Source organism: Arthrobacter sp. 05T410, assembly GCF_056396505.1.
In genome coordinates this window covers 1-57,671 of record NZ_JBFTLP010000005.1, presented here as the reverse complement: position 1 = coordinate 57,671, position 57,671 = coordinate 1, and the positions used below count along the sequence as shown (strand labels likewise).

Here is a 57,671-nt window from a genome sequence, read left to right as displayed (position 1 = left end):
GTCAACTCGGCGTCGAAAATCACTGTCGTGGGAATTCCGGACCAGCCGGAGAGCATGGCGCGCATCTTGCATGTCCTCTCTCGGTCCGGGGCGCATGTCCAGGCAATTGTCCAAAATACGGCCGGCCCCGGCCCGAGGCGTTCCGATGTTGCACTGATCGTGCCTGCTGCCCATGCAGGTAACGCCCTTGCTGTGCTGGATGCCGAAAAGGGAAGCATTGGATTTGAAGGTTTGCAGCACGACGACCGGGTGGGCCGGGTGTCCATTACTGGACTGGGCATGCGGTCGTCCCCGCAAATCTTCTGCACCTTCCTCAAGGCCCTGTCCGACGCCGACGTGGAGCTCGATCTCGTCGACATCTCCGAGACGTCCGTGGGGGCTGTCACGCACGCCGACCGGCTCGCGGATGCCGAGCGCGCTGTCCGGCGGGCCTTCGGCATGACCCCGGCGGACGAGGCAACGGCGGCCGGTCATGAAGGCCATCTCACACCCGCTGTTGGCCCCCCGCTCCAGACGTGGGTCCCGATTTCCGGCCAGGATATGACCCCTGTTCCGGCGGGCGACAGAACTGTGGCACGTCACTTCTAGCGAAGGAGCTAAAGGATGGGCAAGACCGCGAGGACCGGAGACGGCCTCACCAGACCTCCCGAGTTGCGGGGAATCATGTCGATGATCGGCGGCTCGGAAGGCGGAACTGTCCTGACGTCGGCTGCGCCCGATCAGGCCGCCCGCTGGCGGCGGGGCGAGCGGTTGGACCGGCTGTTTGAGGATAGTTGCGACCGCTTGCGGGAACAGGGGCGCGGCGACCAGGTTGCCGTCGATGCGGGGGACGTTGTCCTGACGTACACGGAGCTGGACGAACGGGCGAACCAGCTGGCGCGGCATCTCTTGGTGTGCGGTGCCCGGCCGGGTGACCGCATCGCCCTGCTGTTTGACCAGCCATGGCGGGCCTACGTGGCGATGCTGGCCGTTCTGAAGATCCACGCGGCCTATGTTCCCCTGGACCCGGGTTTCCCCCCTGACCGTCTTCAGTACATTGTCGAGGACGCCAACGTGGCCATGGTCCTGTCTCTGTCCCATCTGAGGGATCTGCTGCCTGAGGTGGCCGCTGTCACGGTGTGCGTCGATGATGTGCAGGCCCAGATCGACGCCAAGGATTCCTCCCGTTTGGGAAGCGCGGACCATGGCGGAACCAAGGATGAGCTGGCCTACATTATCTACACCTCCGGCTCGACCGGCCGGCCCAAGGGCGTGGCAGTGGAGCAGGCCAGCATCTGCAATTTTGTCCGGGTGGCCTCTGACATCTACGGGATTGAGTCCACGGACCGCGTGTACCAAGGTATGACGATCGCCTTCGATTTCTCGGTGGAGGAAATCTGGGTTGCCTGGATGGTCGGAGCCACGCTGGTGCCCAAGCCGGGCCGGTCCAGCATGCTGGGTGCCGAACTCGCGGAGTACCTGCAGGAAAAACGGATCACCGCCCTTTGCTGCGTTCCAACGCTGCTGGCGACGCTTGACGAGGACCTGCCCGATTTGCGGTTCCTGCTGGTCTCCGGAGAGGCGTGCCCGAAGGATCTCGTGATGCGCTGGCACCGCCCCGGCCGGCGCTTCCTGAACGTCTACGGCCCCACCGAAGCGACCGTGACTGCCACCTGGTCGGTCCTGGACCCGGACCTGCCCGTGTCCCTCGGAGTGCCCTTGCCCACCTACACCGCGGTCATTGTGGATCCCGCCGAGCTTCGGGCCCTGCCGCGCGGTGAAATGGGAGAAATCGGCCTCGCAGGGGTGGGGCTGGCGCGCGGGTACGTGAACCGTCAGGACCTGACGGAGCGGGCCTTTGTCCCGGATTTCCTCGGAATCGAGAACAACCCGTCCGGCCGGATTTATCGCACAGGGGACCTCGGACGGGTGAACGACGACGGGCAGCTCGAATATTTCGGCCGGATCGATACCCAAGTCAAAATACGTGGCTACCGCATCGAACTGAGCGAAATAGAATCCGTCCTCCTGCAGCTCCCCGGCATTGCACAGGCAGTCGTACAGACGTATGAGCCGGAACAAGGAACCGTGGAGCTGGCCGCCTACTACACCCTGCGCCAGGACGTGGAGGGCGTGGATGCTCATGACCTCCACCGGATGCTGCGCACCAGGCTCCCCGGATACATGGTTCCTGCCTATTTTGAACAGCTGGACTCCATTCCCATGATGGCCAGTGACAAAGTGGACAGGAAGCGGCTACCCCGTCCCGAGCACAGGATCAGCCGGGCGGCCGCGGGGTCCTTTACCGCCCCCACAACTGCCGCCGAAGAGGCCCTGGCCGCGCAGCTTGGCACCGTCCTGAGCCTTGAGAAGGTTTCCACCGATGCCCACTTCTTCAACGACCTTGGCGCCGACTCGCTGTTGATGGCCCGCTATTGCGCCCGCATCAGGAAAGAAACCGCCCTGCCCGCAGCCGCGATGCAGGATATCTATGAGAACCCGACGGTCCGGCAGCTCGCCGCCTGCCTCGAAGCCCGGCACAGTGAATCCGTCCTCAGCGCGGCCGTAGCAGAGACCGACGCTGTACCCCCGGTTCCGATGCCACCACCCAGCACCTTCCAGTTCGTCATGTGCGGGGCAATTCAGTTGCTGATTTTCCTGGGTTACACTTCGTACGCTGCTTCCCTGCTGATTATCGGCTTCCAGTGGACATCCGGGGGCAGCAATCCATTTGACATGTGGCTGCGGTCCATTGGTTTCGGCGCCGCCATGTTCCTGATCCTTTCCGCGACCCCGATCCTCGCCAAGTGGATTCTGGTTGGGCGGTGGAAGCCGGGCAACATCCGAATATGGAGTCTGGCTTATCTCCGTTTTTGGGCAGTCAAGACACTTACCAGGGCAAATCCACTGGTCTTGTTCGCCGGCTCTCCGCTGTATGTGGTGTACCTGCGGCTCCTGGGCGCAAAGATCGGCAAGGGGGTGGTGATCTTCTCCCGGAAGGTGCCCGCGTGCCCGGACCTGCTCAGCGTCGGTGACAACACAGTCATCCACAAGAACTCCTCGTTCCAATGCTATCGGGCACGCTCGGGCATGATTGAAACCGGTCCCGTGATGCTGGGCAGAAATGTCCTTGTGTCGGAGAAAACCACGTTGGACATCGCTACGTCGATGGGAGACGACACTCAGCTGGGACATGCTTCATCGTTGCAGACCGGGCAGGTTGTACCTGGTGGACAAATCTGGCACGGTTCGCCTGCTGCGCGTACCAACACCAATTACCTGCGTGTCCCGCCCACTAATTGCGGCACGCGACGCAGGGTCATTTTCAGCCTTCTCCAGTTGTTCAACCGTTTGGTCCTGGTGGTTCCGGCGGGCCTTCTCGGGCTTGCCGTGCTCCTGCCCCCCTACCTGAGCACGGGACACCTGCAGCCGGGCTCCCCAAACTTTTTCATAGACGTACTCGCCGTAACACTGGTTCTGTTCGTTGTCGGGCTGATCACCGGCCTGATCATCATCTTCAGCGTCCCGCGTTTGCTCAACCGCTTCATCAAGCCGGAAAAGGTCTATCCGCTGTACGGCGTGCACTTCACCATCCAGCGCATGATCGCCCGCGTGTCCAACGTCAAACTGTACAAAGATGTCTTCGGCGACAGTTCGTACATAGTGCACTATCTGAAGGCCTTGGGTTATAACCTCGGCAGGGTGGAGCAAACCGGGTCAAACTTCGGCCCCACACTGGCCCACGAGTCGCCGTTCCTGAGCTCAGTGGGAACAGGAACTATGGTCGCGGACGGCCTCAACATGATGAACGCCGACTTCTCAAGCACGTCGTTCCGTCTCTCGCGGGTCCACCTGGCTGGCCACAACTTTCTCGGTAATGCCATCAGTGTTCCGATCGGATCCAGGGTCGGGGAGAACTGTCTCTTGGCCACGAAGGTGATGATTCCGATCGACGGTCCGATCCGTGCGGATGTGGGCCTGCTGGGGTCACCGCCGTTCGAGATTCCCCGGTCTGTTCAGCGTGACGCCCAATTTGATGAACAGACGATTGCAGAGGCGCGGAACAGCGCTCTCCCGGCAAAGAACCGGCACAACATCCTGAGCATGGTGCTGTTCCTGGCCGTGCGCTGGTTCCTGTTGTTTGTTGCCACGTTTAGCGCCGCCGTTGCCGTGTCGGCATTCAGCTTCCTCGGTGTGCTGGCGATCGCAGCCATGATGCTCACCTTGCTGCTGTTCCGCGTACTGATTGCCGTGCTTGTTGAGCGCTCGGTCATGGGCTTCCGCCACCTGAAGCCGCAATACTGCTCCATCTACGACCCCTACTTCTGGCGGCACGAACGTCTATGGAAGCTGCTGGCCATGCCGGGCTTCAACGGAACCCCGTTCAAGCCCGTGATCTGGCGAATGCTCGGCGTCAAGGTCGGCAAGCGGCTCTACGATGCCGGCGCCAACATACCGGAGAAAACTCTTGTGGCTATCGGTGATGACTGTGCGTTCAATGAAGGAGCCACCATTCAGGGCCACTCCATGGAAGACGGGGCCTTCAAGTCCGACTACATCGTTCTCGGCAACCGCTGCTCCCTGGGCGTGGATTCGTGGGTCAACTACGGGGTGACGATGCAGGATGGTTCGTCACTCGGTGCCGACGCCCTCTTGATGAAGGGCGAAGACGTCCCGGAAGATGCAACCTATACCGGCAACCCGGCGCGCGAGGTTACGGTCCCCGCGGCACCGTCAACCCTCGCGGCCGTGGTTTCTGGGAGCCCTCGCTACGGCGTTCCGCGCCACGGTGGCCCCCGCCACCGGGAAGCCGTCGCAGTACCCGCTGGACTCGTCAGACTCTCGAAGGGAACCTACGCAACTCACGGAACGCACAGGGCGCCCAAGGCAGCGCGGACCCTCGTCAAGCCTAACGTCGAGGCCGAGGACAAGGCAGGGACGCCGGGTTCTGGTTCCTAGTGCGAACTGGTTGGCAGGGGAGCGTCTTCGGGGAAGTCGTCGGGGAAGTCCTCGGTCACGGCCGGCCCGGAATGGCGTCCGCGGCGCAGCGACTTCTGCAGTGTCCTGCGCTCGCGCCGGCCTTCCACGAGCCGGTACAGCACCGGGACCAGGATGAGTGTGAGGGCGGTGGAGGAGATCAGGCCGCCGATCACCACGATCGCCAGGGGCTGGGAGATGAATCCGCCGCCGCCGGTCAGTCCCAGCGCCATCGGTGTCAGGGCGAACACCGTGGCGAGCGCCGTCATGAGGATGGGGCGGAGGCGCTGGCGGGCGCCGTGCATGATCGCGTCCGCCACGTTCATCCCGGGTTCGCCGGTGCGCGGCTGGCGGTACTGGTTGATGAGGTCGATCAGCACAATCGCGTTGGTCACCACGATGCCCACGAGCATCAACATGCCGATCAGCGACGGCAGGCCCAACGGCACACCGGTCACCACGAGCAGGGCGATTGCGCCTGTCGCGGCGAACGGGACGGAGACCAGCAGGATCAGCGGCTGCACGAGCGATTTGAACGCAGCCACCATGATCACGTAGACGATCGCGATGGCAGCGAGCAGGGCGAGCCCGAGCTGGCGGAACGAATCGGCCTGCTGCGTCGTGGCACCGCCGATCGTGGCGGTCACCCCGGGCGGCAGCTGGACTGACTTGAGCCGGTTCTGCACCTCGGTGCTGACCGCGCCGAGGTTGGAGCCCGACGGCGTCACCGAGACCCGCGCGGTGCGCTGGCCGTTGCTGGCGGTGATGGAGACGGGGACGTCCACCTGCTCTACCGAGGCGATGCTGCCCAGCGCAACGGCGCCGGCCGCCGTCGGGAGCGGCATGTCCCGGACGGCCTCGATGCTCGTGAAGCGGGTGCCCTCGCCAATCCGGACCGGGAAGTCGTTGGTGTCGATGCGGATCGTCCCGGCCGGAATCGGGCTGATCGTGGCGGCCAGGACCCCGGCCACGCGCTCCTCGTTCAGGCCGGCCGCGACGGCCTTGGCGCGGTCCACCTTGACCTGGACCACCGGCTGGCTGGCGGCCAGGTTGGTGGCCACTTCGCTGCTGCCCGGGACACCGTCCATGGCCTTGACCATCGCGTCACTGGCCGTCTGGAGATCGGCGGTGGTGGCGGCCTTGAGGGTGATGTCCACGGTTGACGAAGTGCCGAAGCCGCCCTGCTGGGAACCGACCGTGATCTTTCCGGCGTCGCCGAGCTTGGAGAGTTCGCTGCGGACGGTCTCCTGGAGCTTGCCCTGGTTGGCCTTCTCGTCCGTCACCACGGTGAACGTCGAATTGGACGCGCCGGAGGAGAGCAGGGCCGAGAAGCCGGTCTGGGCGTTGCCGGTGGTGGCCTGGACGTCCTTGATTCCGTCGATGCCCCGCAGGGTGTCCTCGACGCGGATCGCCGAAGCGCTGGCCTCGTCAAGGCTGGTCCCTGCCGGCAGGGCCTGCTTGACGGTCATGCTGTTCTCGCCGGAGCGGCCCAGGAGGTCGGTGGCGAGCAGCGGGGACATCGCCACGGTGCCGGCAAGCACCAGGGCCGCGGCGACCAGGGTGAGGACCGGGTGCCGCTGCGTGCCGGACAGGACAGGCAGGTAGCCGCGCTGCAGGAGCGTGCTCTGCTCGGCCTCGTGCGCCTTGGCGGCAATGCCAGCGGCAGAAGCCGGAGAGCCGGTGACGGCGGGCCTGCGCAGGAACCAGTAGGCCAGCACCGGCACGATGGTCAGCGAGACCAGCAGCGAGGAGAGCAGGGCGATGGTCACTGTCAGGGCGAACGGACGGAACAGCGCACCGGCCAGGTCGCCGACGAAGGCGATGGGCAGGAAGACGGCCACGGTGGTCAGGGTGGACGCCGTGATGGCGCCGGCAACTTCGCGGATGGCGGTCCCGATCGCGGTGATCTTGTCCTCGCCGTAGCTCAGGTGCCGTTTGATGTTTTCGATGACCACGATCGAGTCGTCCACGACGCGGCCGATCGCGATGGTGAGCGCGCCAAGGGTGAGGATGTTGAGCGAGTAGCCGGTGCCAGCGAGACCGATGAACGTGATCAGCAGGGACAGCGGGATGGACACGGCCGTTACCAGGGTGGCGCGCACTGACATCAGGAACACCAGAATCACCAGGACGGCGAAGCCCAGTCCCAGCAGGCCCTCGGTGGTGAGGTCCTTGATGGACTTCTCGATGAACGGCGCCTGGTCGAAGACCGGGGTGAATTTGGCGTTGGAGCCAAGCTCGGCCTCAAGCTGCGGGATGGCGTCCTTGACCGCGTGGGAGATCGCGACGGTGTCGCCCTCGGGCTTCTTGGTCACGGACAGGGCGAGGGTTTCCTTGCCGTTGGTCCGCGTGATTGACGTGCGGGCGTCCTCGACCAGGCTGACATCCGCCACGCTGCCGATCGTCGCCGCATCACGGGCCGCGCCCAGCGGGAGGGCCTTGATGGCGTCGAGGGAGTCGACCGGGCTGCCGATCTGCAGCGAGAGGGTTTTGCCCTGTTCCTCGATGGTGCCGGCCGGGACCAATGCACCGTTGTTCTTCAGCGCGTCACTGATGGCCTGGAGGCTCGTGCCCGATGCCGCCAGGTCCCGGGGCCGCGGCAGGATCTGGATGTGCTGCGTGGCGCCGCCGGTCACGTCGGCGCCGCGCACGCCGTCGAGCTTCTGCAGCACAGGGACGCTGAGCCGGGCGAGATCGGCGTTGAGTTCACTGAGCGGTTTGTCGGAGGACACGGCCAGGAAGACGATCGGGAAGTCGCTGATGCTCCCGGCGATCGCCTGCGGCTGGACGTCCTTCGGCAGGGCCTGCTTGGCGTTGGAGATGGCGCGGTCGATCTGGTTCCGGGCCCGGTCCAGGTTGGAGCCGTAGGTGAACGCCAGGGAAATCTGCGAGACGCCGTTCCGGGACGTTGACGACGTCGATTCCAGCCCCTCGACGCTGTTCAGCGCCTTTTCCAACGGGGCACTGATCTGCTTGTCCACGACTTCCGGCGACGCACCGGGCATCGAGGAGATCACGGTGATCTGCGGGAACTCGATGGAGGGGATGAGCTCCTGTTTCAGCGAGGACATCGTGATCACGCCGAAAACGCAAGCGAACACCGTGATCAGCGCGATCAGGGCCCGGTTGGCGAGAGACAGCTTTGCGAGCCGGAACATCTCATGGTCTCCTGGTGGGTCGGGGGCGTCCTGCACAACGGGCCATCAAAAAACGGGGACGTCACGGGTTGCAGCGGTCCCAAACCAGCAGTGTAAACCAGCCGCGGCCGGGCGCCGGCTTAGTTGCTGGCGGTGACCTGTTCGAGTTGCAGCGCCTTGGCCGTCTCGGCCTCCAGCGTGGCGGCGAGCTCAGGGTTGTCGTTGAGCTTGACGCCGTAGCCGGGCATCATGTCCTTGAGCTTGGACTGCCAGCCCTTGAAGTTCTTCGGGAAGGACTTCTGGAGCAGCTCGATCATGATCGGTACGGCGGTGGACGCGCCCGGGGATGCGCCAAGCAGGGCGCCGATGGTGCCGTCGCGTCCGGCGATGACCTCGGTGCCGAACTGCAGCACGCCGCCCTTCTTCGGGTCCTTCTTGATGATCTGGACCCGCTGGCCGGCGGTGATGAGCTCCCAGTCGCCGTCCTTGGCCTCGGGGTAGTACTCCCGCAGGGCCTCGACCTTGTCGCCGTGACGCTTGGCGACTTCCTTGATCAGGTAGGCGGTGAGGTCCATGTTGTCCTTGGCCACGGCCAGCATCGGGATGATGTTGGAGGGGCGGATGGACAGCGGCAGGTCCAGGTAAGAGCCGCTCTTGAGGAAGTTCGTGGAGAAGCCGGCGTACGGGCCGAACAGCAGGGAGCGCTTGCCTTTGACATAGCGGGTGTCCAGGTGCGGCACGGACATGGGCGGGGCGCCGACAGACGCCTGGCCGTAGACCTTCGCGCTGTGCCGGGCAGCGATGCTCTCGTCGGTGCAGCGGAAGAACTGGCCGGAGACCGGGAAACCGCCAAACCCCTTGCCTTCCGGGATGCCGGAGGCCTGCAGCAGGTGCAGGGCCCCGCCGCCGGCTCCGACAAACACGAACTTCGCGTGGATGGAGCCGTGCTCGCCGCTCCTGGCGTGCTTCAGCGACAGGTCCCAGCCGCCGCCGGACGCGCGCTTGATGTCGCTGACGTTGTGGCCGTAGTTGATCTCCACACCGTTGTTGCCCAGGTAGGTGGTCAGCTCGCGGGTCAGGGCGCCGAAGTCGACGTCGGTGCCCTCGGCGGCGCGGGTTGCCGCGACGCGCTGCTTGGGGTCGCGGCCCTTGACGATCAGCGGGGCCCACTTGGCGATCTGCGCGTGGTCCTCGGAATACTCCATCGAACGGAACAGCGGGTTCGGCTTGAGTGCCTCGTAGCGGGTGCGGAGGAACTTGGTGTGGTCCTCGCCGATCACGAAGCTCATGTGCGGAACGGTGTTGATGAAGCCCTTGGGGGAGCCGATCAGCGAGTTCGAGACGAGGTGGGACCAGAACTGGCGGGACAGCTGGAACTGCTCGTTGATGTTCAGGGCCTTGCCGGGGTCCACCGAGCCGTCTTTGGCTGCGGGGGAGTAATTAAGCTCACACAGGGCAGCGTGTCCGGTGCCGGCGTTGTTCCACGGGTCGGAGCTTTCCAGTCCGGGCTCGTCCAGACGCTCAAAGAGCGAGATGGTCCAGTTCGGCTCAAGCTGCTTGATGAAGGCGCCGAGCGTGGCGCTCATGATGCCGCCGCCAATCAGGACGACGTCGGCGTGTTGGGTCTTGGAAATGAAAGTCACAATCAGTCTCCGATAGCAGCGGCTCTGGCTGTCACAGAATATCCCGCACCGCCCTCTAACTGAAATTGGCCCCGGGCGTCAAGGCCTTAGCTCGACCTTTGTGAAAACTTCGTTCAGCACCGGCGACGCCGGGTACTTCAGCACCCGGTCCGAGAGCGCCAGGGCCGAGATCGGGAAGGCAATGGGAACCGCGGGCACCGTGGCCGCGATCTGCCCGTTGATGGTCTGGTACTCCTCGGTGCGGTCCTTGCCGTCCGGCAGGCCCCGGGCCCGGGCGATCTTGGAGAAGACCTGGGGATCCTGGTAACCGAATTCGCCGGTGTTCTCGCCGAAGAGCGGGCCCACGAAATTGTCGGGGTCCGAATACGAGCCGTTCCAGCCCAGCAGGTGGAGGGCGTGGTCGCCCGGGGACGTGACCTTCTGCAGGTAGCCGTCAGCCCAGTCCACCGGTACGGGCTTGACGTTGAGCCCGACGGCGGTCAGTTGCCGGCTGATCTCGGCGTACACCTTTTCCGGCGTCGGCAGGTAGGGCCGGGTGACGTTGAGCGGATAGTAGAACTTCAGCTCCTCGCCCTTGTAGCCGGCCTCGGCCAGGAGTTCCTTGGCCTTGCCAGGGTTGTAGCCGAGCGCCGCGGCATTGTTGTTGAAGCCGCTGAGCTTGGGCGGAACAAACTGGGATGCCTGGGCCGTGTTGTCGATGAAGAACCGGCGGATCAGAGTGTCCTTGTCAAGCGCCATTTCGATCGCCTGGCGGACCTTGAGGTTCTGCAGGATGGGGACCTGCTGGTTCATGCCCAGGTACATCACGGAGAACGGGTCCCGCTGGATGATCTGCTTTCCGCTCTTGACCAGTTGGTCAAAGTTTCCCACGGTGACGGCGTCGTAGGCGTCGATCTTGCCGTCCAGGAGCGCCTGCATCCGGGTCTGCGGGTGATCGTAGGTCACGAACTTGATGGTGCCGATCTGCCCTTTGTCACCCCAGTAGTCCTTGTTGCTGGCCAGGGAGACGCTGCCCGAGTCCCAGGAGCCGAAAACGTACGGCCCTGTGCCTACCGGGTGGAGGCCGTAGGCGGATACCGGCTGCCCGCCCCGGCGCTGGTTCAGGACGTCAGCGTTCTCCGCGGCGAGGGCCTTGGGCGAAGAGATCGCGAAGGCCGGCAGGGTGAGGGCCTGGAGAAAACCCGTGAAGGGCTGGGTGAGGCCGATCCGCACATTGTCCGGCGCGACGGCGGTGCAGTTCTTGTATATGGACAGCGACGCCTGGTCCGCATGGGCCTTGAAGACGCCCTTGAAGGTGGTACCGGTGGCCTGTTCGCGGAGGGCCGGTGAGAAGTTGAACCAGCGGTTGAAGTTGGTGCAGACCGCGGCGGCATCGAACGGTGTCCCGTCCTGGAATTTAACGTTCCCGCGCAGCTTGAACTCGTAGGTCCGGCCTTCATCGCTCTGGGACCATTCGGTGGCCAGCAGCGGCGTGGGCTGGCCGGTGGTCTGGTCTACGCCCACGAGGCCTTCCAGTACCTGCCGGGTGACGCGGTATGACTCGACGTCGGAGACCAGGGCAGGATCGAGCCCGAGCGGCTCCGAGCCGGTGCCGAACGTGAAAAGCGCGGTAGGTGCCGCGCTGGCGGTGGAAGAGGCGGTGGGCGAGTTGGGTGCCGGGCCGAGGCTGCCCGTGCAGGACGCGAGCGGCAGGACAAGGAGGGCGGCCCCGATGCTGGCGGCAATCCGCCGCACTGTCCTGCTGGGCACTGTACTGCTGGGCACTCGAGAATCACCTCTGGGAACTGGATGGTCCGCCGGCTGCGGACCAGCCCCAGTCTAGTTGACGGCCGGGTCCGCCAGCTCTTGTGGCACACCGCCGCAAGGCGCACGGCAGCGCAAAAAGCGGAGGCCCGCACCTGGTGGTGCGGGCCTCCGCTTCTCCTAGTGGTCCAGGGAGTCAGGCTGGAGCCGGGCAGGAGTGCAAATGGGCTGACTACTTGGGCATCAGGACTGAGTCGACCATGTAGACAGTGGCGTTGGCGGTCTGGACGCCGCCGCAGACAACGTTGGCGCCGTCAACCTTGAGGGCATCCTTGGTGCCGGTGACCGTCACCGAACCGCCTTCAACCGTCTTGTGGGTGCCGACGATCTGGTCCGGGGTGATCTTGCCGGGGACAACGTGGTAGGTCAGGATCTTGCTCAGCGTGGCGTCGTCCGTCTTCAGGGCCTCGATCGTGGCCGGATCGATCTTCTTGAAGGCGTCATCCGTCGGGGCGAAGACGGTGAATTCGCTGCCGTTGAGCGTGTCCACCAGGTTGACCTTGGGGTTGAGCTTGCCGGACACGGCGGCGGTCAGGGTGGTGAGGATCGGGTTGTTGGACGCCGCGGTGGCTACCGGGTCAAGCGCCATGCCGGAGACGGAGCCGGCACCGCTGGGAACCTGGGCGGCGTAGGCGGCGCAGCCGGAGCCGACGAGGTTGGCGGCCGGATCCATGGCCGCGGCGGAGGCGCTCGTGGAGGGGGAGGCCATGCTGGATTCCGCCGGTGCGGAGGACGGGGCCGAGGAGGCGGGGGCCGACGAGGCGCTGGTTCCGCCACAGGCAGTGAGGCTGAGCATGGCGGCAGCTGCGATACCTGCAACGGCGAACGTGGTGCGCTTGATGTTCTGCATTTCGGTTTCTCCTTTGTTGTGCCGATGTTTGCCGGCGGCGAATTTTTGCCGCTGCGGCCCTTTCCCGACTGTTGGGCACCGACCCTTGGTTGGTGTCTCAATGGGTATTCGGCTGCTCGGAGGAAACGGATGGGTGCGGATGTGAAATTCTTTTTCGCGGCGTCAAAACTCCTGAAAAATCCCGGAACCGCGCCGGAAACCACAAGAACCCCGGTCCGAAGACCGGGGTTCTCTCTGTGCGCAAGGGGGGACTTGAACCCCCACGCCCGAAGGCACAGGAACCTAAATCCTGCGTGTCTGCCAATTTCACCACTCGCGCGCGGCGCCGCCGTCGTCCCGGGAAAGAACCCCGGCGGCGGACGCCAGGCTCCATTGTACCTATTGCCGGTTTGCTGGTTGCAACGGCTGCCGCGGGCGGACGGACCGGAGACCGGGGACTAGGCGTCGAGTTTCAGGTCCCGGCGAAGTTTGGCGACATGCCCGGTGGCCCGGACGTTGTACTGTGCGACGGCAACCCGGCCGTCGGCGTCGACGACGATGGTCGAGCGGATCAGGCCCTGGTAGGTCTTGCCGTAGTTTTTCTTTTCGCCCCAGGCCGCGTAGGCCTCGGCGACGGAGTGGTCCTCGTCGGAGAGCAGCGGGAAGTTCAGCCCCTCGGCGGCCGCGAACGCGGCAAGCTTCCCGACGGGGTCGGGGGAGATGCCCACGACGTCATAACCTGCGGCCTGAAGCGCGCCGAGGGAATCCCGGAAATCGCAGGCCTCCTTGGTGCATCCCGGCGTGGCGGCTGCCGGGTAGAAGTAGAGCACGGTCTTCCGGCCCCGGAAATCCCGCAGGCTGACGTCCAGTCCTTCGGCGTTCTTGAGGGTGAAGTCCGGTGCTGTGGCACCGGCGGTGAGTCGCTCGGACACGGGTGTCTCCTTGGTGAGGTTGGTCATGAAGCGGGGTGATAATCCAGCGTAGTGACGCGATCGGCGCCGGACGAATCCGCTGCTCGCTATACTCTTGGGTATGCCTGATATGGATCGCTGGCCCACGGGCCGCCTATTGTCCACGGCAGCACGTCTTGTAGAACACTCCTGGAACGAAAAATTGGGGGCCATTGGCCTGACCCATGCCGGGGTGATCGCCATGGAGGTGCTCTCGGCGAATGGGCCGATGACGCAAGCCCAATTGGCCCAGCTCGTCCGGGTCCAGGCCCAGACGATGGGCAAGACACTGAGCCGGCTGGAAGCGCACGGCCACATTTCGCGGCACCGCAGCACCTCCGACCGGCGCAGCCATGTGGTGTCGCTGACTGACCAGGGGCGCGAGGCGGTTGCCGCGGCCGCCGACATGGAACGTTCCGTGCTCGCCGCCACGCCCATTGACCCCGACGTGCTGCGGCAGGAGCTCCAGGCCGTGGTCAGGGTGCTGGCAACCAAGTCTTCCTCGCCGGAGGCCAATGCCATCGTCACGGCTGCCGAGCCGGGCGCCATTGCCGGGGCCACCCCGCTGAATTAGCCACGCTGCTGTGGGGGAACGGGAACGGGACGGCAGGGTTTCCCGCCGTCCCAATCAGTTCCGTTCTCGAGGCCTTCAGTGGTGACCGGTCACCAGGTGTTCCTGTGGTGGTTGTGGTGCTTATTGTCGTGCCGGTTTCCGTGATGGTCCCAGAACCCGTCCTTGTCATGCCGGCAGCCGTCCCGGCCCGTCCACGAGCCGCGGTGGTCGTTGTCGTCACGCCAATTGCCATGATCGTCGCGCCAACCCCATCCGTCGGCGTTGTCATGCCACCGGTTCTCCCCGTCCCACCAGCCATTGCGCGTGTCGTGCCGGTTGTTGTCCCGCATGTGGTGCCGGTTCACAAATGAGGACTGACTCCAGGAGCTGGCGGAGGCGGTCGAAGTGGTAGCGGCGGCGCTGGCAGGCACGGCGCTGGCGCCCAGGCCCAGTGCGGCGGTCACCGCGGTTGTTCCAATGATGCGAATAGCCTTGTTCATGAAACTTGGTCCTTACGGAGATCGATTTCCCTGGCCCGGGGGGCGGGCCGTGCAGGCATGCTGCCGGAGGCCCATGATTTCCGTGTCTGCTGACGCGATCCTCAGTGTGGGCACCGGGAGATCTGAATATCATCTTTGGTGGTCGCGTCGGGCCCTCTGGCCGGCGTTGTTGTCGGTCCGGGTCTGCAGGACCGGTCGCTCCAGAACTGTTGCCCGGAGCACCTTTCCAGTCAACGCCCCAGCATTGACTCTCAAAAGGGACTAAAGACCCTGTTTCTGCCGCAATCGGACGGTTCATTTCAGGAGCCAGGATGCTGGCGGTCGGAGCAGCCCCGGCACGTTGGCCGCTGCCTGGATTGACGCTGCCTACACCGTTACGGCCTGGTTCGCCAGGGTGGCTACGATGGCTGACATTTTGAGGCCGGTGAGCACCGCCGTGAGCAGGACGACGCTGATCGTGACCCACACCGGGGCGAGCCCCCGCCGCGGGGCGACCTCGTGGACGATCACGGAGCGGCCAATCACGTAGACCTCCCTGCTGAGGAACACCCACGCCCAGTGGAACGGGCGGACAACGCCGTCCTTGCGCAGCCGGTCCCAGTCCAGGTACGCCAGGAGGGCGGACACACCGTAGGCCACGAAACTGATTGCTATGAAGAGGAAGTAAGGCGCCGTGAAAATCGACGCCGGATCAATTGTCTGGATCTGCCGCGGGCCCACGGTGCGCAGCCGGAGCACAGGGTTCCAGAACATCAGCAGGATGAGCGGCACGAGCGGCAGGGCCACAATTGTCCAGATGTACGCGTTGTAGACCGGTGTCCGGTCGCTGATGCGCCTGCGCGGCGCCACCGGGTGGCGGGGCGGCGCCGCCTGGAACTGGGGTGCGTTGAACTGGCCGGTCCAGGCCGAACCGTTCCACCACTGAAGCCGGCCCGAGCCCGCCGGGTCCGGATACCAGCCAGGGCCAGGGGCGGAGGCGTTGGGCGGGACGGTCATGGCTGTTCATCCTTTGCGGGGCGTGGCGCGCGTTGGCTTCTTCTGTTCCGTGACAGAGCGTACAGGGGGATGGGCAACTCCATGATTCCCCCATTGGTCGCAGTGGTGCATTGGATGGAGTCTAACCGCGGCCCGTGCCGGCGGAAAGGCCGGCCGACGGCGCAGACCCGTCCGCTGGAACCCTTGGGCCAGCCTGCCGCCCGGACGCAAAAGGGCAGTCCGGAAGTATCGACGCGCCAGCCGATCGGGAGGACGATTAATAGGCAATCACCACGAAGGAGGTCAGTGATGTGCTATTCGTACAACAGGGATTCCTGGCGGGAAACCAGGAAGGATGCCGCAAAGGAATCTGAGGATCGCCCGGAGACGCGGGCGCAGGCGCCGGAATTCAAGTTCTGGGCCTTCCCCCGCCGCAGCAAGGAGTTCACGGTCGAAGAACCGGAGAAGGTGCGCGACCGTTCCCGCGAGAAGGTCTGATAAATCGATGTGCATGAGGCGGCCGCTGAACCACACAGTTCACTGTGACGGTTCGGCGGCCGTTTCATGGCCGGACGGGCCGGCGGAGGCCAATGGCCGCGGAGACGCCTATGAGCAGGCCGCTGAGCGCCAGCAGGAATCCGCCGGCGAGACTGCCTTGCCCGTCCGGTCCGGGACCGACCCTGCCGGCCGCCGCTGCGGAAGGATTCGCCGTTGCGGACTCCGGGCCCTGGCCAGCGTCCGGCGACTGAGGGGCGGACGTTCCCGCCGTGGCCGGGACCGGAACGGAACCCGTGGCCGGTGGGGTGGGGGCTCCCTGGCTGACGGAGGGGGCGGGGCCCGGCGTCGGCGGAGCCGCGTCCTGTCCGGGGACCTGGCTTTGAGACGGCGACTGTGACGGTGGTTGGGGCGGCGCGGGGTCCGACGGCGGCGCTGTGCTGCCCGGGGGAGTCACACTGGGCGCCGGGGAAGCGGACGGTGGGCCCGGCGTCGGCGAGGCGGGGCAGATCTTTACGGGAAGAAGGCCGGCCGGCTTGCAGGGCCCGGCCGTGGCTGGCAGCGCAAGGACCAACGGCGAGACCGCGAGCAGCAGGGCCACGGCGGATGCGGACAAGGCCTTCCGGGTGGAGTTCATCCTCACCATCGTAGGGTTCCACCGCCGGCAGCCAGGGAATCCCGGCCTTTGTGTGTCTCCTTAGCCCGGGCAAGGTCTTCGCTCAGCAAGCCATCGTCACTGTGGACCAAGAATCGGTAGGGTGAGCCATCTGCACTGGGCAGCGACAGCGAACCCCGCTCCAGCCAAAGGCCCCAAGCATCCGGAGATCTGACTCATGCCGACCACTGAGGGCCGCAAGCGAATGGAACCCCGGATGACTCGCGGCTCCTGGAAGTTCAGCGCCTGGTCGGCCGCCGGGCTGGCCTTGATCGGTGCTCTGCTCGCCTTCAACAAGCTCTGGCCGGAAAGAGGCTTCGACGCCGTCTCCTTCTGGATCTACACGGCCATGTTTGCGATGGGCGCGATCCAACTCCTGCATCTGCTCCGGGTCCGGAGAAACGATGCACCATTCTGGGACGCGGAAGAGGCCCGCCGAGCCGACTGGGACCAACGGGGCCGGCAGCTGTAGGACCGGCTCCGGCCGCACAGCAGACCTGGCACTCAACGCGGCAAGGATCTCCAGCTGCGGCCCTGGAAGGCCAGCACAATGGTCCAGGCGATCGGCACCAGCGGGGAGGCGGACTCACCCAGGAATGCGAGGACCGCAAAAACGATCCAGAGCCCGCCGGTGATGACGGACAGGACGACAAGCGCCTTGCGGGTCATCACGACGGCGGGCATGTCGACACCTTCGGCTCGCAGGGCGCGGGTTTCAGCGGCTGCTCCCCGGATCAGGGGGACGAAGACCGCGGCCAAGGCGGCAGCGAACACCACGGACCGCCACGGCTCGGGTATGCCCACTGCGCTCAGGACGCCCTGCAGGACACCGCTCAAGAGGAAGAGCCACAGCAACCCCCAGACGACCAGCCGGCGGCGCTTCGGCGGCATTCCCTCCAGTGAGTCGGACGGCCACGACTGCCACTCGTACGTTCTACCGCCATCACCGCTTCCAGAGGTCATGGCGACAGACTACGCGCACCCGTCCCGGCCGCAGTCGATGTCCTGGAACAGCCACGCCTCGCGACGCGATAGGGATCGAGAGCAGCATTTACGGTCGGCATCAGTAGTCCCTCCACCACGCGAGTCCCTCCACCACATGTTGGGCTGGGTCCGATGCGCCGAGGTGAGTCCATACAGGCTCGTTAGCCTCACTGGCCCGTGACTTTGATTCCGGCGACCGCCCCGGTCCAGGCGCCGGTCGGGTCCGGGCGGGTCAACTGGGCACTGACGTAGCCCTTCTGCAGTTGGACGACCTGCGATTGGGTTCGCGAGCAATCGACCTCGAACACCGTGTGCTCTGTTCCGGCCAGCGAGTTCTGGGAGAGGAAGATCTGGGCATGGGGGATGCCCACGCAGGCCGCGGTGACTGTGTGCGGACCGGCGGTCGTCACCGTTGCGGCTTTGGTGAAGCCAACCCCTGGCCCGTCCGCCGGACCGGCGTCGGAGAGGAGGACGGACCCTGGTGCCTCGGCCAGGCGCTTGTGCAGCTCGGCGTAGTTGCTCGCTTCCACGCCCAGCACCCCCGGATCTTTGGTCGGGGCGGCGGGCGCCGGCCGGTGGCTTTGCCCGGCCGCCGTCGGCCGGGGATCGCCCTCGTCCTCGTAGGCGCAGGAGGCCAAACTACCGGCGAGCAGCAGGCCAACAACGCATGCCGCAGCGCAGCGGACTGTTTTCGTTCCCCCAGGACCAGACATGGGCCGAGTCTACGGTCAGTGCCCTAAATGGCAAGCTGCGCCGCAAAGCCCCCAAATGGGTCGTCGCCTGGCTGGTCGTGTTCCTGATCGTCGACGCCGTCGCCTCCGGATTCCCGATCTTCATGTACGCAATGATCCAGTCCGCGCCGGGACTCTACCCCAAGGAGGCCTTCACCCTCGGAAACCTGATGACCGGCGTCGCCATCAACCTGACCTGGTGGTCCTTCGTCGCGCTCCTGCCAATGATGATCGCCAAACGCAAACGACGCCCACCGGTACCGCTGCCGGTCGCCGAAAATTACATGCCGGCAGAGCTCCTGACCGTCAAAGCTCACGGGGTCCCCGGGCGCACCCAACAGGCCGGGCTCGAGGTCGGAGAGTTCATCCACACCTTCGGCGACGCGCACATCTTTGTCAACCACGTCGATCAGGTGAAGGATCAGCTTTCCCGCGAAGCCCGGCCGTACCCGGCGCTGAAGATTAGCCGGGGGCCTGATTCCATCTTCGACTACCGGCTCGAGGACTTCGAGATCATCGGCTGCGACCCGCACCCCAAGATCCAGGGCGAAGTGGCCGTCTAGCTCCGCACCTCGAATCGAATGACCTCATTCCTGCTTTGACCTGCGAAAACATTCCTGGCGCCCACGGTGTCCACGGGACGAATAGCCGGTACGATGACGATCGACGTCTATTGGGGGCGGCATCAAACATTGGGGATCCATGATTAACTCAGAGGCCTTCATGGCCGTCACCGCAGACCCGCGCTTCGCCGCCGACCTGGTCGCACAGAACTGATGACCCGGTTCGACGTCTGGGTCCCTGATGAGTCCAGGGGCCAGGTGCTGTCCGCACTCGAGTCCCTGGACGCCCTTGACGAAGCCCTGCTGCAGTTGCCCGTGACGGTGAACGGCCTGGGGTCCGGACCGCTCCTCACGGGGGAGCAGCGGCCGGGCGGGCCCACCGTGATCGGCTTTTCGACCGGCTATGACGTGTTCGACAAGGAGGGCTGGACCCCGGAGAAGTTCGCGGAGTTCGTGACCTCACGCAGCCACCTCCATGTCTTCATCGGAGGGAACCCGTGCCCTACCGTGGCGGCGCTTGCCGGCTATTTGCAGTCGCCGCTGCTGGTGGACGAAACCTACCCGACGGGATCCCGGGAGCTCACCCTCATCACCACCGACGGCAACGTCGCCCTCCTCAGGCTCGATGGCGGGCGGGACGACTCCGCCGACCTCATCCGGGAAACGTTCTTCACCGAAGGTCTTGATGCGGCCCTGGCCGTTCCCGGATGGTTCCTCGCGAAGTCCGGCCTCGCGCCCTTCAGCGTCAGGAATGCCGCCCTCCACCGGCGGATGGACCTGGCTGTCTGGAAGTCCGGTGACGAGTACGGGAAGGTGGCGGTGCCGAAGGGCGCAGAACTGATCCCACTCAACATGGTGATCACCGATCACGACGACATCGATAGCAGGCGGCCAGTCATCGGCCATGTCCGCAGCTCGAAGCACCTGTACGAGATCGTCGTGCCGCCGCTCGATGAGCTGGGCCCGCTGGAGGTGACATGCGCCGTCGACGGGGTACTGCAACGCTTCATCGACCCGGTAACCGGCGAGGACAAAGGCCTCGGCGCCCACGCTGTCGACTGGGCCAACTGGATCCTCCGGGACTCAGTCCCCGGCTCGCAGCACAACGGGCCCTCATCCGAGGCCGAGCCGTGGCAGGGCGACGGGTTAGACGCCCGGATGTACCGCCTGGCGCACAGCATCGTGAACTATGAGGACCACGACACGGACACGACGTACTTCAGCACCGCGCGGGAGGTGGCAGCCTGGCTGCGGAGGTCGCTCGGCAACCACAGCGCGCCGATCACCGTTGGTGTGCTGGACGACGTGTCGTTCACCCTCGCCGCGGACAGCCCGACGCTGATCCAGAAGCACGTATTCGACCGGGCCGAGGGACTGCAGGCCGGATACCAAGCCAACGCGTTCCGGCCCTGGGCCGGCACCCAGAACTGGTGGCACCCGGAGTCCCGGGCCTACACCCGGAATCCGTCGCTGCAGACCGTCATGGATGGCCAGAAGCTCGAGGCCTACACAGCGGCGAACTGCCTCGACTACGCCGATCTGGAGCCGTACATGCTCCCCGCCGGCGCCCGGGCCAACGAGAACTCCTGGTTCGTCGTTCGGCTCGGCGACACACCGACGTGCATGGCGTTTCCCGCGCAGCGCACCATCCTCACGGTCAGCACAGACCACGACGGGGCTACCGCCGAGATCGCCGCGCACCAGTATTTCCGCTGGGTCAGCCGGAGCAGCCGCAAGCGGGACTTCAAGGAACAGTGGGCGCGGTGGCTCGACGAGAGCCAGCCGCTGACCGCCGAAGAAATCCAGGCCGGCCTGAAAACCCTCGAGCAGATTATCGAAAGGAGCGACGATGAACCGGACGATGAATGACACAACCGACGGCATCCTGGTCGCTGGCGGGTTCGGCAACGGCCGGTGCCTGTGGGACGAATCCGTCTGCACGGACACACCGACGCACTTCGTGACGTTTGAGGAGGCCGGCGGCGCGTCCGCCGACGTGTTCTGCGTCCGTCACTACGTGCTGACGCTGGCCCGCCTGTGCCAGATTCACCTACCGGACTGTGCCGGCGACTTTGCCGGGCACGTAGCCCGCCACGGCGAGCTCTAGCACTCTCGAACCAGTCCGCGCAGGCCTCCCGGAGCCGAGCGGCACCATCCCCTACACACTAGACCGGGCATCAATACGAGGAGTCAGAACAATGGCATTTCCCCACGCAAGCTTCGAAACGTACACAGCACTGCGCGACATGGACATCAGTCATCCCGACATTGATGGTGCATGGCGGCTCGGCCAGATGGCGTCCTGGTCACGGTGGGGAACGACCACCGCCGACTTGGAGCCCATTACGGCCCACAGCAAGGACGGCTTCGACCAGCTCCAGCCGTTCACGACACGTGTCATCCTCTTCGCGATCAACCTGGGCGGTTCGTCAATCACCCCGGACCTGGAGGACTGGCGAAACTTTCACACTGAGGGCCATGGCGGCGACACCAAATTGAATTACAGCATTGCCATGGCAAAGGACCGGACGCCCGGAGGGGATCAGATCCCGGCCCTCTACATGACGGACGTCTTCAAGTTGATCGCCACCAAGGATGGGGAAAAGCTGAACAAACAGATCAAATTGGATCTCACGCAGGGCATCGACCACGTGGAACGTTGCGCCGCGATCCTGAGGGACGAGCTGAAGATCTGCATGGACGGCGCCGGCGGACAGGCTCCCACGCTGGTTGCCATGGGCGGCAAAGCATTCAACTGGCTGACGGGCGCGGAGGCGGATAAGCGGATCGCCGACGTCGTGGACGAGGTACTCGGTGACGGCGCCAGCAAGCGTGTCCGGAGAATGCCGCACTACACCTACGGAGGCAAACACGAGGAACGGGCTGCAGCACTCCACCCGGTGCTGGAGGAAATCCACCTGGAGCAACAGAACATGTCGCCGATGCGCTGACAATCCGTTCCCGGGTCCGCCACGGCGAGCTCTAGGCCCGGGCTTCCAGCAACCAGGAACAAGGGGAGGGTGCGTTACGCCCCTCCCTTTGTACTGCCAGCAGATGCACCTTCCCCATTGAGCGCTTGCGTGCCGCGGCATGCCGGGGGAGTCAAAGCCCCAGGGCCGTCTAGCCAGGATCTTGCTGGACCCGAGTCCCGGTCCGATACATCAGTTCGGTTGCCAGGCCGGTGACGGGGAGCCGAGGCCGTCGAATTCGGACTGGAAGTCCGTCCCGCTGTAACTGAGGCCAGGGATATTCAGGACGTCGGACAAGTGTAAGAATGCCTGCGGCGCTCTGGCACTTCGGCAGCCGAATGAGAAACCGGCCCCGCGATATTCTCATTCTCCATACATTATGAGAAAATCAGGGCAACGCTTTCTCAGGGGGAGACATGACCGAACAGCCACGCGAGACTACCGGCCGGTATGCAGAGTTCGCCCACCGCGAGCCGTCACTGACGCTCGGCGCCGCCGCGGCCGCCGCGACGTGGCCGGGGATCACGTACGAGGAATATCCCTGGGACGCCGACCCTGACCATGGCGCGTCCCGGCGGCAGCGGCTGCTGGCCCGCGGACCCTACGAGGCTGCCGTCGTGCCCGAGATCGAAAACCTGGACCCGCAGGTGGATTCCCGCACCCAGGCGCTGGTGGAAGCCGCCACCATGGAGATGGTCCGCTTCGACGCTGAGCTGGGCCAGGACACAGCCCCGTTCGCAGCCCTGCTGCTGCGCAGCGAATCAGCGTCCAGCTCCCAGATCGAGAACCTGACCGCCGGCGCCCGGCGCATCGCCCTGGCGCAGCTGGGGGACACCTCGAGTACGGACGCCTCCCTGATCGCCTCCAACGTCAAGGCGATGCAGGCTGCCATCGACCTGTCCGAGGACCTGTCGGTGGAGAACATCGCCGTCATGCACCACGCGCTGCTGAACGCCTCCGACCAGAAGATCGCCGGTGAATACCGCCAGGCGCAGAACTGGATCCGAGGAAACTCACCGCACACCGCCGAGTTCGTCCCGCCGCACCCGGACCGGGTCCTCCCGGCGATGGAGGACCTGGTCGCCTTCATGCGCCGCGACGACATCCCGGCGCTGACCCAGGCGGCCATCGCGCACGCCCAGTTCGAAACCATCCACCCGTTCGCCGACGGCAACGGCCGCACCGGACGCGCCATCGTGTCCGCCCTGCTGCGGGCCAAGGGCGTCACCGAGAAAGTCACCATCCCCGTCTCCTCCGGCCTGCTGACCAACACCGGCCTGTACTTCGACGCGCTCAGCGCCTACCGCGAGGGCAGCATCCAGCCCATCGTGGAGCGCTTCGCAGAATCCGGTGTCGATGCAGTGGGCAACGGCAGGCTGCTGGCGGCCGAGATCCGCGGCGTGGAGGACGACTACCTCAAACGCTTCACCCAGGCCCCGGCTTCGGTCCGCCGGATCGTAGCGATGCTCCCCGGGGAGCCGGCCGTCACCGCCGAGATGATCAGCGAACATACCCAGGTTCCGCTGGCCACCGTCTATCGTGCGATCGAGCGGATTGAGGGCGCCGGTGTCCTGACGCCGGCCGGCAAGATCCGCGGCACCCGGGTCTGGGTGGCCGGCGACATCATCGCCGCCCTGGACAACTTCGCGGCCCGCACAGGCCGCCGGACCCGGCACTGAAAAGTTTCTTGCCGGGGCGGTGAAAGGGATTCAAAGCTCCGGGCACATTGGTCCTGGCACGCGCTGCCCCGTCCAGAGCCACCTTCAGGGATGTCCGGGATTTGACCGACATTCGGCGAGGACCTGAAGAGGATCAAACGGTATGCATGTCGCCTCGCCACCCAGCTCCCGTACTTCTGGGTCCTGAGCCCTGACCATCGAGGGTGGGCTAGAGCATCAACGTCACGAAGATGCATCGGGCGACGATTTTTTACCAGGCACGACGGCCAGTCATTCGCAACTGGTGTACGTCGCGCTCTCCATGCAACCTGACTCGCACCGGAAGGTGTCCGCGCCGACTAATCCAAGGGAACTGTCAATGCGACCGACGCGTAGACACAGCTGTCTATGTTAATCATCCAAGTCTGATCCAGATCCATTGGGATCATTTAACTACAGTGTTCCTACTGGTCAAGTAGCGGCCCATGAGGTCCGAAGCCCACCGTGTACCGACTGCATCCAGGGCGGAATCGAGCCCGAGATGGAGCTCCTTGGGCTTCCCATGTCGGAGGTCAGGCCAGAATAAACATCCCCTCGGAGGGATCACGACAAAAAGAAACCCCGCCTCGCAGGCCGCTAAGCCTGCGAGACGGGGTTTCCCGCTTGTGCACCCCCCGGGACTCGAACCCGGAACCCATTGATTAAGAGTCAATTGCTCTGCCAGTTGAGCTAGAGGTGCATCTGTTGTTTTCGTTCACCGGGGCTTTTTATTTCCCGCGTTGTTCTCCGCAACGACATGAAACTCTACACGAGATTGGCTGTCGTGTGAAATCGAGGGGCGCGGGATGGTCCGGGTCAGCCGGGGAGGTTCAAAATCAGCGCGAAATCAGGGTTTTGCCCGTTGCTGAGGAGCCACAGGCGCCCGTCAGGAGCGAGTGAAACGTTGCGCACCCGGCCGTACTTTCCTGTGAAATAGCTCACAGGATCTCCGGCGAATTCGCCGTTGAGGGGAACGACCCAGAGCCTTTGGCCGCGCAGGGCGCCCAGGTAGGCGGTGCCGCCGACAATTTCGAGTCCGCTGGGGGAAGACTCCGCCGTCGACGGCCACACCACCTTGGCGTCCAGGAAGCCGGGGCGGTGCGGGGCGCCCGTCACCTCGGGCCAGCCGTAGTTGCCGCCCGGCACGATCAGGTTGAGCTCGTCGTTGACGTCCGGGCCGAATTCGCTGGCCCAGAGCCGGCCCGCGCTGTCCCAGGCCAGTCCCTGGACGTTCCTGTGGCCAAAGCTGTAGACCGGGTTATCACCAAACGGGTTTCCTGGTGCCGGCCTGCCATCCGGAGTGAGGCGGAGGATCTTCCCGCCCAGCGCCGCGCGGTCCTGCGGCTGCTCCCGGCGCTGCGAATCGCCCGTCCCCACATACAGGAAACCGTCGGGCCCAAAGCGGATCCGGCCGCCGTTGTGCGTGCCGGCCTTGGAAATGCCGGTGAAAACCGGTTCCAAGGCGCCGAGCTCCAGCCTGCCGCCACGTTCCTCCAGCCGCATGCGGGCGATTCTGTTGTCCGCCGCCGCGGTGAAGTAGGCGTAGAGGTAACGGTCCGACGCGAAGTTGGGGGAAAGGGCAAGGCCCAGGAGGCCGCCTTCGCCGCCGGGCACGACGCCGGGCACTTTGCCGACCGTACCGAGCTGTCCGTCTTTGATGGTCCTGAGCAGTGCTGTGTCGCGCTCGGAGATGACCGCGGTGCCGCCGGGTAGATGGACCGTGGACCACGGCAGCTGCAGCCCATTAACCCGGCCCGCAACCGTGGGCTCACCCGCTGCCCCGGCCGTACCCGCTGCGCCGGTGGCAGTGCGGTCTCCCGGCTGAACCACGGGCGAGGTTGAGCCGCCGGTGCAGGCGCTCAAGAAAAACAGGACAACGGCAAGCGCCACGGCCCGGGCCGCTGCCCTGCCAGCGAAGAGCCTGCCGGTAAAACGCGGGAGTATCAAGGGACGCGTTGAGGGGGGGATGGGTCGGCCGCCCGGACCGCCGGCTACTGCCGTGTCCGGCGCGGCGGCCGAAACCCGGCTGCTTCGGCGTGGGCCGGGGAGGCAAACCACACCTCAGCCCGGGTTTCTTCATACGCCGGGCTGGTCTCGTCGTGGTAGATCATTGACGAGGCATTGCCCTTGACTGTGAAACCCTCAGGGCCGCTTCCGTCAGCCGCCGGAGCCGCTGAGCCCTCGCCGTAGGGCTGCTCGGTGGCCAAGTGGCCGGTGGGCTCGGCCGTTTGGCTGGCGGAGGCCTCGGCCCCTGCCGGCGAGGCCGCCATCTGCGTCGTTTCCGTGTCAGCGGGACCTGCGGGCTGTGTCCCGGCGTCGGGCACTCCGGGCATCGCCGTGCCGATGCCGGTACCAGCGCCAGTGCTGGTTGAAGTGGCCGTGCCGGTAACGGTGTCCTCGTCGTCGGCCGGTTCCGCGGCTGCCGATTCCGCCCCGGGCAGAGTCGGCGCGTGGGGCTCAGTGTATTCGGGGTGGTGGACGGGCAGGCCTGCCGGTCCAGTCTCCGCAGCAGCGCCAAGCTCGGCGGCCGTCACGGCGTGCGCACCGCGGGCCGGCTCAGCGTGGGCGGCGGTGTGTGTCTCCGCCGGCGGGGCGGTCTCGGACCACTGGGTCTCCCACTCGGCATTGCCCGGGGCTCCCGTTGCTTCCGGGGCGGCCTCGGCGCCCGGCTCGATGGTCGGGGCCGCGGTGGCCGCTGCGGGCTCGGTCGCCTCGGGGGCAGCCGTGGCCTCCCGGGCCGCTGCGTCCGGCTCAGGCGCAGGCGCTGCCTTGGGCGCGGCCATCCCGGCACCGGCGGCACCCGCCGTCGGACCCGCGGCCCCGGCCGCTGCCGGGCCAACCGGACTGGCCGCCGCCGTCGAACTGGCCGCCGAACCGCTCTCCGCGCCAGACACCGGCGTCGAACCGGCGGGGCTGCCAGAAGAAATGCCGGCAGCAGTGCCGGTGCTGGTGCCTGCGGCGGATGAGGAATCTGCGCCCGGGCGGCTCTTGTTGCGGTTCAGCAGCCGCCAGACCACAGCGACCACCACGATGATGACAACGAGCCAGACGATCCAGTCCATAGCAGAGCCTTTCAGTCCGTATTCAGCCCATGAGGCATGGTTGCCGATGCTTGACGTTACGTCCGGGCAAAGCCGGCTGTCCACCCTCCCGGCGGCCAAATGCCGGGCATTCCTGGAGCGGATCCCCGGCCCGGTGAGCAACCCGGAACCGGAACCAAACCCGGCCCGGCGTGTAGCCTCGCCTCATGGATTTCAAGCGACTGCAGATACTGCGTGAACTCGCCGGCCGCGGGACCGTAGGCGCCACGGCCGAGGCCATGAAGGTCACGCCATCTGCAGTGTCGCAGCAACTGAAGACCCTCCAGGAGGAACTGGGCGTCGTCCTGGTGGAGAAGTCCGGCAGGGGAGTGCGCCTTACCGAGGCAGGGCTGGCCATGGCAGGCGCCGCCGCCGACGTGTCGACGGCCATGGCGCGGGCGGAAGCAACCATCGACACGTACCGGCGCGGCTGGCAGACGCGGGTGGTGGCAGCCTTCTTTCCCAGCGCCGCGGAGATGTTCCTGCCGGGCATGCTGCACCGGGTCAAGGCCGTCGAGGGGCTGCGGTTCGAGGCGCATTTCGAGGACCCGGGCGTTGCAGGGTTCGCCGGGCTGACCGCGGACTACGACATCGTCCTGGCGCACAGTGTCGACGGTCCGGAAGTCTTCGGCGGCCAGGGCCTGACAGTGGTGCCGCTGCTGGACGAACCCCTGGACGTGGCTTTGCCGGCCGGGCACGCTTTGGCCGGCAAAGCCACACTGTGCGCCGAGGACGTCGTCGGCTTTCCGTGGATGGGGGTTCCCGAGGGTTTTCCCTTCGACACCGTGCTGCGCCAGATCGAGGTGCGGGCCGACTCGCAGGCGGTCCGGGCCCAGCAGTTCCCGGATCTGCGGGTCCTGGAAGCCCTGGTCAGCGCCGGGCACGGGCTGAGCCTGCTGCCGCGGTACACGGCGGTCAGCAACCAGGGCCGGGGGTTCGTCCTGCGCCCGCTCGAGGGCGTGAAGGCCAGCCGGAGCATCGTGGCGCTGGCCCGTCCGGACGTCGCGGCCCGGACCACCATCCAGCAGGTCCTGGCGATGCTCAAGGCCGAGGCCCAAGGTGTCGCCGAGGCCCCGGAACTGCGTGACGCGGCTCACCGGGCCTAGGTCAAATCGGGTCCCGGTTTCATGATGTGAGACGAGAGTCCACTATTTGATCGAAATATTCCCGGTTTTCCGCTTAACGCTCCGTTCTTGGGTCGTTGGCGCCTGTAGCAGAGCCCTAGACTTTGAGCCATGAGTCAGGACACCCACACAGCAGCAGACACCAAGCCGGACATCAAGCCCCGCAGCCGGGTCGTTACCGATGGAATCCACGCCGCCCCCGCGCGCGGCATGTTCCGGGCGGTCGGCATGGGCGACGACGACTTCGCCAAGCCGCAGATCGGCGTGGCGAGCTCGTGGAACGAGATCACCCCCTGCAACCTTTCGTTGAACCGGCTCGCCCAGGGCGCCAAGGAAGGCGTCCACGCCGGCGGCGGGTTCCCCATGCAGTTCGGCACCATCTCCGTCTCGGACGGCATCTCCATGGGCCACGAGGGCATGCACTTCTCCCTGGTGTCCCGCGAAGTCATCGCCGACTCCGTCGAGACGGTCATGCAGGCCGAGCGGATCGACGGCTCTGTGCTCCTGGCAGGCTGCGACAAGTCGCTGCCCGGCATGCTGATGGCGGCGGCCCGCCTGGACCTGGCCGCCGTGTTCCTCTACGCCGGCTCCATCATGCCCGGCTGGGTCAAGCTCGAGGACGGCTCCGAAAAGGAAGTCACCCTCATCGACGCGTTCGAGGCCGTCGGCGCGTGCGCCGCCGGCAAGATGAGCCGCGAGGACCTGGACCGCATCGAAAGGGCCATCTGCCCGGGCGAGGGCGCCTGCGGCGGCATGTACACCGCCAACACCATGGCCTGCATCGGCGAGGCCCTGGGCATGTCCCTGCCCGGCTCCGCCGCACCGCCCTCCGCGGACCGCCGCCGCGACGCCTTTGCGCACAAGTCCGGCGAAGCCGTGGTCAACCTCCTGCGCCTGGGCATCACCGCCCGCGACATCATGACGCGCAAGGCGTTCGAGAACGCCATCGCCGTCACGATGGCCTTTGGCGGTTCCACCAACGCCGTGCTGCACCTGCTCGCGATCGCCCGCGAAGCCGAGGTGGAGCTGACGCTGGAGGACTTCAACCGGATTGGCGACAAGATCCCGCACCTGGGCGACCTCAAGCCGTTCGGCCGCTACGTCATGACCGACGTCGACAAGATCGGCGGCGTGCCGGTGATCATGAAGGCACTGCTCGACGCCGGCCTGCTGCACGGTGACTGCCTCACCGTCACCGGCAAGACCGTGGCCGAGAACCTCGCCGCGATCAACCCGCCGGACCTGGACGGCAAGATCCTGCGCGCACTGGACAACCCGATCCACAAGACCGGCGGCATCACCATCCTGCACGGCTCGATGGCCCCGGAAGGAGCTGTCGTCAAGAGCGCCGGCTTCGACGCCGACGTCTTCGAGGGCACGGCTCGCGTGTTCGAACGCGAACAGGGCGCGCTCGATGCCCTGGACAAGGGTGAGATCCACAAGGGTGACGTCGTTGTGATCCGCTACGAAGGCCCCAAGGGCGGCCCCGGCATGCGCGAGATGCTCGCCATCACCGGCGCCATCAAGGGCGCGGGCCTGGGCAAGGACGTCCTGCTGCTGACCGACGGACGGTTCTCCGGCGGAACCACCGGCCTGTGCATCGGCCACGTCGCGCCGGAAGCCGTCGACGGCGGCCCCATCGCGTTCGTCAAGGACGGTGACCGGATCCGCGTGGACATCGCGGCCCGCACCTTCGACCTCCTGGTCGACGGCGCCGAGCTCGAGGCCCGCAAGGTCGGCTGGGAGCCGCTCCCGGCCAAGTTCACGAAGGGTGTGCTCGCCAAGTACGCCAAGCTCGTCCACAGCGCCTCCACGGGCGCGTATTGCGGCTGATCCTCCGGGCCTGGGTGACCAGGCTTAATAAGGGAAGCTCCGAGGGGCCCCGAACGCACGGCGTCCGCGCCGGGTGTTCGGGGTAGGAGATTCCCGCCTGCCGCCGAAGTGGGCGGCTCGCCGTTCGGTGTCGGGGGCAAGGGGAGACCAGGAGGACCAGCTAGTGGACACCGTTGTCCAAATAGTGAGACACAGGCCGGGCTCGTTGACACCCGTCTCACTCAGAGGGAAAACTGAACGCATGATCGAGATCGTTACAGCCGGAGTCACTGAATTTGAGTGCACTGCAGTCGAGAGCGCTGCAGGTGTTTCCGTCGTACTTACCAAGCGCGTGGCTCATTAGCCTTCACTGGTAACGAACCGACACGCGCAACCCCTCGAAGAGCCCGCCGGCTGAGGGGTTTTTTTATTTCCCGCAGCACCAGAACAATCCAGTAGTTCCACGATCACCGAAGATCCACAAAGGAAGAGTCCGATGAGCAAAGGATCGCCGATCAGCCCCTCGCTGATGGCCACCAAGTCCACTGGAGCCCACAAGGCTCCGGAACGCGTCGAACGTCCGGCTGACGCCGGCGTCGACTCTGCTGCCGTCTCTCCTGTCCTCGGACCGAACAACGTCGTACCCCCGACGGTCATGACCGGTTCGCAAGCAATTGTCCGCTCGCTCGAAGAACTCGGCGTCCAGGACATTTTCGGTTTGCCCGGTGGCGCGATCCTGCCCACCTACGACCCCTTGATGGCCTCCAAAATGAACCACGTTCTGGTCCGTCACGAACAGGGAGCCGGCCACGCCGCGCAAGGCTACGCCATGGTTACCGGACGGGTTGGCGTCTGCATCGCCACCTCGGGCCCGGGTGCCACCAACCTCGTTACCGCCATCATGGACGCCCACATGGACTCCGTGCCGATAGTGGCCATTACCGGCCAGGTCTCCAGCGGGGTGATCGGCACCGATGCGTTCCAGGAAGCGGACATCGTCGGGATCACCATGCCGATCACGAAGCATTCCTTCCTGGTCACGGACCCCAACGACATCCCGCACGTGATGGCCGAGGCGTTCCACCTGGCGTCCACCGGACGCCCGGGCCCGGTCCTCGTGGACGTCGCCAAGGACGCCCAGCAGGGCCAGATGACGTTCTCCTGGCCGCCCAAAATCGATCTTCCGGGATACCGGCCGGTGGTGCGCGGCCACAGCAAGCAGGTCCGCGAGGCCGCCCGGCTCATTTCCGGTGCCAGCAAGCCCGTGCTCTACGTCGGCGGCGGAGTGGTCAAGGCCCACGCCTCGGCCGAGCTGCGTGAACTGGCCGAGCTGACCGGCGCCCCCGTGGTCACCACCCTGATGGCCCGGGGCGTGTTCCCGGACTCGCACCCGCAGCACGTGGGCATGCCGGGCATGCACGGCACGGTTTCCGCCGTGACAGCCCTGCAGCAGTCGGACCTGCTGATCACCCTGGGCGCGCGGTTCGATGACCGCGTGACCGGCATCCTGAAGTCCTTCGCCCCGAACGCCAAGGTCATCCACGCCGACATCGATCCGGCGGAAATCTCCAAGAACCGCACGGCCGACGTCCCGATTGTCGGCTCGGTCAAGGAGATCATCCCGGAGCTGACCGAGGCCCTGCGCCTGCAGTTCGAAGCCTTCGGCACCCCGGACCTGACCACCTGGTGGGCCTTCCTTAACAACCTCAAGGAAACCTACCCGCTCGGCTGGACCGAACCCGAGGACGGCCTCAGCGCCCCGCAGCGCGTCATCGAACGCATCGGCGCCCTGACCGGTCCCGAGGGCGTCTATGTCGCCGGCGTCGGACAGCACCAGATGTGGGCCTCACAGTTCATCAAGTACGAACGCCCGCACGCCTGGCTCAACTCCGGCGGCGCCGGCACCATGGGCTACGCCGTGCCGGCGGCCATGGGCGCCAAGGTGGGCGAACCGGACCGCGTGGTCTGGGCGATCGACGGCGACGGCTGCTTCCAGATGACCAACCAGGAACTGGCCACCTGCGCGATCAACAAGATCCCCATCAAGGTCGCCATCATCAACAACTCCTCCCTGGGCATGGTCCGGCAGTGGCAGACCCTCTTCTACGAGGGCCGCTACTCCAACACCGACCTCAACACCGGACATGACACAGTCCGCATCCCGGACTTCGTCAAGCTGGCGGACGCCTACGGCTGCGCTGCCTTCCGGTGCGAACGCGACGAGGACATCGACGCGACCATCCAGAAGGCACTGGAGATCAATGACCGCCCGGTGGTCATCGACTTCGTCGTGAGCCCCAACTCGATGGTGTGGCCGATGGTCCCCGCGGGGGTCAGCAACGACCAGATCCAGGTTGCCCGCAACATGACCCCGGAATGGGAAGAGGAGGACTGAACATGACCCGCCACACATTGTCCGTTCTGGTCGAAGACAAGCCCGGTGTGCTGACCCGCGTCGCCAGCCTCTTCGCCCGCCGGGCCTTCAACATCAATTCCCTGGCCGTCGGCCCCACCGAGGTCCCGGGCATGTCCCGGATGACCGTGGTGGTCGACGCCGATGGCGAGCTGATCGAACAGGTCACGAAGCAGCTGAACAAGCTGGTCAACGTGATCAAGATCGTCGAGCTCACCTCCGAATCTTCCGTACAGCGTGACCACATCCTGGTCAAGGTACGTGCGGATGCCGCAACACGCCTGCAGGTCACCCAGGCTGCAGACCTGTTCCGCGCTTCAGTGGTCGACGTCTCCACAGAGTCGGTGGTCATTGAGGCAACGGGCCACCCCGAGAAGCTCACGGCACTCTTGTCAGTGCTGGAGCCTTTCGGCATCCGCGAAATCGTGCAGTCCGGCACCCTGGCCGTTGGGCGGGGATCCCGCTCCATGAGTGACAGGGCCCTCCGCAGCGCGTAACACCGCCGGAGCCGCCCCGTTGTACCGCAGCACCACAGACAATATCTACGAAGAATCCACTCAAAAGGAGACACCCCAGTGACTGAAATGTTTTACGACGACGACGCCGACCTGTCGATCATCCAGGGCCGCACCGTCGCCGTCATCGGTTACGGCTCCCAGGGCCACGCCCACGCCCTCAGCCTCCGCGATTCCGGCGTTGACGTCCGCGTCGGCCTGAAGGAAGGCTCGAAGTCCCGCGCCAAGGCCGAGGCCGAGGGCCTGCGGGTCCTGAACGTTGCCGACGCCGTCGCCGAGGCCGACCTCATCATGGTCCTGACCCCGGACCAGGTCCAGCGCCACGTGTACGCCGAGGACATCGCCCCGAACCTGCAGCCGGGCGACGCCCTGTTCTTCGGCCACGGCTTCAACATCCGCTACGGCTACATCCAGCCCCCGGCCGACGTCGACGTCGCCCTCGTCGCCCCCAAGGGCCCGGGCCACATCGTGCGCCGCGAGTTCGAAGCCGGCCGCGGCGTGCCGGACCTGATCGCCGTCGAACAGAACCCGTCCGGCAAGGCCAAGGAACTGGCCCTGTCCTACGCCAAGGCGATCGGCGGCACCCGTGCGGGCGTCATCGAGACCACCTTCACCGAAGAGACCGAAACCGACCTCTTCGGCGAGCAGGCTGTCCTCTGCGGCGGCGCCTCGCAGCTGATCCAGTACGGCTTCGAAACCCTCACCGAGGCTGGCTACAAGCCCGAGGTCGCCTACTTCGAGGTGCTGCACGAGCTCAAGCTGATCGTCGATCTCATGGTCGAGGGCGGCATCGCCAAGCAGCGCTGGAGCGTCTCGGACACCGCGGAATACGGCGACTACGTCTCCGGCCCCCGCGTCATCACCCCGCAGGTGAAGGAAAACATGAAGGCTGTCCTCGCGGACATCCAGGACGGCACCTTCGCCAAGCGCTTCATCGACGACCAGGACGCCGGCGCGCCGGAGTTCAAGGCGCTGCGCAAGAAGGGTGAGGACCACCCGATCGAGGCCACCGGCCGCGAACTGCGCAAGCTGTTCTCCTGGATCAAGAACGAAGACGACTACACCGAAGGAACAGTGGCCCGCTAGGCATTGCCCGGCAGGGGAGCCGGACACCACATCCTGGGGTCCGGCTTCCCTGCTGTCCAGCACCACCCGCACCACCCGATTCACCAAAATCCCCACCAGATACACAAGAGAGCTAAAGAGGTCACCGGTGACAAGCACCAAACCTGTCGTACTCCTCGCTGAGGAACTTTCGCCCGCCACAGTCGAGGCCCTCGGCCCGGACTTTGAAATCCGCCAGACTGACGGCTCCGACCGTTCCCAGCTGCTCTCCGCGATCGCCGACGTCGACGCGATCCTGGTCCGCTCCGCCACCCAGCTGGACGCCGAGGCCATCGCCGCCGCCAAGAACCTCAAGGTCATCGCCCGCGCCGGCGTCGGCCTGGACAACGTGGACATCAAGGCGGCCACCCAGGCCGGGGTCATGGTGGTCAACGCGCCGACCTCCAACATCGTCTCCGCCGCCGAACTGACCGTCGGGCACATCCTGAGCCTCGCCCGCCACATCCCTCAGGCCAGCTCCGCCCTCAAGGACGGGGAGTGGAAGCGCTCCAAGTACACCGGCATCGAGCTCTTCGAGAAGAAGATCGGCATCATCGGCCTGGGCCGGATCGGCGCCCTGGTCGCGGCCCGCCTGAAGGGCTTCGACACCAAGATCCTCGCGTACGACCCCTACATCACCTCCGCCCGGGCCGCCCAGCTCGGCGTGCAGCTGGTGACGCTCGACGAGCTCCTGGCCCAGTCGGACTTCATCACCATCCACATGCCCAAGACCCCGGAAACCGTCGGCATGCTCGGCGCCGAGGCGTTCAAGAAGATGAAGAGCACGGCGTACGTCGTCAACGTCGCCCGCGGCGGCCTGGTGGACGAGGAAGCCCTCTACACCGCGCTGCAGGCCGGTGACATCGCCGGCGCCGGCGTCGACGTCTTCTCCAAGGAACCCAGCACCGACCTGCCGTTCTTCAAACTCGACAACGTCGTGGTGACCCCGCACCTGGGCGCCTCCACCGACGAGGCCCAGGAGAAGGCCGGCGTCTCCGTCGCCAAGTCCGTCCGCCTGGCCCTGGCCGGCGAACTGGTCCCCGACGCCGTCAACGTCGCCGGCGGTGTCATCGCACCGGACGTCCGCCCCGGCATCCCGCTGATGGAAAAGCTGGGCCGCATCTTCACCGCGCTGACCCATGCCTCCCTCACCCAGTTCGACGTCGAGGTGGCCGGCGAGATCTCCTCGCTCGATGTCAAGGTCCTGGAACTCGCGGCGCTCAAGGGCATCTTCGCCGACGTCGTGACCGAGCAGGTCTCCTACGTCAACGCACCCGTCATCGCCGAGCAGCGCGGCATCAACGTCCGCCTCATCACGACGCCGGACACCGAGTCGTACCGCAACGTCCTGACCCTGCGCGGCGCCCTCAGCGACGGCAGCCAGATCTCCGTCGCCGGAACCCTGACGGGCCCGAAGCAGATCCAGAAACTGGTCGGCGTCAACGGCTACGAGGTGGAAATCCCGATCAGCGAACACCTCGTGGTGGTTGCCTACTCGGACCGCCCCGGCGTGATCGGCACGATCGGCCACATCCTGGGCATGAACAACATCAACATCGCCGGCATGCAGGTGGCACGCCAGACGGAAGGCGGCCAGGTGCTGGCCCTGCTGACCATCGACAGCTCCGTTCCCCAGCAGGTCCTTGACGCGATCAAGGCCGGGATCGGCGCTGACATGGTCCGCGAGGTTGACCTCGAGGACTGAAATCCTCCCCGCGTGGCCCCGGCGGCGGCATGACCGCCGCCGGCGGCCACGAGAGGCCGGCCGGTCTGCGTACAATGGCTAGGACCGAATTTCGGGTCTTGGCCGGCAGACCGGCCTTTACTTTTGCACGCCCGGCACGGGACGCCTTCACTTCCTCAGGAAATGAACTGCGGCGTGCGCACGCAATCCAGCTTTCAGGAGCCCAATGAACGCCGTCCAGAGGTTCATCAGAAGCAGAGTGCTTTTGCTGACCGCGTCCATTTTGATCGTGGCCATGTGCCTGTCCGTGCTCGTCCAGGGTCAGTCCCAGGCGGCGCTGAGCAGGACCGTGGACCAAAACTCCCGGGGGCTCTATGACGTCCTGGTGCAGGCCAAGGCGAAGGATAACGGCGGCCTGATGCAGCCGGACATCGCCACCGGCCAGGGCGGCATCAGCTTCGAGCAGCTGGATTCGATCCGCAAGCTCTCCGGCACCTCTGTGGCCGCCCCCATCAGCCTGGTCTCGCGTGTGACGCAGAACCTGGAGTCGCCGCGGCTGGACGCCACCGACTACCTGGGCTTCAACGCGGGCCTCGCGGGCACCTCCGGCGACCCGACCGCCACGGATCCGAGCAAGTGGCCGGCCGCGGAATCGGTACTGAGCGACACGCCAAAGAAATACCGCCTCACGGCCAGCGCCGTCAGCTCCGACGGCCACTCCGACCAGACCCTGTTCAAGACCACGGCCGAGGGCTCCCTCGGCAAGGCGAAGCTGGTCGAGGAACAGGTCGACGGCGGCAAGAATGTCCGCATCCAGGGCCCGGAGGGCGAGACCGGCATCAAGTTCCCCACCCCGGCCGGCGGCTCCGAGCACAACCTCTTCAACCTCTCCGTTTCACTGCCGATGGCCCCGCAGGTGACCGAGTCCGTCGTCGCCGTCGACCCCGTCTCCGAACGCGCGCTGCTCGGCACGGCCGGTGACTTCCTGTCCCCGCTGGAGAAGGCCCCGCCCGCGGACGCCCGCAACGCCGGCGCGATCGGCCGGCACTTCGAGAGCCTCTTCACCAACGGCATCAGCATGGACGAACTCAAGGAAGGCCCGGACTTCCTCGGCGTCAAGCTCAAGTACTGGGCACCGCTGATGACCCAGTACCAGCAGGCCAAGCGCGACGGCCAGCTCACCGACGATTCCCAGGCCATCCCGCTGATCGTGCGCTCGGGCACCGCCCTGGACCTGAAGTACTCGGTCAAAATCGAGGAAATCGACGACTCCGGCAACGTCACCAAGGACGTCGGCACCGTGACCCGCTCGCTGGACAAGGACTACCTGCCGTTCGTTTCCAAGTCCCCGTTCGCCCTCGCCTGGCCCGGGTCCAAGGACCTCTCCCAGCTCATGGGCGACACCGGATCCTTCAGCCAGGGCCTCTACAACCCGGCCACCTGGACCACCAACTTTGCCGCCGCCCCGACATACCAGGACGGCGAAACCGCCGCCAACGGCGCCGTTGACAAGAGCGCCACGCCCGGTGACTGGGTCACCGTGAACCGGCTGCCGGACAAGGCCGCCAACGGCGAAGCCGTCGACCAGACCCAGCGCGAGCCTGTAGACGAGCGCTCGTACCGCCAGAACCTCGAAACCGGCAAGAAGCTGGCCACGCCGCTGGCCATGGTCTACGGCACCTTCGACGCCGCGAACGTCAAGGAAGCTGCCGGCGACGTCAACCGGCTGCCCCTGGGCGGCTATGACCCCGCGCCGTTCACCCTGACCAAAGACGCGTCCGGCAAGGACGTCAACACCGAACTCAAGCCGTCGCTGAGCGCCACGGGCCTGGTCAGCCAGTCCGCCGGAGCCATCACCGACTACTACGGCCTCGCCGCCGCCCGCGGCTACGATGCGAACGCCAACGTGATCGACGCCGTCCGGGTCCGCGCCAAGGTCCCGGGCAGCTGGAAGCAGGCGCAGCCCGAGGTGGAGAAGCTCGCCAACGAGATCCGCGACATGGGCCTGCAGGCCACTGTGGTGGCCGGTTCGGCCCGCGAAGACGCCAGCATCGCCGTTCCCGGCTACTCCAAGGACGACGCCGGCAAGGAATCGCCGCTGGGCACCGTGCAGCAGTCGTGGGTCCGCCAGGACGCCGCGGACGCCGTGTCCGGCTCGCTGACCGCCACGAACCTGACCCTGCTGTTCCTGACCCTCTGCGGTGCTGCCCTCCTGACCGGTGCCTCCACCGTCAGCTACATCCGCAAACGGCGCAGCGAGGCCGGTACCCTGCGCGCCATGGGCTGGACCCAGCGCAAGATCCGTTCCTGGGTGCTGGCCGAATTCGGCGTCGGCGCCGCGCTGCTGGCCGTCGTCGGAATCGTCCTGAGCCTGATCAGCTGGAGCACCGCCACCGCGGTGGTCTCGGCGTCGGTACTGGTGCTGTACGCCGGTGCCGCGTTCATCGCGGCGCAGCAGCTGCGCCACCGCGACGTCGTGGACCAGGAGCCGCAACACGATGAACGGCTCATCGCGGTCGATTCCCCGCTGACCTTCGCGAACCGGCAGCTGAGCACCAACAAGTTCAACACCATATCCCTGGCCGTTGCCGTCGGTGTCTTCGCCGCGGCCGTCGGCGGACTCGTCGCCCTGCTGATCGACATTCCGCGGGCCGCCGGCGCCAGCGCCCTCAGCGGGCTGGCCGCGGCCAGCATCGCCCTGCCCAGCATCATCCTGGGCGTGTCCGGTGTTGCCGTCGGGCTGCTGCTGACCATGGTCACCGGCCGCTTCGAGCTGCAGGCCAAGCGCCAGTACCTGGGCACGCTGCGGGCCATGGGCTGGAACCCGGACATGCTGGGCCAGGTCCGCTTCTTTGAAAACGCCATGGTGGGAACCGTCGCGCTGCCGCTGGGTGTTGTGGGCGCCCTCGGCATCGGCCTCCTCCTGGCCCCCTACGCCGCGCTGTGGGCCGCAATTGCCGGTCTCGTAGCTGTACTTTGCTGGATTCCGATTGCAACGAAAGTGGTCCAATGACTAACGAGCTGAACCTTGACCGGGAGGCACACGAGCGGATGACCGCCAGCACCCGTCGCGGTGCGCACAAGACCCGCGCCAACACGATCGTGAAGGCCACGGACCACGCCACCCCGCTGGAACTGAGCAACATCACCATCCACTACGGCGGCGGCAAGGGCGGTGCCGAGGCCGTCAACGTCGTGGACGACTTCAACATGACCCTGCACGCCGGCGAAATGCACTGCGTCGCGGGCCGCTCCGGCTCGGGCAAGACCAGCATCCTGACCGTCGGCGCGGGACTGACCCTGCCGACGTCGGGCCGGGTGTTCTGGGAAGGCGACTCGCTCGAGACCATGGGCGACGACGAGATCGCCGACCGCCGCCGGGCCCTGATCGGCTACGTCGACCAAGGCGGTGCGCTGATCGACGGGATGAGCGCGCTCGAGAACGTTCTGTTGCCGGCCGTGCCGGACGGCGAGGTCGAGAAGCGCCGTGACATGGCCAAGGACCTCCTGGACCTCGTGGGCCTGGGCCGGCGCATGCGTCACCGTCCGGCGCAGCTTTCCGGCGGTGAACGCCAGCGCGTCGCGATCGCCCGGGCGCTCATCCTCGGCACCCGCGTCCTGGTGGTCGACGAGCCCACGGCCAGCCTGGACCGGGCCGCGGCCAACCGCATCATCAGCATCCTCAAGGACACCACCTCGGACGGCATTGCCGTGCTGGTGGCTTCACATGACCACGAACTGGTCCGCCAGAGCGATACCCTCACGGAACTGATCTAGATTTAGACCGTGACTTCAACTGACAAGACCCCGTTCTACATCACCACGGCCATCACGTACCCCAACGGGGTACCGCACATCGGCCATGCGTACGAGTACATCGCCACCGATGCGATGGCCCGCTTCAAGCGTCTGGACGGGCACGACGTCTTCTTCCTCACCGGAACCGACGAGCACGGCATGAAGATCGCCCAGGCCGCCGAGAAGGAGGGCGTCACGCCCAAGGAGCTGGTGGACCGGAACGCCGAGATCTACAAGGCGGCGCACGCGGCCCTGGGGGTCTCGTACGACCGTTTCATCCGCACCACGGACGCCGACCACTACGCAGCGTCGCAGGCCATCTGGAAGAAGATGGAAGCCAACGGGGACATCTATCTGTCCAAGTACGAAGGCTGGTACTCGGTCCGCGACGAGGCGTTCTACGTCGAGGACGAGACCGTGGTCAAGGACGACGGGATCCGCTACTCGCGCGAATCCGACACCGAGGTCACCTGGACGGCCGAGGAGAGCTACTTTTTCCGGCTCTCCGCCTATCAGGACAAACTGCTGGCGCTCTACGAGGCCCACCCGGAGTTCGGTGCCCCGCAGTCCCGGTTCAACGAGGTCATCAGCTTCGTCCGGCGCGGTCTGGAGGACCTGTCCATCAGCCGCACCACGTTCGACTGGGGCGTTCCCGTGCCCGGCAACGACAAGCACGTCATGTACGTGTGGGTCGATGCGCTGACCAACTACCTGACCGGCGTCGGCTACCCGGACGTCGACTCGGACTCCTTCAAGAAGTTCTGGCCGGCCGACGTCCACGTGATCGGCAAGGACATCTCCCGCTTCCACGCCATCTACTGGCCGGCGTTCCTCATGAGCGCCGGACTGGAGCTGCCGAAGCGGATCATGATCCACGGCTTTCTGCAGAACAACGGCGTCAAGATGTCCAAGTCGCTGGGCAACGTGGTGGCCCCCGCGGACTTCGTGGCCCAGTACGGCCTGGACCAGGTGCGCTACTTCTTCCTGCGCGAGGTCCCCTTCGGCGCCGACGGCAACTACAACCACGAGGCAATCGTGGGCCGGATGAACTCCGACCTCGCCAACAACTTCGGCAACCTGGCCCAGCGGTCGCTGTCCATGGTGGCCAAGAACTGCGAGGGCCGCGTGCCCGCGCCCGGCGCATTTTCCGCCGAGGACACCGCGATTCTGGCCCAGGCCAACGGACTGCTTGACGCCGCCCGGGCCGCCTTCGAGAAGCAGGAGTTCAGCCGCGCACTGGAGGCCATCTGGGCTGTCCTGGGGGACACCAACGCCTACTTCGCCGAGCAAGCCCCGTGGGTGCTGCGCAAGACCGACGTCGAACGCATGAACACGGTGCTTTACGTGACGCTCGAAGTGCTGCGGATCGTCGCGATCCTGGCCCAGCCGGTCATGCCGGTGGCGACGGCGGCGATCCTGCACACGCTCGGCCAGCCCGAGGGCGCGGCCCGCCAGTTCTCGGCCCTGGGCACGCCGATCGCCGCCGGCACGGAACTGCCCGCCCCGGCCCCGGTGTTCCCGAAGTACGAGGAACCCGCCGAAGCCTGAGCCCGCACATCCCCGGACGCTCCCGCAGATCCGGCGGCGTTTCGAGTGACGCTCCCGCACTTCCGTTTCGGAAGTGCGGGAGCGTTTCGCTTTTTGCCGCAGGAAGTGCGGGAGCGTTTCGTCTTTTCCTGCCGAAAGTGAGGGAGCGTCCGTAGGGGTGATCGAATAGTGAGACAACTTGACCAGAATGTGGATCACTTGGCTACGCTGAAAATATGAGCGCATCCACGATTGATCTGGCAGTCATCCCGGGCGACGGCATCGGCCCGGAGGTCACCGCCGAAGCCCTGAAGGTCCTTGAAAAGGCCGCGGCCGCAGAAGGGATCGTGCTCCAGCAGACCCACTACAAGCTGGGTGCGGAGCACTGGCTCGCGACGGGGGAGACCCTCCCCGCGGCCACCCTCGCCGACCTCCGCACCCGCGACGCCATCTTGTTCGGCGCCGTCGGCGCGGCCCCCGGCGACACCCGGATCCCCTCCGGCATCATCGAGCGCGAGCTCCTGCTGAAGCTGCGCTTCAGCCTGGACCACTTCGTCAACCTGCGGCCCTCCCGCCTGTACGCCGGCGTCGGCAGCCCGCTCGCGAACCCCGGCGAGATCGACTTCATCGTGGTCCGCGAAGGCACCGAGGGCCCCTACGTGGGCAACGGCGGCACACTGCGCGCCGGCACCCCCCACGAGGTGGCCACCGAGGTGTCCCTGAACACCGCCCACGGCGTGGAGCGCGTGGTCCGCGACGCGTTCCGCCGGGCCAACGACCGCCCCCGCAAGAAGCTCACCCTCGTGCACAAGCACAACGTCCTGGTCTTCGCCGGCCAGCTCTGGAAGCGCACGGTCGAGGCCGTGGCCCAGGAGTTCCCCGACGTCACGCACGACTACCTCCACGTCGACGCCGCCACGATTTTCATGGTCACCGATCCGGCCCGCTTCGACGTGATCGTCACCGACAACCTGTTCGGCGACATCATCACCGACCTCGCGGCGGCCGTGACCGGCGGGATCGGCCTCGCCGCCTCCGGCAACCTCAACATGGACCGCACCGCGCCGTCCATGTTCGAACCGGTCCACGGGTCCGCCCCGGACATTGCCGGCCAGCAGAAGGCCGACCCCACCGCCGCCATCCTCTCCGCGGCGCTCCTGCTCGACCACCTCGGCTTCGCCGCCGCCGCCCGGAAGATCGAGGCGGCCGTCACGGCCGACGTCGAAGCCCGCGACGGCGCCGTCCGCACCACCAGCGCGATCGGCGACGCCATCGCGGCGGCGCTGTAGGCCCCGCCTGCATTTCCTGCACGGCAGGCGACTGCAGACACCGCAAAACCGTGCTGCCAACGGGCGTAAGCTTGTTTCGAATCACCAATATGCTGCCGTGGTCCGAGGGTGAACCACGTTCCCACACCAGGCAGCCGATCGTGGAGGAACCATGACTCAGACTGCCCATGGCGTCGAATTCACCCAGCACCTGTCGGAGACCCCGAAGTCTGCTGAAGAGCGTGCCGCCATCCTGGCAAACCCGGGATTCGGCGACTATTTCACCGACCACACCGCGATTGTGGACTACAGCGTCGACGCCGCCGGCAACGGCGGCTGGCACGACGCGCGCGTTGAGCCCTACGGCCCGATTTCCCTCGACCCGTCCGCCGCCGTGCTGCACTACGGCCAGGAGATCTTCGAGGGCCTCAAGGCCTACCGCCACGCCGACGGCTCGGTCTGGACGTTCCGGCCCGAGGCCAACGCCGCCCGGCTGAACAAGTCCGCCCGGCGCCTGGCCCTGCCCGAACTCCCGGAAGAATACTTCCTCGGCGCCATCCGCGAGCTCGTCGCGGCAGACAAGGACTGGGTCCCCGCCGGCGACGGCGAAGCCCTGTACCTGCGGCCCTTCATGATCGCCACCGAGGCGTTCCTGGGCGTGCGGGCAGCGCGCGAGGTCTCCTTCCGCGTGATCGCCTCCCCGGCCGGCAACTACTTCGGCGGCGAACTCAAGCCCGTCTCCATCTGGATCTCGCGCGAATACGCCCGCGCCGGCCGCGGCGGAACAGGCGCCGCCAAGTGCGGCGGCAACTACGCTGCCTCGCTGATTGCCCAGCAGGAGGCCGAGGCCAACGGCTGCAAGCAGGTCCTCTTCCTGGACCAGTTCAACGACAACGCTGTCGAGGAACTCGGCGGCATGAACGTTTTCTTCGTCATGAAGGACGGTTCGCTCGTCACCCCGGCGCTCTCCGGCACCATCCTGGAGGGGATCACCCGGATGTCCGTGATCCAGGTGGCCCGGGACATGGGCCGGGAAGTCACCGAACGCAAGATCACCCTGGATGAGTGGCGCGACGGTGTTGCCTCGGGAGACATTGCCGAGGTCTTCGCCTGCGGCACCGCCGCAGTCATCACCCCCATCGGCGTGCTCAAGGACGCCACCGAGTTCATCGGTTCCGAGGACGCCACGGCGGGGGAGACCACCCTGGCCATCCGCGCCCAGCTGCTCGGGATCCAGACCGGCACCGTGGAGGACACCCACGGCTGGCTGACCCGGCTGGCCTAGCCACAGAACGTCTTAGTGCACGACGGCGGTCCCCACCTTCGGGTGAGGGCCGCCGTCGGCGTCTGTGGTCCCGGGCTGGGGCCAACGGCGCCCGATTCAATGCAAGGATGGGTCCGTGACCTCCGAGACATCCCGCGGCATTGTCCGCAGCAGTGAGCTGACCCGGTTCCGCCTCGCCCCGAATCCGGGCCCCATGAGCCTGGATGGAACCAACTCCTATCTCATTGCCGCCCCGGGGGCGGCGGCAAGGGTCGCCGTCGACCCCGGGCCCCTCGACGGGCCGCACCTTCAGGCGCTGGCCGGCGAGGGACCGGTCGAACTCATCCTGATCACGCACCGGCACGCAGACCACACCGCGGCCGCCGAGAGGTTTTCGGCCTTGACGGGCGCACCGGTCCGGGCCGCGGACCCCGCCCACTGCCACGGCGCGCCCCCGCTGCAGGACGGCGAAACCATCCGGGCGGCCGGAACTGACATCCGGGTTCTGGCGACGCCGGGCCACACCTCGGATTCGCTGTGCTTCCACCTGCCGCAGGACGGCCCGCACGGCTCGGTGCTGACCGGGGACACGATTCTGGGCTCCGGAACCACGGTGCTGGACTACCCCGACGGCACCCTCCGGGACTACCTCGACTCGCTGGACCGGCTCGAACGCCTCGGGCCCGCCACGGTGCTGCCGGCCCACGGCCCGGTGCTGCCGGCCCTGGACGCCGTCGCCCGCGCCTACCGGGACCACCGGCGGGGCCGGCTCGGACAGGTCCGGGCAGCCCTCGCGGCACTGGGCGCCGACGCCGATGTCCGAGCCGTCACGGACGCCGTGTACGCCGACGTCGACCCCTCCGTCCGCCGCGCCGCGGAGCTCTCCGTCGCAGCGCAGCTGGACTACCTGCACACCGAGGGGACGGTAGGCTAGGAACCATGCGTATCGCCCGGTTTGTAGTCGATTCTGATCCCCTCTACGGCATCGTGGAAGGTGAGCCCGGCAGTGAGGAAGTCACTGTCATCAAGGGCGACCCCTTCTTCCACGGCGTGGAACGAACCCCCATGAAGCACAAGCTGGAGGACGTCCGCCTGCTGGCGCCGATCATCCCGCGCAGCAAGGTGATCGGGGTTGGCCGCAACTTCGCGGAGCACGCCCGGGAACTCGGCAACGAGGTCCCGGCACAGCCCCTGCTGTTCCTCAAGCCCAACACGTCCGTGATCGGGCCCAACGATCCCATTGTCCTGCCGGAGTTCTCCGAGGACGTCTCCTTCGAGGCCGAGCTGTGCGTCGTCATTGGCCGGATCTGCAAGGACGTGCCCGAGGACCGGGTCGATGATGTGATCTTCGGCTACACCTGCGGCAACGACCTCACCGCCCGCGACGTCCAGAAGACGGACCTGCAGTGGGCCCGGGCCAAGGGCTTCGACACCTCGGCCCCGCTCGGGCCGTGGATCGAGACCGAGCTCGACACCGAGGACCTGCAGATCCAGGGCCGGCTCAATGGCGAACTGCGCCAGGACGGCAGCACCAACCAGATGATCCGCGGCGTCCGGGAGCTGGTCTCCATCGTCTCGCAGGCCTTCACCCTGCTGCCTGGCGACGTCATCATGACCGGTACCCCGGCCGGCGTCGGTGCCGTGCAGGCAGGCGACCGCTATGAGGTCGAGATCGAGGGCATCGGACGGCTCTCCAACCCGGTGGTCCGCCGCTAACGGTTCTTCGCGCCGATTTCAGACAGCCGCCCCGTGGATCCACGGGGCGGCTGTCCGTTTCCGCAGCGGAAATCCGGACAAGTGGCGGTTGCAGAGATTGGTAATGTTGGTACCACTATGACTACTGCTCCCAGCTCCGCCCTTGCTGCCTCCACCGGTGAAGTTACCGCTGACACCCCGGTCCGTGTCCGGTTCTGCCCGTCACCCACGGGGACCCCGCACGTCGGCCTGATCCGCACCGCCCTGTTCAACTGGGCCCACGCCCGGCACACGAAGGGCACCTTTGTGTTCCGGATCGAGGACACGGACGCGGCCCGCGACTCGGAGGAGAGCTACCAGCAGCTGCTCGAGGCCCTCAAATGGCTCGGCATCACCTGGGAAGAGGGCGTGGAAGTCGGCGGCCCGCACGAGCCCTACCGCCAGTCGCAGCGCCTGGACCTCTACAAGGACGTCGTGGCCAAGCTGATCGACGCCGGTTACGCCTACGAGTGCTACTCCTCGCCGGAAGAAGTTGAAGCCCGCCACCGCGCCGCCGGCCGCGACCCGAAGCTCGGCTACGACAACTTCGACCGCGAACTCTCCGAGGACCAGCTCGCCGCGTTCAAGGCCGAGGGCCGCCAGCCTGTGCTGCGCGTCCGGATGCCCGACGAGGACGTCACGTTCACGGACATGGTCCGCGGCGAGATCACCTTCAAGGCCGGCAGCATCCCGGACTACGTCATTGTCCGCGCCGACGGCTCCCCGCTCTACACCCTGGTCAACCCCGTGGACGACGCCCTCATGGGCATCACCCACGTGCTCCGCGGCGAGGACCTGCTCTCCTCCACGCCCCGCCAGGTGGTGCTGATCCAGGCGCTGATGGACATCGGCGTCGCCAGCTACATGCCGGTCTTCGGCCACCTGCCGTACGTCATGGGCGAGGGCAACAAGAAGCTCTCCAAGCGCGACCCCCAGTCCAACCTGTTCCTGCTCCGGGACCGTGGCTTCATCCCCGAGGGCCTGCTGAACTACCTGTCCCTGCTCGGCTGGAGCCTCTCCGCCGACGAGGACATCTTCACCGTCGATCAGCTGATCGAGCACTTCGACGTCAACGACGTGCTGGCCAACCCGGCCCGCTTCGACATCAAGAAGGCCGAAGCCATCAACGGCACCCACATCCGCATGCTCGGCGCCGAGGACTTCCGCGGCCGCCTGGTGCCCTACCTGCAGGCCGCCGGCTTCGTGGGGGAGAGCCTCACGGACCGCGATGAGGAGATCCTGGCCGAGGCCGCACCGCTGATCCAGGAGCGCATATCGCTGCTGGGCGAGGCCCCCGAAATGATCGCGTTCCTGTTCAAGGCCGACGACGCCATCGACGTCGCCGATGACGCCCGCAAGGGCCTGCCGGAGAACCTCACCGAGGTGCTCGACGCCGCCCTGGCCGCCCTGGAGCCCGTTGCCGACTGGACGGCCGAGAACATCCAGGCCGCCCTGAAGGAAGCCCTCGTGGAAGGCCTCGGCGTCAAGCCGCGCCTGGCGTTCGGCCCGGTCCGCACGGCTGTCTCGGGCCGGCGGATCTCCCCGCCGCTGTTCGAGTCCATGGTCATCCTGGGCAAGGATTCCTCCTTGGCCCGCTTGCGCGCTTTCCGCGGCTGACATGCTGGCAGCGGGCCTGGGCGGCGGCGCTGTCCAGGGGGTTCTGTTCGACATCGATGACACCCTCGTGGACCTCGAATTCGCCATGACGGCGGCCCTCCGCGACGTCAGCGAGCACCTCCTGCCCGGCCTGGACGAGGCCGGGTGGGAGAGGTTCGGGCGGATCTTCACCCGCGAGACCACCCATTTCTACGACCGCTACCTGGCCGGCGAGATCACGTTCAATGAACAGCGCCTGCTCCGCGGCCGGGCGGCGCTGGGGTACTTCGGCGTCGAACTTGCCGACGGCGAACAGGCCCACCACTGGGTGAGTTCCTACGCGAGCCGCCAGCACGGCTACATCCGGGCGTTCGACGACGTCGGGCCCCTGCTGGACGCCCTGGACGCGGCCGGCATTCCCTACGGCGCCGTGAGCAACAACGTCCACGACTATCAGCGCGTGAAGCTGGACGCGGCCGGGCTGGAACGGATTACCGTTCTGGTTGGCACCGACACCGTTGGCGCCGCAAAGCCGGACCCGGCGATCTACCTCGAGGGTGTCCGGCGGATCGGTACGGGTCCCGGCCAAACGCTGTACGTCGGTGACAACCGGCTGCTCGATGCGGAAGGTTCGACGGCGGCCGGCCTCCTCGGCGTCTGGCTGAACCGCGGCGGGGAACCGGCCCCGGGCTTCTTGGGCCGCGAGGTCGGCTCCCTGCTGGACCTGCTGGCGCAACCCCCGCTGTAACGGGCGCCGCAACCGGCGCTGCAACCGGCACCGGAAGTTACCGTGGTCCGGCCTGCCTCTTCCGCAGCGCCAGGAAGGCGCCAACGGCGCCAAGGGCCAGCACCGCGACGAGTCCCAGTGCCGTGGCGGCGTCGGACTGCCGGAGCAAGCTGGTGGGCGACACCGCGGCAGCTCCGGAATACAGCGTGCCGGTGCCATCGGCAATCCGGGCGTTGCCGTCCGCGAGCTTATCCGCCCCCGTGGCCAGCTTCGAGGAGCCGGACGCCAGCTTGGTGCTGCCGGCCGAGAGTTCTGAGGCCCCGGAAGCCAGGGCCTGGGAGCCGCCCAGCAGGCCGGGGTTGGCAGGATCGGCCGGATTGCCCTTGATCCCGGCGTTCAGGGCCACGGTTCCGTCGGCCAGGCGAGAGCTGCCCTCGGTCATCCGGGCGGCGGCCTTGAGCAGGCCCGGGTGCTCGGGGTCGCCGGGGACCCCGTCCATCCCGACCCGGATCTTGGACGTGCCGTCGGCCAGAAGCCGGGTGCCAAGCACCACGCCCGGGCTGCCGGGGTCCTGGCTGTTGAGCTTCCCGGCCAGCGTCGCGAATCCGGCCTTGAGCTTGCCCGTTCCTGCGTTCAGCTGGCCCGCGCCGTCCTGCAGCCGCTGCGCGCCGGCCTGCAGCTGGCTGGCACCGACGTCGAGCTTGCGCGCGCCCGCGGTGATCTTGGCGATCTTGTCCTTCACCACCGAAAGCGGAACGAGCCCCTTGACCGGGTCATCCGCCGCCGCCTCCAGCAGTTCCAGCGCCTGAGCCAGGGCCGCGGTCCCGGTTCCGGCCTCCGGATTGCCGTTGGCGCCGCGGTAGCCCTTGAGCTGGTCCGTGCCGCCTGCCAGCGCTGCGGTGCCGCCGGCCAGCCGGGCAGCGCCGCCGTCGAGCCGGGTGGCCCCGTCGGCGAGGTTGTTCTCTGCGTTGCCCGCCGGCGTCGGCGTCAGCGCGGCCGAAAGCTGCACGGCCCCCGCCGCGAGCTTCTGCGCACCGTCGTCGACTTTGTAGACGCCGGGGGCCAGCTTGCTGGTGACGTCGGCTTCGATCTTGACGGCACCTTCGGCCAACTGGCCGGCACCGGCCTGGAGCTTGTCCGCCCCGGGTGCCAGCTGGGTGCTGATGCCCGAGGAGATCTTTTCCGCCCCCGCGGAAAGTTTTCCGGCCCCGGTATCGGCCAGGCTGGCGCCGTTGGCGAGTTTCCCGGCGCCGTCGTCCAGCTGGCCGGCTCCGGCGGACGCCTGCGCGGCCCCGTCCTTGAGCTTGGCCGAACCGTCCGTGATGCGGCCCGTGACGAGGGTATAGAACCCCAGCAGGGCCATGAGCAGCAATGCCAGGGTGGCGATGGCGATTTGCTGCGCACGGGTCCGGGTCTTGCTGATAGCGGCACGACTCTGTGGCACATGATTCCTCTCGACGTTCCCGCCGGCAGCGGCTCTGCTGTCGGCCACCCCAGCAGCTGTGACGCAGCTAACACCGGAAAATGAGCGCAAAGCTGCCCGCAACGGAGTGGGGGAGGGGTGGTTACTCGTTGGTAACTTACCGAGCGTAAACGTGTTTCCGCCGGATTGGCAAGGGCTGGCGCGGGTATTGCCGCCATCGACGCCGCGCGCGGCCCGCCCCGGCGGCCCGATCCCGCCGCCGTACGCCCGATTTGTGGAAGTGAAAACTCTCGGGTAAAGTAATTACTCGTGCTGAGGCGCCGGGAGCGAGGGTTTAGGCCCAAACATCCGGAGCAAAAGTGCCTTTGGGATATGGTGTAATTGGCAACACTACGGTTTCTGGTACCGTCATTCTAGGTTCGAGTCCTGGTATCCCAGCTCTGAAGTTCCGCGGGTTTCCGCTGAAATTCGGAAGTTTTGAATCGGCTGGTCCGATTTGAAACGGCGGCCAAATGTATGAAACAATCATTTGGCTTGAATGGCAGAAATGCTGTTCAGGAAGTACGCGGCCCCATCGTATAGCGGCCTAGTACGCTGCCCTCTCACGGCGGTAACGCGGGTTCGAATCCCGCTGGGGTCACAATGAAAACGGTCCCGGGCATCAGCCCGGGGCCGTTTTTCGTTTCCCCCGATGGCTGGGCTTCCAGGCGAGACTCGTCCGCCGGCGTATTGCCGGGCGCTCCGAGTCCCGCTAGGCGCTGCGCATGGCGCTTTGGTTCCGCGCAGCGGCGCCCCCGCAGGAACCACGTTCTGAACTGGCATGATGATGCAGTGAGCTCCCATGAAACCGGCCCCGGGGCCGCAACCGGCGTGGCCCTCCTGGAGGCAGTGCGGCAGGACCTCGCGGCCCTCCGGCTGCCGCTCGCCCTCCCCGGGACGGACCAAACGCGCCTGGACCTTCGAAGGGCCGTGGCTCAACTCGATGACTACATCCTGCCCCGGTACCGCAGCCTCGACGCGCCCCTGCTGGCCGTGGTGGGCGGTTCCACCGGGGCCGGAAAATCCACCCTGGTCAACGCCCTGGTGGGCCACCCCGTCACGCGGGCCGGTGCGATCCGCCCCACCACCCGCCAGCCCATCCTGCTGCACCATCCCGCCGACGCCGCCTGGTTTGAGGGCCAGCGGGTGCTGCCGGCCCTGGGCCGCATCCGGGGTGCCCTCGTGGACGGCCGGGCGCCGGCCCCGGCTGATGCGGCGTTGGATCCCGGCCCGGTGACCTCCCTGGTCCTTGTCTCCGACTCCGCGGTCCCGCCCGGAATCGCCCTGGTCGACGCGCCCGACGTCGACTCCATTTCCGAGAACAACCGGCAGCTGGCCGGGCAGTTGCTTGCCGCCGCAGACCTCTGGGTGTTTGTCACCACAGCCAACCGGTATGCCGACGCCGTGCCCTGGCGCCTGCTCCTGGATGCGGCCTCCCGCGACATCATGGTGGCCGTGGTCCTGGACCGGGTGCCGCCAGCGGCGGAAGCGGAGGTTAGCGCCGATCTGCAGGCCATGCTCAGCCGGGAAGGGCTGGGGGCCGCCAAACTGTTTGTGGTTCCGGAGCTGCCGCTGGATGCCGCGGGGATGCTTCCGGCAGAGGCCGTCGAGCCGCTGCGCGTTTGGCTCGGGAAGCTGGCCGGGGACGCCGCGGGACGGGCCGGAATCGCCCGGCGCACCCTCAACGGCACCCTCCTCGCCCTCGCCCACCGCGCCGACGTGGCGGAGCGGGCGCTGTCCGAACAGCAGCACGCAGCCGATGTTCTCGCAGCCGACGCCCGCAACGCCTATGACGACGCCGTAGCCAGGATCCTCGAGGCCACCCGCGACGGCGCACTGCTGCGCGGCGAAGTGCTGGCGCGCTGGCAGGACTTCGTCGGGACCGGGGAATTCTTCCGCGCCATGGAACAGAACATCGGACGCTTCCGTGACCGCGTGGGCGCGTTCGTCCGGGGTGAACCGGCGCCTGCGGTCAGGGTGGAAACCGCGATCGAAACGGGACTGCAGGCGGTCATTGTCGATCAAGCCGCCAAGGCCGCCGAGCACACCGACCAGCGGTGGCGTTCAGACCCCGCCGGAAGGCATGTGCTGGGCACCGACGATCTTTCCGGTGCCTCCGAGGGCTTCGCGGATGCTGTGGCGGCCGAAATCCGCGCTTGGCAGGGGAGCCTGATGGAACTCATCCGCACCGAAGGCCAGGGCAAGCGCACCCAGGCCCGCTGGTTGTCCTTCGGAATCAACGGCCTCGGCGCTGCCTTGATGATTGTGGTGTTCTCCATGACCGCGGGCCTGACCGGGCTTGAGATCGGAGTTGCCGGCGGCACCGCCGTCGTGGGTCAGCGCCTCCTGGAGGCAGTATTCGGGGAGGACGCCGTCCGCCGGCTGGCCCGGACCGCGCGCGAAGACCTGCATCTGCGGTGCCAGGGCCTGCTGGCTGCGGAGTGTCGGAGGTTCTTGACCCGGCTGGAGGTCGACGGCGGCGTGCCGCCCTCAGCCATTGCCGGGCATGCGGCGGCACTGCGCCGGCTGGCGGCCACGTCATGAGCCGTCATGCGGCCGCCCGCGAGACGTCCCAGCTCGATCGCAGGCTGGAAGCGCTCAACAGCGCCACGGAGCTCGCATCCGGAGTCCTCCCGGAGGAGATCCTGGCCGGTGTCCTGCAGGTGCTCGACCGCGCGAGTTCGCGGCGGTCGCTGTCCGGAGACCACACGGTGGTCGGGTTTTTTGGAGCCACCGGCAGCGGCAAGTCATCGCTTTTCAATGCCGTAAGCGGCGAGGAGATCGCGACGGCGGCCGTGCGCAGGCCGACCACCACCGAGCCGCTGGCGGGCATTTGGGGCGTCCAGGGCAGCGATGCGCTGCTGGATTGGCTGGAGGTCCGAAAGCGCCACGCTGCGGCACCGATCAAAGGGTTCGCCGACGACGACACCGGGCTGATCCTTCTGGACCTGCCGGACTTTGACTCGACCAGGGCCGCCAACCGTGAGATTGTGCAGCGGATGGTGGGCCTGGTGGACGTCCTCGTCTGGGTCCTCGATCCGCAGAAATATGCCGACGCCGCCGTGCACAACGATTTCCTGGCACCGCTGTCCTCGCACGGGGCCGTGACGATCGTGGTGCTCAACCAAATCGACAGGCTCCCGGAGCACGAGGTCCGGCCGGTCCTGGAATCCCTCACAGCTATCCTGGCGCGGGACGGGCTGGACAAAGTTCAGGTCCTCGGGGCTTCCGCCGTGCTGGGGACGGGGGTGGACAAGGTGCGGGCCGCGATCCGGCAGGTGGCGATGCAGCGTAAAGCGATGTCACAGCGACTTGCGGCAGATGTCACGCTGGCCGCCGCCCGGCTTGCCGAGGCGTCAGGCCTGCCCACGGGTGGCACGACGGCCGCTGGTGGCGGGACGGCCGCAGGTGCGACGGCCGCGGCCAAGGCCCGGCTGGCGGGGGAGTTGGCTGCGGCCGCCAATGTGCCGTTGGTGGTCGACGCCGTCGCCCGGTCCTATCGGCTGGAGGCAACCCGGCGCACGGGCTGGCCGGTGACCCGCTGGCTGGCCAGGTTCCGGCCGGATCCGCTGCGGCGTCTCAACCTGCGCCGCGAGGGTGCCAAGCCTGAGCTGAACCGGACCTCGCTGCCTCCTGCCGGGGCGCCGGAACAGGCGCGGACCGATGCCGCCGTCCGGGAATTCGCTGAGGCGGCGTCCGCCGGTGCCCCTGGCCCGTGGCGGGCGGCCATCCGCGGCGCCGCCCGGGAAGGAAACGACCGGCTGCCGGATGCCCTGGACCAGGCAATTGCCTCCACGGAGTTGTCCGCTGGCAGGAAATCCTGGTGGTGGGCTGTGTTCAACGCGGTTCAGTGGCTCGCCTTGGTAACGGCCCTGGCCGGGTTCGCGTGGCTGGGAGTCCTGGCTGCGCTCGGCTACCTGCAACTGCCGGTGCCAGAGGTCCCACGGGTCCAGGGCTGGCCGGTTCCTACGGTGATGATCGCCGGGGGAGTGCTGCTGGGCATCGTCCTGGCGATTGGGGCGCGGTTCATCTCCGGAGCCGCGGCAGCGTCACGCAGTGCCGTGGCACGGAAGCGACTGACAGCCGCCGTCGCCGCCGTCGCGGGGGAACTCGTCGTGGCGCCCGTGGAACGTGAGCTCAGCCGCCTGGCGAAGTTCACGGCCGTGCTGAAGGCCGCCGCGGGTCGGCAGTGAGCCGTACGTGCGGGGCCGGCCGGATGCGGCCTGCTTAAATCCCGGCCGCGGCTTCGCGGACCTTGATCATGGTGCGGAGGTTGCGTGTGGTGGTGGCAGCCTTGTACTTCGCCTTCGAGGAGAGCTTGCTGAAAGGGCTGTCCAGAGTGCCGCCGGCGGGGGCGAGCCAGGCCAGGGCTTCCGGGCCCAGCCGGGTGAGCTCGGCCCCGTCCAAGGCCCTGCCTGCCTCGAGCAGCTCCGAGAGGACCTCTTCATCAGAGGCGAGCGTCAGATACGTATGGGTGGACGCGTCGTCGGCCGGGTAGGGGCAGGCCTCCACCAGGGTTGCCACACGGCCCGCGGTGAGCACCACCACCCAGGCGTCGTAGCCGAAGGTTTCCCGCAGGCACGCCTCGAATTCCTTTTTGACGCCGGCCGGATCCAGCTCGCTGGCCAGCACGACGTTGCCGCTGGCCAACAGGGTTACGACACCCGAAAATGGCCGGGACTTCAGGGCGTTCTTGAGATCGGCCATCTTGATATTGATGCCGCCCACGTTGATGCCCCGCAGGAAGACCGCATAGCTGTTCATGGGCACAGCATACTTAGTCGTTGGTCTTGCGCAGCGCTTCCGTCAGGACACGGCCGGCGTTGCAGACCACTTCGGCGTGCAGGCGCCCCGGTTGGCGGGTCAGGCGCTCGATCGGGCCGGAGATGGACACCGCGGCAATCACGCGGCCGGACGGCCCGCGGACGGGGGCCGAAACGGAGGCGACACCGGGCTCGCGTTCGCCGAGGCTCTGGCCCCAGCCCCGGCGTCGTACTCCGGCCAGGACGGTGGGGGTGAAGCGGGCGGACTGGAGGCCTTCCAGGAGGCGGTCGTGGTCCTCCCACGCCAGCAGCACCTGGGCGGCGGAGCCGGCCTTCATGGACAGCTGGGTGCCGACGGGGATGGTGTCGCGCAGCCCGATCGGGCGTTCGGCGGAGGCCACGCAGACGCGCCAGTCACCCTGGCGGCGGAAGATCTGGGCGCTTTCGCCGGTGGCGTCGCGCAGTTGCATGAGCACGGGGCCGGCGGAGGCGATGAGGCGGTCCTCGCCGGCGGCGGAGGCCAGTTCCACCAGACGGCTCCCGAGCACGAAGCGGCCCTGGATATCGCGGCTCACGAGCCTGTGGTGCACCAGCGCGAGAGCCAGCCGGTGCACGGTGGGCCGGGCCAGTCCCGTGGCCGCCACCAGCTGCGCCAAGGTGGTGGGGCCGGCCTCAAGTGCGTCAAGCACATGGGCCGCTTTATCGATGACACCGACTCCACTAGAATTGTCCATGTAATGATATTGACGTCTCATTATCTGAGATGCAAGTCAACGCGCTGGCGTATTACTTGGCTGTGCTGGTTCAGTGGAGGAGATAGTCCGTCGGAACGCACAATACTTACCGCAGTGAAGGGAGCAGGCCGTGGCAAAGACACTGGCCGAGAAGGTCTGGGACGCGCACGTAGTGCGCAAGGGGGACGGCGAAGGAGCCAACGCCCAGCCGGATCTCCTCTTCATTGACCTCCACCTGGTGCACGAGGTGACGTCGCCGCAGGCCTTTGAAGGTCTGCGGCTCGCCGGCCGCAAGCTGCGCCGTCCGGACCTCACCATCGCCACCGAGGACCACAACACTCCCACGCTGGATATCGACAAGCCAATTGCCGATCTCACCAGCCGGACCCAGATCCAGACCCTGCGCAACAACTGCCAGGAGTTTGGCGTCCGCCTGCACTCCCTCGGCGACGCCGAACAGGGAATCGTGCACGTGGTGGGCCCCCAGCTGGGCCTCACACAGCCCGGCATGACCGTGGTCTGCGGTGACTCGCACACCTCAACCCACGGCGCCTTCGGAGCGCTCGCCATGGGCATCGGCACCTCCGAGGTGGAGCACGTCATGGCCACCCAGACGCTGTCCCTGAAGCCGTTCAAGACCATGGCGATCAATGTTGAGGGCACGCTGCGCCCCGGCGTGAGCGCCAAGGACATCATCCTGGCCGTCATCGCCAAGATCGGCACCGGCGGCGGGCAGGGCTACGTGCTGGAATACCGCGGCTCCGCCATCCGTGCGCTGTCCATGGAAGCCCGGATGACCATCTGCAACATGTCCATCGAGGCCGGCGCCCGCGCCGGGCTGGTGGCTCCGGACCAGACCACGTACGACTACATGCACGGCCGCCCGCATGCGCCCGAGGGCGCCGACTGGGATGCCGCCGTCGAATACTGGAACACGCTGCACACCGACGACGACGCAGCGTTCGACGTCGAGGTGGACCTCGACGCCGACACCCTGGAACCGTTCGTGACGTGGGGAACCAACCCGGGCCAGGGCGTGTCGCTGTCCGCAAAGGTGCCCTCGCCCGATGACTTCGGCGATGAAAACGCCAAGGCCGCCGCCGAACGCGCCCTGCAGTACATGGGGCTCGAGGCCGGCACCCCGATGAAGGACATCCGGGTGGACACGGTGTTCCTGGGCTCCTGCACGAACTCCCGGATGGAGGACCTCCGGGCCGCCGCCGACATCATCCGGGGCCGGACCAAGGACCCGGCCGTGCGCATGCTGGTGGTGCCCGGCTCCGCCCGCGTCCGGCTCGAGGCTGAAGCCGAGGGCCTGGACAAGGTCTTCAAGGACTTCGGGGCCGAGTGGCGCTTCGCCGGCTGCTCCATGTGCCTGGGCATGAACCCGGACCAGCTGGAGGTGGGGGAGCGCTGCGCCTCCACGTCCAACCGCAACTTCGAGGGGCGCCAGGGCAAGGGCGGCCGCACCCACCTCGTCTCGCCCGTGGTCGCTGCGGCGACGGCAGTCCGAGGCACCCTGAGTTCGCCGTCGGATCTGGACCCTGCTCCGGAGTCCGCGGCGGTCCGAGTCGGCGCCGCGTAGTCTCCGCCTTTCCCGCCCAGATCCGAAGCCTCGCTCCACACAGCCTCGATCCATACAGTTTCGATCCACACAGTCCCGAAGGATCCGCCATGGAAAAGTTCACCACTCACACCGGAATCGGTGTCCCGCTGCGCCAGAGCAACGTCGACACGGACCAGATCATCCCCGCCGTGTACCTCAAGCGCATCACGCGCACCGGCTTTGAGGACGCGCTCTTCGCCGCGTGGCGCAAGGACCCGTCCTTCATCCTGAACCAGGCGCCGTTCAATGCAGGATCCGTTCTGGTGGCCGGTCCCGACTTCGGCACCGGCTCCTCCCGCGAGCACGCCGTCTGGGCGCTGAAGGACTTCGGCTTCAAGACGGTCCTGTCCTCCCGCTTTGCCGACATCTTCCGCGGCAACTCCGGCAAGCAGGGCCTGCTTGCCGCCGAAGTCGCCCAGGATGACATCGAGCTCATTTGGAAAGAACTTGAAAACGCCCCGGGTACCGAGGTGACGGTGGACCTCGTGTCCAAGACCGTGCAGTGCGGCAACATTGTGGCGCCGTTCGAGATTGATGACTACACGCGGTGGCGCCTCCTCGAGGGCCTGGACGACATCGGGCTGACCCTGAAGCACGAACCCGACATCACCGCGTACGAGGCCACCCGGCCTTCCTTCAAGCCCAAGACGCTGCCCGCCCGCTTGTCCTAAAGTTCCATACCTGAGGCTCCTGACCTTAGGCTCCTGGGCCGAGGGCCGGGGCCCAGTGATGCGCCTGGCACTGCGCCTGGTGATGTGCCGCCGTCGAGTTGTAAGACTCGACGGCGGCACTCGTGTTTGTGCGGTGCTCATGTTTTGTACGGCCTTCATCGCGCTTAGGCCGCCGCGACGGCAACGCGTTTGCGGCTCTTGAGGGCCTTCGCCCGAATCCGGATCAGGTGAAGCTGGCGGGAACCGGGCTCGGAGCCTGGCTGGTCTGCGGCTGGTGGCCGAGCGGTGTTCCGGGCAACGGTGGTGCGGTGGAGTGGTACGTGTGGCCGGTGGGGGTGGTGAGTTCGAGGGTGTGCCTGCTGCCGCTGCCTCTTGCTGCGGGGACGGTCCGGGCAGTCCAGCCGGGGGTTTCTTTGGTGTGGTTGCAGGCTTCGCAGAGTCCGGCGCCGTTGGTGCTGGTTGTTTCTCCGCCGGTGTGCCAGGGAATGATGTGGTCCAGGTGGCGGATGGGCGCGTCGCAGTAGGGGGTGCGGCAGGTGTCGTCGCGGGCCTTGATGAAGCGGCGGTGCCCGGGTGGGAAGAGCCGGGCGCGGGAGTCCATCCCCACGAGCTCGCCGGTGCCGGGGTGGGTGTAGAGCCGCCGGAGCCAGAGGTTGAACGCGGGGTCATTGGCGCTCCCGGCGGCGCCGCCCGGTCCCGGGGGACGGCCGGACTGGCCGTCACCGTTTCTGTCCGTCTTCGGGGCCGCGGCGCCGGATCCAGGGGGACCGCTGTGTCCCGGGGAACTGCCGCACGGCGACGGGTTGATGATACTGCGGGCCCATGCGGCGGGGACGGTGCCGTAGCCGGGCAGGACGGCCGGTTCGGAGTCTCCCTGGAAGAGGGTGCGGTCGGTGATGACGAGCTGGATCTCGACCCCGGTGATCCCGCCCGGGGTGCCGGTGGTGCGTTCGACCAGGGCATCGGCCATGAGCTGCCCGCGGCCCCTCGGGTCCCCGGCGGCACGGAGGGTGTCGGCGTGCCCGCTCAACGCCTTGTAGACGGCGACGCCGGCGGTCACGGGCAGCAGCGCGGTCAGGCAGGTCATCGCATCGGGGGCCGGGCGGAGACTGACACGCCGCTCACTGGCGGCGTGGGCGGCGCGTTCGGTGACGGAGCGGGGGTCACGCCGGTACGCGGCGGTGCGGGCCGCGGCGACCAGGGACCGGTCACCGGCCCCGGCGAACGTCCCGGCGTCGGGCGCCAATTCCTCGTCGACGGCGGCCCGGTCGGCGGCGGTCAGGCAGGCGGTTTCGCGTACGAGCAGGGTGGCGCGCCATTCGTTCAGCTGCCCGGTTTCCAGGGCGGTG

Annotated in this window: 44 protein-coding genes and 4 tRNA genes (1 of these 48 running past the window's edge); 31 read left to right on the top strand and 17 right to left on the bottom strand. The window is 66.8% G+C overall.

Annotated features, from left to right (window positions below; all coding sequences use genetic code 11):
- Together AC1DFR_RS09015 and AC1DFR_RS09010 are read left to right on the top strand one after the other, a co-directional pair.
- Positions 1-588 carry the 3' end of an aspartate kinase gene (locus AC1DFR_RS09015; protein WP_476848891.1) on the top strand. Its footprint begins 864 nt before the window's first position, so only the last 588 of its 1,452 coding nucleotides appear in the window; the start codon falls outside the window, past its left edge; it ends in the stop codon at positions 586-588.
- 15 nt (positions 589-603) lie between these two features.
- Complete coding sequence (locus AC1DFR_RS09010) at positions 604-4,938, top strand: Pls/PosA family non-ribosomal peptide synthetase (protein ID WP_476873157.1); 4,335 nt, start codon at positions 604-606, stop codon at positions 4,936-4,938.
- Here the strand turns inward: AC1DFR_RS09010 and AC1DFR_RS09005 are convergent.
- The 6 genes from AC1DFR_RS09005 to bcp form a co-directional block, all read right to left on the bottom strand.
- Positions 4,935-8,114 carry an efflux RND transporter permease subunit gene (locus AC1DFR_RS09005; RefSeq protein WP_476873156.1) on the bottom strand — a complete coding sequence of 1,060 codons (3,180 nt, stop codon included), beginning with the start codon at positions 8,112-8,114 and terminating at the stop codon, positions 4,935-4,937. The two genes, AC1DFR_RS09010 and AC1DFR_RS09005, sit on opposite strands and share 4 nt — an antisense overlap.
- Positions 8,115-8,233: 119 nt before the next feature.
- Positions 8,234-9,736, bottom strand: a complete 1,503-nt coding sequence (locus AC1DFR_RS09000; RefSeq protein ID WP_476873155.1) for a malate:quinone oxidoreductase — start codon at positions 9,734-9,736, stop codon at positions 8,234-8,236.
- 78 nt (positions 9,737-9,814) lie between these two features.
- Positions 9,815-11,470, bottom strand: a complete 1,656-nt coding sequence (locus tag AC1DFR_RS08995) for an ABC transporter substrate-binding protein (RefSeq protein WP_476873244.1) — start codon at positions 11,468-11,470, stop codon at positions 9,815-9,817.
- Between the two features lie 241 nt (positions 11,471-11,711).
- Complete coding sequence (locus AC1DFR_RS08990) at positions 11,712-12,389, bottom strand: fasciclin domain-containing protein (protein ID WP_476873154.1); 678 nt, start codon at positions 12,387-12,389, stop codon at positions 11,712-11,714.
- Positions 12,390-12,626: 237 nt separating this feature from the next.
- A tRNA-Leu gene (locus AC1DFR_RS08985) sits at positions 12,627-12,708 on the bottom strand.
- 118 nt (positions 12,709-12,826) lie between these two features.
- Positions 12,827-13,300: a thioredoxin-dependent thiol peroxidase gene (gene bcp / locus AC1DFR_RS08980; RefSeq protein WP_230010000.1), complete on the bottom strand. Its 474-nt coding sequence runs from the start codon at positions 13,298-13,300 to the stop codon at positions 12,827-12,829.
- 109 nt (positions 13,301-13,409) lie between these two features.
- Here bcp and AC1DFR_RS08975 point away from each other — a divergent pair, with 109 nt between their 5' ends.
- Entirely contained in the window at positions 13,410-13,892 is a 483-nt protein-coding gene (locus AC1DFR_RS08975; RefSeq protein ID WP_043433894.1) for a MarR family winged helix-turn-helix transcriptional regulator, read from the top strand.
- An 89-nt stretch (positions 13,893-13,981) separates the two neighbouring features.
- Here AC1DFR_RS08975 and AC1DFR_RS08970 read toward each other — a convergent pair whose 3' ends face one another.
- Together AC1DFR_RS08970 and AC1DFR_RS08965 are read right to left on the bottom strand one after the other, a co-directional pair.
- Positions 13,982-14,371 (bottom strand): hypothetical protein, encoded by a 390-nt coding sequence (locus AC1DFR_RS08970; protein ID WP_476858791.1) that lies wholly within the window; start codon positions 14,369-14,371, stop codon positions 13,982-13,984.
- A gap of 366 nt (positions 14,372-14,737) precedes the next feature.
- A complete protein-coding gene (locus tag AC1DFR_RS08965; protein ID WP_476873153.1) occupies positions 14,738-15,367 on the bottom strand; it encodes a DUF2510 domain-containing protein in 630 nt (209 codons plus the stop codon).
- Positions 15,368-15,655: 288 nt separating this feature from the next.
- Between AC1DFR_RS08965 and AC1DFR_RS08960 the strand changes: the two genes are divergently transcribed.
- The gene (locus AC1DFR_RS08960; protein ID WP_476873152.1) at positions 15,656-15,844 is read left to right on the top strand and encodes a hypothetical protein; all 189 of its coding nucleotides are present in this window, start codon (positions 15,656-15,658) and stop codon (positions 15,842-15,844) included.
- A gap of 869 nt (positions 15,845-16,713) precedes the next feature.
- Complete coding sequence (locus AC1DFR_RS08955; protein ID WP_476873151.1) at positions 16,714-16,968, top strand: hypothetical protein; 255 nt, start codon at positions 16,714-16,716, stop codon at positions 16,966-16,968.
- A 32-nt stretch (positions 16,969-17,000) separates the two neighbouring features.
- Here AC1DFR_RS08955 and AC1DFR_RS08950 read toward each other — a convergent pair whose 3' ends face one another.
- Both AC1DFR_RS08950 and AC1DFR_RS08945 read right to left on the bottom strand, forming a co-directional pair.
- Positions 17,001-17,459: a hypothetical protein gene (locus AC1DFR_RS08950; RefSeq protein WP_230010933.1), complete on the bottom strand. Its 459-nt coding sequence runs from the start codon at positions 17,457-17,459 to the stop codon at positions 17,001-17,003.
- Positions 17,460-17,647: 188 nt separating this feature from the next.
- On the bottom strand, positions 17,648-18,193 hold the full coding sequence (locus AC1DFR_RS08945) for a hypothetical protein (RefSeq protein WP_476873150.1): 546 nt from the start codon (positions 18,191-18,193) through the stop codon (positions 17,648-17,650).
- Here AC1DFR_RS08945 and AC1DFR_RS08940 point away from each other — a divergent pair.
- The 5 genes from AC1DFR_RS08940 to AC1DFR_RS08920 all read left to right on the top strand — a co-directional run bounded on the left by AC1DFR_RS08940 (position 18,148) and on the right by AC1DFR_RS08920 (position 23,422).
- On the top strand, positions 18,148-18,774 hold the full coding sequence (locus AC1DFR_RS08940; RefSeq protein WP_476873149.1) for a thymidylate synthase: 627 nt from the start codon (positions 18,148-18,150) through the stop codon (positions 18,772-18,774). The two genes, AC1DFR_RS08945 and AC1DFR_RS08940, sit on opposite strands and share 46 nt — an antisense overlap.
- Positions 18,775-18,987: 213 nt before the next feature.
- Complete coding sequence (locus AC1DFR_RS08935) at positions 18,988-20,643, top strand: hypothetical protein (protein WP_476873148.1); 1,656 nt, start codon at positions 18,988-18,990, stop codon at positions 20,641-20,643.
- Positions 20,636-20,881, top strand: a complete 246-nt coding sequence (locus AC1DFR_RS08930; RefSeq protein ID WP_476873147.1) for a hypothetical protein — start codon at positions 20,636-20,638, stop codon at positions 20,879-20,881. The genes AC1DFR_RS08935 and AC1DFR_RS08930 overlap by 8 nt, the downstream gene beginning before the upstream one ends.
- Positions 20,882-20,972: 91 nt before the next feature.
- Positions 20,973-21,725 (top strand): hypothetical protein, encoded by a 753-nt coding sequence (locus AC1DFR_RS08925; RefSeq protein ID WP_476871111.1) that lies wholly within the window; start codon positions 20,973-20,975, stop codon positions 21,723-21,725.
- Between the two features lie 434 nt (positions 21,726-22,159).
- The gene (locus tag AC1DFR_RS08920) at positions 22,160-23,422 is read left to right on the top strand and encodes a Fic family protein (protein WP_476873146.1); all 1,263 of its coding nucleotides are present in this window, start codon (positions 22,160-22,162) and stop codon (positions 23,420-23,422) included.
- A 645-nt stretch (positions 23,423-24,067) separates the two neighbouring features.
- Here the strand turns inward: AC1DFR_RS08920 and AC1DFR_RS08915 are convergent.
- From AC1DFR_RS08915 to AC1DFR_RS08905, 3 genes are all read right to left on the bottom strand, one after another.
- A tRNA-Lys gene (locus AC1DFR_RS08915) sits at positions 24,068-24,140 on the bottom strand.
- A gap of 116 nt (positions 24,141-24,256) precedes the next feature.
- Positions 24,257-25,384, bottom strand: a complete 1,128-nt coding sequence (locus AC1DFR_RS08910; RefSeq protein ID WP_476873243.1) for a PQQ-dependent sugar dehydrogenase — start codon at positions 25,382-25,384, stop codon at positions 24,257-24,259.
- A gap of 47 nt (positions 25,385-25,431) precedes the next feature.
- Positions 25,432-26,502 carry a sunset domain-containing protein gene (locus AC1DFR_RS08905; RefSeq protein ID WP_476873145.1) on the bottom strand — a complete coding sequence of 357 codons (1,071 nt, stop codon included), beginning with the start codon at positions 26,500-26,502 and terminating at the stop codon, positions 25,432-25,434.
- A gap of 185 nt (positions 26,503-26,687) precedes the next feature.
- Here AC1DFR_RS08905 and AC1DFR_RS08900 point away from each other — a divergent pair, with 185 nt between their 5' ends.
- The 15 genes from AC1DFR_RS08900 (at position 26,688) to AC1DFR_RS08830 (ending at position 47,107) form a co-directional block, all read left to right on the top strand.
- On the top strand, positions 26,688-27,626 hold the full coding sequence (locus AC1DFR_RS08900) for a LysR family transcriptional regulator (protein ID WP_476848903.1): 939 nt from the start codon (positions 26,688-26,690) through the stop codon (positions 27,624-27,626).
- A 129-nt stretch (positions 27,627-27,755) separates the two neighbouring features.
- On the top strand, positions 27,756-29,477 hold the full coding sequence (gene ilvD / locus AC1DFR_RS08895) for a dihydroxy-acid dehydratase (RefSeq protein ID WP_476873144.1): 1,722 nt from the start codon (positions 27,756-27,758) through the stop codon (positions 29,475-29,477).
- Between the two features lie 475 nt (positions 29,478-29,952).
- The gene (locus tag AC1DFR_RS08890) at positions 29,953-31,851 is read left to right on the top strand and encodes an acetolactate synthase large subunit (protein ID WP_028277928.1); all 1,899 of its coding nucleotides are present in this window, start codon (positions 29,953-29,955) and stop codon (positions 31,849-31,851) included.
- A 2-nt stretch (positions 31,852-31,853) separates the two neighbouring features.
- Positions 31,854-32,366: an acetolactate synthase small subunit gene (gene ilvN / locus AC1DFR_RS08885; protein WP_018773531.1), complete on the top strand. Its 513-nt coding sequence runs from the start codon at positions 31,854-31,856 to the stop codon at positions 32,364-32,366.
- 78 nt (positions 32,367-32,444) lie between these two features.
- Complete coding sequence (ilvC, locus tag AC1DFR_RS08880) at positions 32,445-33,470, top strand: ketol-acid reductoisomerase (RefSeq protein ID WP_026266449.1); 1,026 nt, start codon at positions 32,445-32,447, stop codon at positions 33,468-33,470.
- 127 nt (positions 33,471-33,597) lie between these two features.
- On the top strand, positions 33,598-35,193 hold the full coding sequence (serA, locus tag AC1DFR_RS08875) for a phosphoglycerate dehydrogenase (protein ID WP_028277927.1): 1,596 nt from the start codon (positions 33,598-33,600) through the stop codon (positions 35,191-35,193).
- A gap of 205 nt (positions 35,194-35,398) precedes the next feature.
- Entirely contained in the window at positions 35,399-38,185 is a 2,787-nt protein-coding gene (locus tag AC1DFR_RS08870; RefSeq protein WP_476873143.1) for an ABC transporter permease, read from the top strand.
- Positions 38,182-38,949 carry an ABC transporter ATP-binding protein gene (locus AC1DFR_RS08865; protein WP_476873142.1) on the top strand — a complete coding sequence of 256 codons (768 nt, stop codon included), beginning with the start codon at positions 38,182-38,184 and terminating at the stop codon, positions 38,947-38,949. The genes AC1DFR_RS08870 and AC1DFR_RS08865 overlap by 4 nt, the downstream gene beginning before the upstream one ends.
- A 9-nt stretch (positions 38,950-38,958) precedes the next feature.
- Positions 38,959-40,518: a methionine--tRNA ligase gene (metG, locus tag AC1DFR_RS08860; protein WP_476873141.1), complete on the top strand. Its 1,560-nt coding sequence runs from the start codon at positions 38,959-38,961 to the stop codon at positions 40,516-40,518.
- 215 nt (positions 40,519-40,733) lie between these two features.
- Complete coding sequence (locus AC1DFR_RS08855; RefSeq protein ID WP_476848907.1) at positions 40,734-41,786, top strand: 3-isopropylmalate dehydrogenase; 1,053 nt, start codon at positions 40,734-40,736, stop codon at positions 41,784-41,786.
- 151 nt (positions 41,787-41,937) lie between these two features.
- Positions 41,938-43,050, top strand: a complete 1,113-nt coding sequence (locus AC1DFR_RS08850; protein WP_230009430.1) for a branched-chain amino acid aminotransferase — start codon at positions 41,938-41,940, stop codon at positions 43,048-43,050.
- 115 nt (positions 43,051-43,165) lie between these two features.
- Positions 43,166-43,963 (top strand): MBL fold metallo-hydrolase, encoded by a 798-nt coding sequence (locus tag AC1DFR_RS08845; protein WP_476873140.1) that lies wholly within the window; start codon positions 43,166-43,168, stop codon positions 43,961-43,963.
- A gap of 5 nt (positions 43,964-43,968) precedes the next feature.
- Positions 43,969-44,745, top strand: coding sequence for a fumarylacetoacetate hydrolase family protein (locus AC1DFR_RS08840; RefSeq protein ID WP_026538927.1), 777 nt, complete (start codon positions 43,969-43,971; stop codon positions 44,743-44,745).
- A gap of 117 nt (positions 44,746-44,862) precedes the next feature.
- Complete coding sequence (gene gltX, locus AC1DFR_RS08835; protein ID WP_476873139.1) at positions 44,863-46,380, top strand: glutamate--tRNA ligase; 1,518 nt, start codon at positions 44,863-44,865, stop codon at positions 46,378-46,380.
- A 1-nt stretch (position 46,381) separates the two neighbouring features.
- Positions 46,382-47,107, top strand: a complete 726-nt coding sequence (locus AC1DFR_RS08830; protein ID WP_223916412.1) for an HAD family hydrolase — start codon at positions 46,382-46,384, stop codon at positions 47,105-47,107.
- A 37-nt stretch (positions 47,108-47,144) separates the two neighbouring features.
- On the opposite strand, the gene AC1DFR_RS08825 is transcribed toward AC1DFR_RS08830, so the two are convergent.
- A complete protein-coding gene (locus AC1DFR_RS08825; RefSeq protein ID WP_476873138.1) occupies positions 47,145-48,530 on the bottom strand; it encodes a hypothetical protein in 1,386 nt (461 codons plus the stop codon).
- Between the two features lie 345 nt (positions 48,531-48,875).
- On the opposite strand from AC1DFR_RS08825, the gene AC1DFR_RS08820 reads away from it, so the two are divergent.
- From AC1DFR_RS08820 to AC1DFR_RS08805, 4 genes are all read left to right on the top strand, one after another.
- Positions 48,876-48,947, top strand: a tRNA-Gln gene (locus tag AC1DFR_RS08820).
- A 129-nt stretch (positions 48,948-49,076) separates the two neighbouring features.
- Positions 49,077-49,149, top strand: a tRNA-Glu gene (locus AC1DFR_RS08815).
- A 170-nt stretch (positions 49,150-49,319) separates the two neighbouring features.
- Positions 49,320-51,092 carry a dynamin family protein gene (locus AC1DFR_RS08810; protein ID WP_476873242.1) on the top strand — a complete coding sequence of 591 codons (1,773 nt, stop codon included), beginning with the start codon at positions 49,320-49,322 and terminating at the stop codon, positions 51,090-51,092.
- Positions 51,089-52,741, top strand: a complete 1,653-nt coding sequence (locus AC1DFR_RS08805; RefSeq protein ID WP_476873137.1) for a GTPase — start codon at positions 51,089-51,091, stop codon at positions 52,739-52,741. The genes AC1DFR_RS08810 and AC1DFR_RS08805 overlap by 4 nt, the downstream gene beginning before the upstream one ends.
- 34 nt (positions 52,742-52,775) lie before the next feature.
- Here AC1DFR_RS08805 and AC1DFR_RS08800 read toward each other — a convergent pair whose 3' ends face one another.
- The gene (locus AC1DFR_RS08800; RefSeq protein ID WP_476873136.1) at positions 52,776-53,312 is read right to left on the bottom strand and encodes a DUF1697 domain-containing protein; all 537 of its coding nucleotides are present in this window, start codon (positions 53,310-53,312) and stop codon (positions 52,776-52,778) included.
- Positions 53,313-53,325: 13 nt separating this feature from the next.
- Complete coding sequence (locus tag AC1DFR_RS08795; RefSeq protein ID WP_026266447.1) at positions 53,326-54,045, bottom strand: IclR family transcriptional regulator; 720 nt, start codon at positions 54,043-54,045, stop codon at positions 53,326-53,328.
- 130 nt (positions 54,046-54,175) lie between these two features.
- On the opposite strand from AC1DFR_RS08795, the gene leuC reads away from it, so the two are divergent.
- The gene (gene leuC, locus AC1DFR_RS08790) at positions 54,176-55,630 is read left to right on the top strand and encodes a 3-isopropylmalate dehydratase large subunit (protein ID WP_223916419.1); all 1,455 of its coding nucleotides are present in this window, start codon (positions 54,176-54,178) and stop codon (positions 55,628-55,630) included.
- An 89-nt stretch (positions 55,631-55,719) separates the two neighbouring features.
- Positions 55,720-56,322, top strand: coding sequence for a 3-isopropylmalate dehydratase small subunit (gene leuD / locus AC1DFR_RS08785; RefSeq protein ID WP_018773513.1), 603 nt, complete (start codon positions 55,720-55,722; stop codon positions 56,320-56,322).
- Between the two features lie 223 nt (positions 56,323-56,545).
- Here leuD and AC1DFR_RS08780 read toward each other — a convergent pair.
- A partial coding sequence (locus tag AC1DFR_RS08780; protein ID WP_476873135.1) for an HNH endonuclease occupies positions 56,546-57,671 on the bottom strand: 1,126 nt, incomplete at its 5' end.

Bases quoted from the DNA above. Each gene is read 5' to 3' on its own strand.
- AC1DFR_RS08990 (WP_476873154.1), bottom strand. From the start codon at position 12,389: ATGCAGAACATCAAGCGCACCACGTTCGCCGTTGCAGGTATCGCAGCT.
- AC1DFR_RS08855 (WP_476848907.1), top strand. From the start codon at position 40,734: ATGAGCGCATCCACGATTGATCTGGCAGTCATCCCGGGCGACGGCATC.
- AC1DFR_RS08890 (WP_028277928.1), top strand. From the start codon at position 29,953: ATGAGCAAAGGATCGCCGATCAGCCCCTCGCTGATGGCCACCAAGTCC.
- AC1DFR_RS08975 (WP_043433894.1), top strand. From the start codon at position 13,410: ATGGATCGCTGGCCCACGGGCCGCCTATTGTCCACGGCAGCACGTCTT.
- AC1DFR_RS08795 (WP_026266447.1), bottom strand. From the start codon at position 54,045: ATGGACAATTCTAGTGGAGTCGGTGTCATCGATAAAGCGGCCCATGTG.
- gltX (WP_476873139.1), top strand. From the start codon at position 44,863: ATGACTACTGCTCCCAGCTCCGCCCTTGCTGCCTCCACCGGTGAAGTT.
- AC1DFR_RS08805 (WP_476873137.1), top strand. From the start codon at position 51,089: ATGAGCCGTCATGCGGCCGCCCGCGAGACGTCCCAGCTCGATCGCAGG.
- AC1DFR_RS08970 (WP_476858791.1), bottom strand. From the start codon at position 14,371: ATGAACAAGGCTATTCGCATCATTGGAACAACCGCGGTGACCGCCGCA.
- AC1DFR_RS08865 (WP_476873142.1), top strand. From the start codon at position 38,182: ATGACTAACGAGCTGAACCTTGACCGGGAGGCACACGAGCGGATGACC.
- AC1DFR_RS08935 (WP_476873148.1), top strand. From the start codon at position 18,988: ATGACCCGGTTCGACGTCTGGGTCCCTGATGAGTCCAGGGGCCAGGTG.
- leuD (WP_018773513.1), top strand. From the start codon at position 55,720: ATGGAAAAGTTCACCACTCACACCGGAATCGGTGTCCCGCTGCGCCAG.
- AC1DFR_RS08950 (WP_230010933.1), bottom strand. From the start codon at position 17,459: ATGACCTCTGGAAGCGGTGATGGCGGTAGAACGTACGAGTGGCAGTCG.
- AC1DFR_RS08900 (WP_476848903.1), top strand. From the start codon at position 26,688: ATGGATTTCAAGCGACTGCAGATACTGCGTGAACTCGCCGGCCGCGGG.
- AC1DFR_RS08955 (WP_476873151.1), top strand. From the start codon at position 16,714: ATGACTCGCGGCTCCTGGAAGTTCAGCGCCTGGTCGGCCGCCGGGCTG.
- AC1DFR_RS08850 (WP_230009430.1), top strand. From the start codon at position 41,938: ATGACTCAGACTGCCCATGGCGTCGAATTCACCCAGCACCTGTCGGAG.
- AC1DFR_RS08830 (WP_223916412.1), top strand. From the start codon at position 46,382: ATGCTGGCAGCGGGCCTGGGCGGCGGCGCTGTCCAGGGGGTTCTGTTC.
- AC1DFR_RS08965 (WP_476873153.1), bottom strand. From the start codon at position 15,367: ATGACCGTCCCGCCCAACGCCTCCGCCCCTGGCCCTGGCTGGTATCCG.
- AC1DFR_RS08930 (WP_476873147.1), top strand. From the start codon at position 20,636: ATGAATGACACAACCGACGGCATCCTGGTCGCTGGCGGGTTCGGCAAC.
- ilvN (WP_018773531.1), top strand. From the start codon at position 31,854: ATGACCCGCCACACATTGTCCGTTCTGGTCGAAGACAAGCCCGGTGTG.
- AC1DFR_RS09005 (WP_476873156.1), bottom strand. From the start codon at position 8,114: ATGTTCCGGCTCGCAAAGCTGTCTCTCGCCAACCGGGCCCTGATCGCG.
- AC1DFR_RS09010 (WP_476873157.1), top strand. From the start codon at position 604: ATGGGCAAGACCGCGAGGACCGGAGACGGCCTCACCAGACCTCCCGAG.
- AC1DFR_RS08840 (WP_026538927.1), top strand. From the start codon at position 43,969: ATGCGTATCGCCCGGTTTGTAGTCGATTCTGATCCCCTCTACGGCATC.
- AC1DFR_RS08940 (WP_476873149.1), top strand. From the start codon at position 18,148: ATGCCGCAGCGCAGCGGACTGTTTTCGTTCCCCCAGGACCAGACATGG.
- ilvD (WP_476873144.1), top strand. From the start codon at position 27,756: ATGAGTCAGGACACCCACACAGCAGCAGACACCAAGCCGGACATCAAG.
- AC1DFR_RS08800 (WP_476873136.1), bottom strand. From the start codon at position 53,312: ATGAACAGCTATGCGGTCTTCCTGCGGGGCATCAACGTGGGCGGCATC.
- AC1DFR_RS08945 (WP_476873150.1), bottom strand. From the start codon at position 18,193: ATGTCTGGTCCTGGGGGAACGAAAACAGTCCGCTGCGCTGCGGCATGC.
- AC1DFR_RS08870 (WP_476873143.1), top strand. From the start codon at position 35,399: ATGAACGCCGTCCAGAGGTTCATCAGAAGCAGAGTGCTTTTGCTGACC.
- AC1DFR_RS08905 (WP_476873145.1), bottom strand. From the start codon at position 26,502: ATGGACTGGATCGTCTGGCTCGTTGTCATCATCGTGGTGGTCGCTGTG.
- AC1DFR_RS08960 (WP_476873152.1), top strand. From the start codon at position 15,656: ATGTGCTATTCGTACAACAGGGATTCCTGGCGGGAAACCAGGAAGGAT.
- AC1DFR_RS08920 (WP_476873146.1), top strand. From the start codon at position 22,160: ATGACCGAACAGCCACGCGAGACTACCGGCCGGTATGCAGAGTTCGCC.
- AC1DFR_RS08925 (WP_476871111.1), top strand. From the start codon at position 20,973: ATGGCATTTCCCCACGCAAGCTTCGAAACGTACACAGCACTGCGCGAC.